Raw genomic sequence first — 57,671 nt, forward strand, 5'->3', positions numbered from 1 at the left:
GCAAACGCTGACCCTACAGCAGCCCCAACGCCGAAGCCTTCAAGGTCGCGGCGGCGCGCGTCGAGCATTCGAGCTTGCGGAACACGCTTTCCACATGGGTGCGCACGGTGCTCGGGCTCAATTCGAGTTCGCGCGCCGCTTCCTTGTTGCTTGCGCCACGGCTGATCGAACGCAGCACGTCGATTTCGCGCGCCGAAAGCCGGATCGTCTGCTGCTTGACGCGCGCGCCGCGTGAAGGCACGTCGCGCGCATCGATCAACGCTTCCACGACTGCGCCGTCGAAACGCCCTTCGCTCACCTCGGTACGCATGCGTGCGGCGACTTCGGCGGCAGGCAGCGCATCGCGCCAAGGCCGCTTCTCGCCCAGCGCGACGAACGCCACCGCGGCGCTCAGCACACGCGCGTCGAGCGACAACGCCGGGCCGCCCACGCCGCGAAAATAGCCGGAACCGTCGATCCGTTCGTATGCATACGAGGCGAGTTCCGCTGCCTGGGCCAGCGAGCCGGTTTGCTTGCCGGCGCGCGCGGTCCAGTAGGGAACGAGCCGCACCTGCTCCCATTCGGCAGCGGAAAGCCGCCCTGGCGAATTCCAGACGCCGTTGGGCACGGCGGCACGGCCGATGCCGTGAACCATCGCTGCAGCGTAAAGGCGCGCTTCGCACGCTTCATCGACACCGAGCCGCGCCCCGCACGCCGCCGCGGCACGTGCGACCGCGCGGGAATAACCGGTCATCCACGGCAGCTTCAGATCGATCACATCGCCGATCAGCCCTGTCGATGTGGTTTGCTGCATCTGCTGCGTCTGCATCGATTCGTCGAGTGCGGCGGGCGCCTGGGTCGACAGCGTCGCCAGCGCCTCCAGCCAGTGCGCCGCCTGCGCGGGTACGAGCGTGGCCAGTTCCGCCGGATAACGCGTGCCGGCCTGGGCGGCAATCAGGCCAAGCGCGCGCGGCAAGCCATAAACGCGGCTGAAAATCTCCAGATCCCCCGCCAGCGTCACCACGTACACCGCGCGCGGCACCGCCGCACCGGCGAGGCCGTCGGGCATGCCCGTGCCGTCCCACGCCTCGAAGATATGGCGCAGCGTCGCTTCGGTATCGGTGGTCAGTTGCAGGATGCGCGCGACTTCCCCCGATACCTCGCAGTGAATCTGCGCAAGCGGACGTATCGCGCCTTTGAGGCCGTTCGGGTCGACCGTCTTCGCCCAGTCCTGCCGCTGCGCCAGCATCGCCTCGCGCCCGGCCACGTCGTCGCCGAGCATGTCGGCGAATCCCCCCGCATTGGCCGTGCAGCCCGACCACCTCAACAAGGCCGCCTGCGCCGCCGTTGCGGCGAGCCCATCGCCCTCGCCGGTGGCGCGGGCAAGCTGGCCGGCCAGCCAGGCCGTGCGCAGCGAATGGTCGGTTGGCTGCCCCATGCTGAGGTCGCCAACGAAGGCGAGCGCCCTGATGGCGTCGTATGCGCGAACCTCCGTGCCTTCACCTGATGCGTTTTCGTTCACTGATCCACCGATACGTCGCGAGCGTCATAGCCCGCGACTATAGCGCAGCGCGCCTGGCCGGGTCGGTCATTTGACCGATACCGATACGGCCCCGCCACTGCGATCCTTCTCTGTACCTCAGCGCCGTCCGGAGCATCCAGGCCGAGGCGCGAATCATTGGCTAACGAGCCGCCCGGCTCGCCAGCCCTTACGTCCGTTACGAGAGACATCGCCTTGAAACGCACCACGATACATCCCGCCTGGGTCCGCGTATTTCATTGGGTCAATGCCGCGGCCGTGATTGCCATGTGCCTGAGCGGCTGGCAGGTGTACAACGCATCGCCGGTCTTCAAGTCCCTCACCATTCCCGCGTCCATCACGCTGGGCGGCTGGCTGGGTGGGGCGCTGCTCTGGCACTTCGCGGTGATGTGGGTGCTGGTTGCCAACTTTCTCGCTTACCTGGTGCTGGGCGTCGCTACGGGACGGCTGCGCACCAGGCTCTTTCCCATCAGCGTGCGCGCCGTCGCTGCGGATCTGATCGCGGCGCTGCGCGGCAAGCTCGCTCACACCGATTTCAGCCACTACAACGCGGTGCAGAGGTTCGCCTATCTCGTCGTCATCGCCGATATCGCACTGCTGGTGCTATCCGGCCTGGCGATCTGGAAGCCCGTGCAGTTCCCCCTCCTCTGTGCGCTGATGGGCGGCTTCGACAATGCCCGTGTCGTTCACTTTGTCGCCATGTGTACGGTGGTCGGCTTTTTTTCGGTGCACGTTGTGATGGTCGCGCTCGTTCCTCGCTCCCTGCTCACCATGATCCGAGGCCGATAATCATGAATAGCCCGAAACCTTACCGCACGCCCGATCCAGCCCCGGATCTCGACGCGCAATCCATCATCAAGGACGCGCGCAAGGCGCTCCAGTCGCCGCAGCGCCGCTTGCTCGGCAAGCGCATTCTCACGCTGGGCGGCCTGATGCTGCTCTCGGGTTGCGACCTCACGAGCGACAAATCGGTCAATACGCTGCTGCGCCGCATGTCGTCGTTCAACGACGACGCACAGGCGCTGCTGTTCGATCCGCGCAAGCTCGCGCCCACCTATCCGGATTCGATGATCACGCGGCCCTTTCCCTTCAACGCGTACTACGACATCGACCAGGTGCCGGAAGTGGACGCGCAGAGCTACCGGCTCGAACTCAGCGGGCTTGTGCAAGGCAAACGTATCTGGACGCTCGAAGAACTGCACCGGCTGCGCCAGCAAAGCCAGGTCACGCGGCATATCTGCATCGAAGGCTGGAGCGCGATCGGCAAGTGGGGCGGCGTGCGATTCGCCGACTTCCTTTCGCTGGCCGGCGCGGATACCACGGCGAAGTATGTGGCCCTGCACTGCGCGGACAACTACTGGACGAGCATCGACATGCCGACGGCGCTCCATCCGCAGACGCAACTCACGCTCACGTATGACGGCAGCATCCTGCCCGCGAAATACGGCTTCCCGATGAAGCTGCGCATTCCCACCAAGCTTGGCTACAAGAACCCGAAACACATCGTCGCCATATCAGTGACCAACACGTTCCCCGGCGGTTATTGGGAGAACCAGGGATACAACTGGTTTGGCGGCTCGTGAGCCACGAAGCCTGTTTTCTCATCGCGTTCGCACAGGCGACGCATCTTCAACTTCAACCCACCCAACGGAGCACTCATGCCCAGCCGACTCAAACTTGCGGTTTCCGCCCTTTCCTTCGCCGCTGCCTTGACGCTCGCCAGCGCTGCATTGGCCCAGTCTTCCGCAGCCAAACCCGAGCGCATTCGCGGCGAAATCGTCTCGCTGTCCGGCAACACCCTGAAGGTCCACCGCCGCAGCGGCGAGACCGTCACCATCGACGTCGATGACAAGGCCGGCGTGAACGCGGTAAAAAACATCCAGCTCGCCGATATCAAACCCGGCTCATATGTTGGCGCGGCGGCGGCGCCGGGCCCCGACGGCAAGCTGCAGGCCAAGGAAGTGCTGGTCTTCCCCGAAGCCGCACGCGGCACAGGTGAAGGCCATTACGCGTGGGACCTCGGTGCGAACAGCACGATGACGAACGCCAACGTGGATACGGTCGTGCAAGGCACGAGCGGCCGCGATCTCAAGCTCTCGTACAAGGGCGGCAGCAACACCATCAACGTGCCGGCCAACGCGCCGGTCGTGACGCTCATTCCGGCCACTAGCGCCGAACTGACGCCGGGCAAGAAGGTCTTCGTCGTGGCCACGCCCGCCAGCGATGGCGCTTACGACGGGCATCTGGTCGTGGTGGAGAAGGACGGCGTCGCGCCGCCGATGTAAGTACGCAGCCGGGATTGGGGGGTATCGGCAGTATCGACGCCTAGCCCCCGTTCAGCAATGCCTGGCACTCCGTTGCAAACCAGTAGTCGACCAGGCGCTGCGCCGCCTGGAGATCATCCGGATAGTACGGGTCGTCGTTCCAGGGCGAAGGGTTGTAGCCCGCCTTCCTGAGCGCGGCCAGTTCGCTCTGATGCTCCGCCATGGTTGGCGGCGCCTGGCTTTTGAGCGCCGCCAGATCGCGGCATTCCGTTGGACTCAGATGCGGCCCGTATTGCGCACCGTATTGCGGCACGCCGCCTATCGTGCACCCGGTCAGCAGGAGCGCCAGCGCAGTGAGCGTCACACGGCTTGCCAGCACGTTCTCCATACAGCACCTCCAGTAATGGGCCGTGACGCGGCGGACCGGTCGGAAGACCCTTTACGCCCTTTGCGCCCTCTACACCCTTTACGCAGTTTTCGACGCGAGATCGGCAAATCCGACGGTCTTTGCCTCGCACGCGCGTACCAGCGCCAGATCGTGAGTCGAAAAAAAGACTGTGCTGTTCACGGCCAAACGCTTGAACAGATCGACCAGAACCGCACGCGCGGTAGCATCGAGTCCATTGCCCGGTTCATCGGCGATGATGACGGCAGGCTGGCCGATGGTGGTCGCCGCGAGGAAGAATTTCTTGCGCGTGCCCAGCGACATCTGCTCGAATTGCTTTTCCATATGCGGCGCCAGTCCAAACTGTTCGGCGATGTCGAGCGTGCGGGCGTCGAGCGTCACGCCCTTGGCGGACGCCACGAGTTCGAGAAGCGCCCTGCCGGTCTGGAACGGCGAGGCCATGCAATCGTCGGGCACATACGCCAGCGCAGCCTTCGCCTTGAGCGGCGCGCTGCGCAGCGAATGACCGTCGAGCCAGACCTCGCCTCTGCTGGCGTCGAGCACGCCCGCGAGAATGCCAAGCAGCGTGGATTTGCCGCTGCCGTTCTCGTCGCACAGCGCGACGCAGCCGGCGCCGGAAGCGAAATGAAGTCCTTCGAAGACGACGTGGTTGTCGAAGCGTTTGCCGAGATTTTCGAATCGGAGCATGGGTCAGTCGATTAAACGAACCATGGCCAGGCCACAGTGAGCCAGACCGCCGCCGCTATTGTACCGAGCAACGGCGATTGTCCAGGCACATAGCGTTGTGGCGCATAGAGCACGGCAAGCAATGGACCATCGCCAGCCCCCACGATGGCATTCACACCATCAGCCTTCAAACCGCCGACGAGGAAAACGTTGACGACGAGGCAACCGGCTCGCCCAGCCCCGCAAGCCGCACCGGCGCGCAATTGTTGGTGAGTTAGCTGCCATACGTCGTCCGGCCGAGCCACGTTGTCTGCTGCAAGGAACTGCCGCTCAGCACCAGTTGATGGTCGATCGGCCCGGCGTGCGGACGCGCTCGACTTTCAGGGCGAACGCCCGCGCGCGACGCTGGAATTCAACACGCGCGCCCCGCCGCAAAACTGGAAGTTTCAGGTGTACCGTTGGAGCGCCGATACGGCGCACGTGCGCGCCAGGCGCGATTCAACGTCGCGCCATCTTGGCGGAATCCTCCTGGGAAATGGCTGCCAGATACGCTGCGCTCACGTTGCCAATGAAATAAGCTAGCCAAGGAAAACGTAAATCTCAATGCGGCCTCGCAGGATCCCTGAGTAAAGCCGGGTGCTGTCGATAATCGAATACTAATACACCGGAAAATGCAGCGCACGCGAAGCGTAATCAAACCTTGGAACGACGTAAAAAAGGAGGCGGACAGCACCAACCAGCAAAGGCAGCCGAACACCGAATAAACTCGCTGCCTTTCATCACCACGTCATTTGACCATCGAACAAAAACCTGAAGGAACTGACGGATAGCGTGTGGGAGCGTCGTGCATCGGGCAGGGAATCCGCGGGGAAGGTTTGCACGGAGCCGATGCCGGGAAAGTGGAATAAGCGCTGCTGTATCCGCACGGTGCTTGCCGTTAGCGCCGAACATGCGAGTCATTAGTGAAACGCGACAATAATTTTGCCTCACTCGGCAAGCGTGCAAAGACGTGCGAGATCATTTCGCCCACAACGATTGCACCGTTTTCTCCCCAGTCGGCCAGCGCCGCACTCTCGATATTCCACGAACCCTGGTGGCTCGACATCGCTACGCAGGGAAGCTGGAAACTCGCCACGGTAAATCGCAACAAGCAGATCATCGGAGAGATGCCTTATACGCCGACGCGTCTGCGTCTGTGGCGCGTAGCACACCTTCCGCCGCTCACACGCACGCTCGGACCCGTGATCAAACCGGTGATGGGGAGCATCGCGTCTCAACGGCATCATCGCCTCGATGTCACCGCAAAGCTGATTGAGCAGCTTCCCGACTGCGACAGCTTTTTCCAGGTATTCGATCCGCGCATCGACGATGCAATCGCCTTTGCCCTAAAGGGCTATTCGGTGTCGGCACGCTATACCTTTCAGATCGATGCGAATTGCTCGACCGACGAAGCATGGGCAAATCTCGATACCAAGACCCGCAATGTGATCCGCAGCGCCGACCGCAATCTGACGATCGCGCCGATCGCCACGCCAGGCGAGTTCACCCGGTTTTACGAAGCCAATCTTGCCTCTCGCTCGCGCACCAATGCTTACTCGTCGGAGATCATGCGCCAACTCGTCAAGGACTTCGTCGAGCGCAAGTCAGGCACCCTGCTTGGCGCATACGGAACGAGCGGCCGGCTCGTCGCGGCGATTGGCCTGGTATGGGACCGTCACGCGGCGTACTATCTGCTGTCGTCGCGCGTGCAGGACGCCCATTGCGGCTCGATCAGCCTGTTGCTCTGGACCGGCATCCAGCGCGCGCTGGCGAGCAAGCTCACGTTCGACTTCGACGGTTTCGCGAGCCCTTCGACATTTCATTTCCTCAGTGCCTTCGGCGCGACGTTGCGCCAGCGCCTCGCCGTCGAACGGCTTGGCACCGGCTACTCGTTAGCGCGCGCGCTCAAACGAAGGATCGCGCCAAGCACGGAGTTCATACCCACGCTCTGAACTCACGAACGCTAGCGCAAGGTGCGTGCACGCTCCGCTTTTCCTCACCGATGAAACCAGCAACGTTTGGCGGATGAACGATCATCCGTTCAGATCACTCTACGTTCCCGCCGCCGGGCAAGGGCGCGCCATTGTTTAACGACATGCAATTGACGCGCGCGCCCTGCGCCTCTAAGCTTGCGCACTGATGGTTCCCCGGCCACGGGATCAAAAGGGTACGCAGTAGTGCCCGTGCTGACGCCCGGGCGTAGAGTCTGCGGTTGCCCCCCGCAAAACTGTGAGCGGCGAGTCCATGTCATTGAGGACTGGGCTTTCGTGCGCCCGATCCACAAGCTCTATTACAACCTCACGATCACCCTTGTTTCGGTGGCGGTTGCGGTGCTGATCGGCGGTATCGAAACATTGGGACTACTCGCCGATCAGTTCAAATTCAAGGGCGGCTTCTGGGATCTGACCGGCACGTTGAACGACAACTTCAACAACCTGGGCTTCGTCATCATCGGCGTGTTTGTCTTTGCCCGGGTCGCCTTGTTCCTGATTTATCGCGCGAAAGGCTACGACAATCCGCCGACGTTTCAGTCCGGCAAATGGCTCGCCTTTGCAGGCAAGCGCGCAGGTTATGTTCCGTTATGCTTCGACATCGCGTATCAGCTTGTCGAGCAGACGGTCGAGCTGCTTGCGCTCGCGCACGCTCAACGCCTTCAAGGCGTCCTGCTCGTTGGCAATATGATGCGGAAGGATTTCGTCGATCAGATCGAAGCCCTTCTGCGTCAGACGGACATCCACACTGCGCCGATCCTTCGCGGAAGCGCGCCGTTCAATCAACCCCGAACGTTCGAGCCGGTCAAGCCGGCTTGTCATCGCGCCTGAGGACAGCATCAGAGCTTCGTAGAGTTCGGTGGGCGTGAGCTGGTAGGGCTCGCCGGCACGGCGCAACGCCGCAATCACATCGAACTCCCCGGTCTGCAAGCCGAATTGCGCCGCCAGCGGCATCAGTCGCGTGCGCTCGATCAAATGCGTGGCCTCCAGCAGACGGCCAATCGTCGCCATGACATCAGCGTCGATGTCCGGTCTTTCCCTGCGCCACTGCTCTGCCGCGCGCCTGGCTCGCCCCATCTCTGTCACTCCCATGCAATTTTCTTGACGTCAAGATATCAGCTTGCGTCCGAGTTGTAACCAGGCTAGTTTACTCGATATCAAGATACTTTATATCGAGCGACTATGAATCAATCTGAAATTGTGAAGAAACCGGTGATCGTGGCAGGCGCAATCGTTGCGCTTGCATTGAATCTGCGGCCGACGATGGCGGCTGTTGGCCCTGTGCTGGACGGCATCATGGCCGGGACGGGACTCAATCACGCGGGCGCCGGCATGCTCACCTCGCTGCCAGTGGGCGTCATGGGCGCGGGGTCGCTACTTAGCGGACCGCTGCAACGACGGGGGAGCCAGCGCGCCTACGTGGGCTTTGGCATCGCCCTGATTGCCGCCGCGTGCGCCGCTCGCGCCTTCGAGCGAGGCGCAACGGCTATGCTGATTACCGCGTTGCTTGCCGGTGCGGGAATCGCGCTGATCCAGGCGTTGATGCCCGCGTTCATCAAACGCGTCTATGGTGCGCGCGCCAGCGCGATGATGGGGCTGTACACCACGGCAATCATGGGCGGAGCCGCTGCGGCGGCCGCGCTCGCGGCACCGCTTGCGCAAGTCTGGGGATGGTCCGGCGCGCTGGCCGTCTGGGCGCTTCCGGCATTGTTTGCTTATCTGCTCTGGCTCGCGGCGACGCATCGATTCAGCCCTTCTCGCGCGCCTGGCATTTCAGCCACGCACACGTCTCCATTGCGTTACGCGCCCTGGCGGCAGTGGCGCGCATGGGAACTCATGCTGTTCTTTGGCGTGGGCACGGGCGCTTATACGCTCGTGCTCGCCTGGTTGCCGCCGTTCTACACGCAGCTCGGCTGGAGCCGCGCCGATGCGGGCTATCTTCTCGCAGGCGTCACGGTTGCCGAAGTCGTCGCCGGTCTCGCGGTATCGGCCTTGATCGCGCGCATGCCGGACCGGCGCAAGCCGCTGCTGGCCGCACTCGCCCTGCTGATCGGCGGCCTTGCCTGCCTGTTGAGCGCGCCGCTCGCCCTGGCGGCCGTCGCATGCGTGTTGCTTGGTTTGGGCATTGGCGCGCTGTTTCCGCTCTCGTTGATCGTCGCACTCGACCATAGCGATAATCCGACACGCGCCGGCGAACTAGTGGCCTTCGTCCAAGGCGGCGGCTATCTGATCGCGAGTCTCACGCCACTGCTTGCCGGTGCGTTGCGCGATCGCTTCGCGGATCTTACGAACGCGTGGGCCATCATGCTCGCGGGGGCGTTTCTGCTTTGCCTGCTCTGCACGCGCTTTTCGCCGCGCTCGTACGCGCGTTTTTCTACCGGGCACGCTTGATGTGAAGCGGCGGCAGCGCCCCTCTGGACCGCTTGCCGCCTCCGGTCACAATCAGCAGTCCAGATTAAACTGCCTGGCCCAGCGCATTGCGGGGAGCGGCTTTCGCGTTGGCAAACTTCGGAGCCAGCGCGCGTCGGCGGGCGAGCGGGCGGGCCGCGCCCTGAAAAGCCACCAGAGCATCTGAATTCGATGTCTGGCGAAGCTATCGCTCGCCGGGTGTCCATTCCGGACTATAGCCGCCCAGCGCCGGGTGATACATCTCGTCGCCGCAACGCTGCGTGAATTAGACATTGAGCCGATCCTCGCGCAATCCGAGGATCTCGACGCAAACGTGACGGGAGGCTGGCTGTGATCTGACAAATAAAATATCGCATGATGAATAAACATACAAACACGCCAGGTAACTGAATCTTCCGATCAACTTGTTTTCACTTCACCCTACGCTATACTCAATTATTAAAATATCGCCCACATTAATGGAGCGAATCAATACGCTTTGACCGTGTCGGGGAGGCCCCTCAATTGGACCGACAGGTGAAACTCATGTTTGCCTTCGTGATCATGGTGGCCGTCGCCGCTTTCGTGCCTTATGTCGCCACTCCGGCCGTTCAGCATGCAGTGACCTCCCGAACAGCAACGCAACCGAGCCAGGACCTAGGCGGTGCTCCCCCGCAGACGACCGCTGCGACTGGCGCACCGGTCGAAGCGGGCTCCATGCTACCGACGCAATAGCTCGCAAACAGGTTTGAGACAGCTCCAAAACAGGTCCAAAACGACCTGATTCAAAGCTCGTTAGCAATCCGCCGATAACCGCGCACGAGGCGGTTATTGGTCTGCGCGACATCTTCCGAGAATTCCGCGGCGCTCGCCGACACCTTCGGAATCGTCGCGAGATCGGTCGCGGGCCCGATCCGCACTGTCGATGGTACGTAAAAGCCTTCGGGCAGATCGCAACCGTCCACCACCGCGTTATGACGCACCACGCATCCCACGCCCACCGAGCAGTTGAACAGCACGCTATTGAAGCCGATAAACACGCGATCGCCAACGCTGCACGGACCATGCACGATGGCGCGATGCGCGATCGACGTATGGCTGCCGATCGTCACTGCCGCGCCCGACTTCGAATGAATGACTACGCCATCCTGAATATACGAGTGCGCACCAATCACAATCGGCTCGATCTCGCCATTCGTATCGGTTTCATCGGCGCGAATCACCGCATACGGGCCGATAAACACGTCTTGCTCGACCACCACGCGTCCGCACAGGATCGCGGTGGGATCGACGAACGCGCTCTCATGCACCACGGGCAGATCGCCGCGCGGATTCTTTCTGATCATTGCCCTGCACCCTCACCAGATAATGTCGATGTCCCGCGCTTCCCGCGCGTCCTTCATTTCAGCCTCTTCGGGAACCGTACCGCCCCAAGCAGGAAAGGGATCGGCGAAATCGCCCCACGCTTGCGGCCCCGCGGACATTTCCACATCGTCCAGCAGGCAGGCGTCCAGGCGGCGGCGTAGCGCGGCTTCGTCCATATCGATGCCGATCAGCACCAGCTCCTGACGCGCGTCGCCCACGTTCACGTCCCAGTTTTCATGGATGAAGGCGAGCGATTCGTCGTCGGTTGGCCAGTGCGACTTCGGTACCGCAGCCCACCAGAGTCCTGCCGCGCCGTGACGACACACGGAGCCCGCCTGCGACCACGAGCCCGCATGGCTCGGGCGGCTCGCCAGCCAGAAAAAGCCCTTCGAGCGCACCACGCCCGGCCATTCGCTATTCACGAGCTCCCAGAAACGCTGCGCATGCATGGGCCGACGCGCGCGCCACACAAAGCTGCCAATGCCGTATGCCTCGGTTTCCGGCGTATGTTCGCCGCGCAGTTCCTGCAGCCAGCCCGGCGCTTTCGCGGCTTGGTCGAAATCGAACAGCTTCGTATCGAGCAGGCGATCGAGCGGCACCCGGCCGAACTGGGCGATTTCGATGCGAGCACGCGGATTCAGCCCGCGCAGAATGGCGCCGAGGCGTTCGCGATCTGCCGTGTCGATCAGGTCGATCTTGTTGATGACCAGCACATCGCAGAATTCGATCTGCTCGATCAACAGGTCGGCCACGGTGCGCTGGTCTTCCTCGCCGAGCGATTCCCCGCGCGCCTCCAGGCTGTCCTGCGAGCCGTAATCGTTGAGGAAATTGAAGGCGTCGATCACCGTCACCATGGTGTCGAGACGTGCGACGTCGGACAGGCTACGGCCGTCTTCATCGGCAAATGTGAAGGTCTCGGCCACCGGCAGCGGCTCGGAAATCCCCGTCGACTCGATCACCAACTGGTCGAAGCGCCCCGCTTTCGCAAGCCGGTCAACCTCCAGCAGCAGGTCCTCGCGCAAGGTGCAGCAAATGCAGCCATTGCTCATTTCGACGAGTTTTTCATCGGTGCGCGCAAGCTGGGCGCCGCCATCTCGCACCAGCGCCGCGTCGATGTTCACCTCGCTCATGTCGTTGACGATGACGGCCACGCGGCGTCCTTCGCGGTTGTTCAGAATGTGGTTCAGCAGCGTCGTCTTGCCGGCGCCAAGAAAGCCGGAAAGGACGGTGACCGGCAAGCGTGAGTCCATGGGGGCTCCTTTTCGTTCTGGATATGCGCGGATTTTGCGATGTTATAACATAACATTTAAAAAGACCACAGCCGAAGTCGGGCGCTGCGGCGGCCCAGCTCCCATCGGCGATAATCGGCGGGTTCCCAGCGCGCCGCGCCTGCCATGGTTTCGCCGATGAAATCGCAACTCCACGCCATCGTCACTGCGCTGGCCGCCGCCGCGCTGTTCGGGGCCGCCACGCCTTTGGCGAAGGCGCTGCTCGGCACGCTGCCGCCTTTCATGGTGGCCGGTCTCTTCTATCTGGGCAGCGGCGGCGGGCTTGCCATCGCGATGCTCGTGCGCCGGTTGCTGCGCCCGCGCGGCAGCGTCAACGGTGCGGCCAGACTCGCGCCCGCGCACGCGCCGCTGCGTCTGGCCGAAGCCCCGTGGCTGGCCGGCGCAATCGCCGCGGGCGGCGTGGCCGGTCCCGCGCTGCTGATGCTTGGCCTTGTCACGACGCCTGCAGCCACCAGCGCGCTGCTGCTCAACTTCGAAGGCGTGTTTACGGCGCTGATCGCATGGGTCTGCTTTCGCGAGAACTTCGACGCGCAGATCGCACTGGGCATGGCCGCCATCGTCGCGGGCGGCATGCTGCTGTCGTGGAGCGGGCCGCACGCGGGGCTCGCGCCCGGCGCGCTATTCGTGGTCGGCGCGTGCCTGTGCTGGGCGGTCGACAACAACCTGACCCGCAAGGTCTCCGCCAACGACGCCATGACCATTGCCTGCCTCAAGGGCCTCGCGGCCGGGCCGGTCAATCTGCTGGCGGCGTTCTGGCTGGGCGCGCACTGGCCTGACGGCCCGCACCTCGCAGCAGCCATGGTGGTGGGGTTCGCGGGCTACGGCGTGAGCCTCGTGCTGTTCGTGATCGCGCTGCGCAATCTGGGCACGGCGCGCACGGGCGCGTATTTCTCGGTGGCGCCGCTGTTTGGCGTGGCGCTGTCGCTCGTGCTGTGGCCTCAGCGGCCCGCGCTTACGTTCTGGGCCGCGCTCGCGCTGATGGCGCTGGGCGTGTGGCTGCATGTGCGCGAGCGACACGAGCACACGCACACGCATGAGCCGCTCGACCATACGCACCGGCATCGGCACGACGCGCATCATCGGCATGAGCATGATTTCGACTGGGATGGCACCGAGCCGCACACGCACGCGCACCATCACCTGCCGCTCACGCACTCGCACCTGCATTTTCCAGACGTACATCACAGGCATTCGCATTGAGCGGCTGTAAGCGGTTTGGCGGCGCACCAGCTGCGGTGCGCAATTCGATGAGATTTGCTGAGGCTGGCTGTTAGTTGCATTTGACCGTTGAATCGCGTCACCCCAGACTCCACACATAGCGACCCAGTTACGCCCGCAACCATTCCCGCGGCGCGATGACATCGCGCAAACCTTCGTAGCACCCACGCGCCACGGCGCAATTTCTCCAAAGCAGACCGCAACAACCGCTCGAACAGCTCGCCTGGCACGGCATCGTAGCCGCCAATCCACCGACGCATAGAACGATTTCATGCTCCGCTACGCGTCCGCACTCGACGGGATGCGCGACGCTATGCCCGATCGACGCGCAGTTGCATATGCTCGCTTTCAAGGCGATGAAGATCATCCCGGCCAATTACATCATCAGAACTACTTACTTACTAACTCGGCGAGCTGCAATCCGGCGCGATCGGTGCGCGTCTCGTGCTGGTCGCACCGGTGGGCTCGGGCGGATCGAACTGGGGCATCGCGGCGGCGCTGCGCGAAGCCGGCGCGCAATGCACGCTGATCAGCGTGGACTTGCGTTACCGGAAAAGCTTCCTGTGTCATCCTGTAGCAAGCAGCGTTGCAATCACGACTTGAAACGCCCGCAGAAAACATGCATTTTTCTTGGTAAATACAAACTTTACCGAATAACACTCGCATTAAATCATGATATTTTTCACGTAAAAATGCCGTCGGATTGCACAACCCGGCGGCATTTTATCCGTATCGGCTCAGCCGAAATCAACTCTGCAGTCAGTGCGATAGCTCGTCGAGCGACAAGCCATTCGTGCGCGGCCCGAACGCGCCGATCGACACCATCACCACCAGCATGCAGAGGGTGATCCCCGTGAATACACCCTGCACGCCGCCATCGCGCAGGAGCGCCGCGATGGTGAAGCCCGATAACATCGCGCCCACGCGGCTGGCCGAATACACCACGCCATTGGCTCGACACCGCACGGCAGTCGGGAACAGTTCGGCCTGATAGGCGTGATAGCACACCGAGATCATCTGCCCGGCCAGACTGATCGCAATGCCCAGGGCAACGAGCGCCGCGGCGGAGCGCGCCTGGGCGAACATCAAGCCAAACACCAGCACCGCGAAAGCCGAGCCGACGATCAGCCACTTGCGCTCGATCCGGTCGGCCACCAGCATCGCAAGCAGCGGCCCGCAGGGCAGCGCGATCGCAATCACGAAAGCATAGAACAGGCTGCGGGTGACATGAATGCCCTGCCCGATCAGCAAGGTCGGCACCCAGTTTGCAAAGCCGTAATAGCCGATGGCCTGGCAGAAGTTGAACGCGACCAGCATGAGGAGCCGCCCGCGATACGGCGGCTGCCACAAGCCGGCGAGCGTCGGGCTGCGATGTGCGGGAATGGCCGGTGCGAGCGCGGGCGGCGGCAGATCGCGTCCGCTCTCGTGCATCGCCGCCTGCTCCAGACGCGCGATCTGCCTTTGCGCGGCTTCGATGTGGCCATGCGTGGCAAGCCAGCGCGGGCTTTCCGGCACCGCGCGGCGCACGAACCACACGATCACCGCGCCCAGCGCCCCAGCCAGCACGACCCAGCGCCAGCCGTCGACGCCGAGTGGCGCAATCGGCACGAGCCACCACGACAACAGGGCCGAAGCGGGCGCGGCGGCGAACATGATGGCCTGGTTGAATGCCATGGCGCGGCCGCGCATATGCTGCGGCACCATTTCCGTCACATAGCTGTCGATCGTGACGATTTCGATGCCCAGGCCGATGCCGGTGATAAGGCGCCACAGGACCAGGCCTTCGGACGAATGCTGAAACGCCATCACGATCGAACCCACCGAATACCACAGCAGGGAAAACGTGAAAACGCTTCGTCGTCCGAATCTATCGGGCAGCCAGCCCAGAAAGAACGTGCCGACGAACAGGCCCGCGAAGGTCGCCGCCACGAACGCGCCGATGCCGTTAAAGCCGAAGAAACTCGACGTCGTGGTTTGCAGCAAGCCGCTCTTTGCCATGCCGGGCGCAATATAGCCCGTGAAAATCAGGTCGTAGACCTCGAAGAAACCGCCCAGCGAAATCAGCAGCACGAGTTTCCACAACTGCCAGGTAGCGGGCAGGCGATCGAGCCGCGCGGACAGCGCCGCCGCCGTGGCCTGGCCTGGATCGGCGCGGTCCAGGGGGCGTACGGACGCATCGTCCGTGGTGAGGGTGCGTTGCATTGTCTGTCTCCATGTTGTTCTGGCCCGCGGGCTTCATTGGCCCGCGATTCGGCGCATCGTTGACGCTAAACCGCTAGACCGGTAGATGTGCGCCCAGCCGCGCGAGCACCTCCTCCGTGTGCTCGCCCACCTTCGCGAGAGGCTGGCGCACGCCGGGGCGCCGTCCATCCATCATCAGCGGCAGCAAAACCACCTCTGTTTCGCCGCCATCGTCGGTCTGCATCGGCACGAGGCCGCCGCTCGCCTTCAGATGCGGATCGTCGAGCAATTGATCCGGCCGCACGATGGGCGCATAAGGCACGCCCGCCGCTTCGAGCCGCGGCATCAGCGCTTCGCCGCGATGAGTCTTGAGCACCTCGCCCAGGCGCGCGAGCAGTTCGGGCCGCAGCGCCACACGCGCGGCATTGCTCGCGTATTGCGGCTCGCGCGCAAGCTCCGGGCAGCCGATTACTTCGCATAGCGTCACGAATTGCCTGTCGCTGACCGCTCCAATGAAAAGCTGCTGGTCTGCCAGCGTGAAAACGTCGTACACGCTCCACGCTGACACGCGTGACGGCATGGGCGGCGGCGCTTCGTGCGTCATCGCGTATTGCTGCATATGCTGCGCGCTCAGGAATACGCAATTCTCGAACAGCGCGCTCTGTACTTCCTGGCCGCGCGCGCTGGTTTCACGCTCGCGCAGCGCCGCCAGCACGCCGATGGCCCCGAACATGCCGCCCATGATGTCGTTGACCGAGGTCCCCGCGCGCAGCGGCCGCCCGGCCGGGCCGGTCATGTAGGAGAGCCCGCCCATCATCTGCACGACTTCGTCGAGCGCCAGCCGGTTTTCATACGGCCCCGGCAGAAAGCCCTTGTGCGAGACATAGATCAGTTGCGGGTAGCGCTGCGAAAGCGTTGCATAGTCAAGACCCAGCTTCTGCATCAGACCCGGCCGGAAATTCTCCAGCATCACATCGCACTGCCCGATCAATTCCACCGCGGCGGCGTACCCCTCCTGCGTGTTGATATCGAGCACCACGCTCTTCTTGTTGCGATTGAAGGAACGAAAAAAGCCGATACCCAGCCCCGGCAGATCGCGCGTCTTGTCGCCGCCGGGCGGCTCGATCTTGATGACTTCCGCCCCCAGATCGGCGAGGATCATCCCGCAGGTGGGGCCCATCACCATATGCGTGAATTCGATCACGCGCACGCCAGTCAGCGGCAGCCGCGCTGCCTGCGCTTGCGCGTTCAGATTTGTTGTGCTCATACCATCCTCAGGATAACGAATCGACCGCCTGAGCGGCCTTGAAAGTCTTCGGTAACCCGGCGCGCCAAAGCGTGCCGTGCAGCGTCTCGTGCGACAGCCATTGCGCAAGCTGGGCACGCAGTTCGAGCAAGGCGTCGATGTCGATGCCCGTATCGATGCCCATATCGGCCAGCATGAAGGCGAGGTCTTCGGTCGCCGCATTGCCGCTCGCGCCCGGCGCATGCGGGCAGCCGCCGATGCCGCCGAGCGAGGCGTCGAAGCGCGTCACGCCCGTCTCCAGCGCCGCGTAAGAATTGGCGAGTGCGAGGCCGCGCGTATCGTGAAAGTGCGCGCACCAGAGCCGTTCGCCCGCGATAACGCGGGCGCGCTCGAATAGCTCGCGGACCGCGCGCGGATTGGCGTAGCCAACCGTATCGGCCAGACTCACGCGGTCCGCGCCCGCGTCGAGCAAGGCCTGCATGTATCGGAGCACGTCTTCAGGCGCGACATGGCCTTGCAGCGTGCAGCCAAACGCCGTGCCGATGCCGCCCTCGATCAGGGTCTTCGCGCCCGAGGCGTCGCGCGCGGCGCGCATGCGCGCGACTTCGGCGACCACTTCTTCGGGCGTTTTGCGCAGGTTGGCGCGACTATGTTCGACGCTCGCCGAAAGCGGCACGAGCATCAGATCCGCGCCGGTCTCCAGCGCCCGTTCCGCGCCCTTGAGATTGGGCACCAGCACGCAAACGCACAGACCCGGCAGACTGCGCGCATAAGCGACCAGCGCGGCGGTATCGGCGAGTTGGGGCAGCAGACGCGCGGGCACCAGGGAACCGACTTCGATCTCGCGCAGCCCGGCCGCGTGCGCGGCGCGCAGCCATTCGAGCTTGCGTTCGGTGGGCAGAACGGTGGCGATGCTTTGCAGGCCGTCGCGCAGACCGACTTCGCGTAGCGTGGCCTGCGCCGGATAAAAAGTCATGGGGGATGTCTCCTGTATTTTTGCGCCATTCGCCGGGCTGGTGGCATAACGGCGATGGGCCAGCCGATGCGCTAACCGATGTGCTAACTTTAGACATTCCCGCCGATACATAAAGCGGTATTTCGGAAGCGCGAAGATTCCAGGCCGGAAACACAGCGAAGCCCCCCCCCATGCACGACATCGACATCAAAACCCTGCGCCTGCTCGTTGCCGTCTGCGAACACGGCAACATGGGCCATGCGGCCCGCGACGCCCATATCGAACCGTCCGCCATCAGCAAGCGCATCGCGCAGCTGGAGGCCGATCTGGGCGTGCCGCTGCTCACCCGCTCGCGGCGCGGCGTGCAGCCCACCCAGGCGGGCGCGGCACTGCTGGAGCATGCGCGCAGCGTGATCTTCACGCTCGAACGCGCGGTCAGCGATATCGCCGCGTTCGGCAGCGGTTTGCGCGGCAGTGTGAGCGTGTGCGCATCGGCATCGGCGATTGCGGAGTCGCTGCTCGACGATCTCGCCTCGTTCATGCGCATGCCCGCGCACGAGAACATCCGCGTCAACGTGGACGAGCGCACCTCGAAGGAACTGGTGCAGCGCGTGCGCGACGGCGTGGCGTCGGTGGGCGTGTGCTGGGACAACGTGGAACTCGGCGGCCTGGAGGCGCGGCCCTGGCGCAGCGACCGGCTCGCGCTCGCGGTGCCGGCCGGGCATGCGCTCGCGCGCCGCAAGACGGTGGCGTTCGCTGAGTCGCTCGGCTACGAGCACGTCGGGCTGCCGCCTTCCACGGCCGTACACACGCTGCTGCAACGCGCGGCGGCGCGCAGCGGACGCACCGTGGATTACCGCGCCACGGTATCGAATTTCGATGCGGCGTTCCGCGTGGTTGCCGCGAATCTGGGCATCAGCGTTGTGCCCGAGGAGGTCGGGCGGAGCTATACGCGCATCATGAACGTGCGGCTGGTCCCCTTGAGCGACGCCTGGGCCAAGCGGCGCTTCATCGTCTGCTTCCGCGCCTTCGACGCCTTGCAGCCCGCCGCCCAGCGCATGGTCGAGCATCTGGTCGCGCGCGCGGCGGCGGGCGAATCCAAAGCGCCGGCTTGAGCTGCACGAGTCCGCACGAGGCGGCGCGAGCGCCGAAGATAGCCTCACCGCAGCCCGCACGCCTCGTTTACACTCCCAGCATTGCGTTCCACCTGGCGCGACCCGCGCCGCCGCTCACGTCATGTTTCAACCACAACGCCGCCGCTTCGTGCTCACGGGCCTGCTTGCCGCGATCGGCGCCGCGCATGCCCGCAGCGGCAATGGCGCACCGCGCGACATCGCGATTGCGCTGGTGCTCAAGGATCTGCCCGATCCATTTACCACGGCGATGATTTCCGCCGCCAAGGTCTTCCAGGCGCACGCGCCCTACCCGTTCCGGCTGACCGTGCTGGGCATCCAGTCGGAAAGCGACGCGGCCGGCCAGATCCGTCTCGTCGATATGGCGATCAAGCAGGGCGTCAATGCCATCGTGCTGGCGCCGTCCGATTCGCGCGCGATGGTGAACGCCGCGCGCCGAAGCGTGCAGCACGGCATCCTCACGCTCACCATCGACAATTCGCTCGACGCCGATGCGCTGAGCGAGGCGCATCTGCACATCCCCTATGTGGGCCCGGACGACCGCCGCGCCGCCAAACGCGTCGGCGACTATCTCGCGCGGCGCCTGCATGCGGGTGATCGCGTCGGCATCATCGAAGGCGTATCGGCGGACCTCAATGCGCAGCAGCGCACCGCCGGCTTTCGCGACGCCATGCAGGCCGCGCGGGTCGAAGTCGCCGCGGTCGAAGCCGGCAACTGGGAATATGGTCAGGGGCGTCTTGCGGCAGCGTCGATCCTGGCAGCGCAGCCCGGCATCCGCGCGCTTTTGTGCGCGAACGACAACATGGCGCGCGGCGCGGTGGACGCCGTGCGCGAATCGCAACTCACGGGCCGCGTGCTGATCACCGGCTTCAACGCCAGCGATGCGATCAAACCGATGATCAGGGATGGCCGCGTGCTCGCCACGCTCGACCAGTTCGGGCAAAAGCAGGCCGTCTACGGTCTCGACGTGGCCCTGCAGGCGTGTCAGGAACGACGTGCCCAGGACGATCTGCCCGACTACATCGAAACACCGGTCACGCTGGTGACGAAGGAAACGCTCTAGCCGCACGGGACGGTACGTAGCAGCACGTTGGACGCGTGAAAACACTTTGACGTCTTATGATGGCGCGTCGATGACGCGCCATGCCAAAGCGCGCCACGACGCTCCTCGCGTCGCAAACATCACGAACATCACGAAATCCAACGCGCATATGAACAACAACACTACGCCCTTCGTTGCTTCCGCATCTTTCGTTACCCGTTTGCGTCTGACCGCTCTTCTTTCGGCGCTCGTGCTTGCAGGCTGCGCCGCCAGCAACCCGCAGACCGCCACACAGGCATCCGCACCCGGCGCGTTCGTACAGCAAGGCACGGCAAGCGGTGCGCGCCCCGTCAAGGTGATGATCGTCACCATGTTCGCGCCCGAGGCCAAAACCTGGCTCGACAAGCTCGGCCCGTGGGACAGCATCCCGGTCGCGGGCCTCTCGCCCGACTACCCCGCCGTGCAATGCAATCACGACAACGTCTGCGTGATGACCACCGGCATGGGCCACACCAACGCAGCGGCCTCGACGATGGCGCTGGCCTTCGCGCCGCAGTTCGATCTACGCCAGACCTATTTCCTCGTGGCCGGCATCGCGGGCGTGAATCCGCAGCAAGGCACGGTTGGCTCGGCGGCGTGGGCTGACTGGCTGGTGGACTTCGGCCTGCAATGGGAGATCGATCCGGATCACCGCCCAAAGGGCTGGCGCACCGGTTATCTCGGCATCAACACGAAGAATCCCGGCGAGAAACCGGCGCTCGACTATCGCACCGAGGTGTTCCAGCTCAATGCGAAGCTGACCTCGGCGGCTTATGCGCTGAGCCACGAAGTGGCGCTCTCCGATAGCCCCGAAGCGCAGGCCGCGCGCGCGAAGTATCGCTATGCGCCGGCCAATCGCGCGCCCGGTGTGATCCGCTGCGATTCGATCGCGGGCGATACGTGGTGGTCGGGCGCGGAACTCGGTGCGCGCGCAACCGAATTCACGCGTCAGCTCACCGGCGGAAAAGGCGTCTATTGCATGACGCAGCAGGAAGACAACGCCACCTACGAGGCGCTCAAGCGCGCCGCCGCCACACAGCGCGTGGATCTCGACCGCGTGGCGGTGCTGCGCGCGGGCTCGGACTTCGACCGTCCGTACAAGGGACAATCGAGCGCTGCGAATCTGTTGAACTACGCAAGCCAGGGCGGCTTCGCGCCCGCGCTCGAAAACCTCTATCGCGCGGGCAATCCGCTGGTGCAGGACATCGTCGCGCATTGGGACGACTGGCGCGCGGGCGTGCCCACGCGCTAACACGCCCCCTTACGCGCTCGAAGAGCGCTGGGCCGCGCGTCCATTCTGGGAAGCACGCCGACTTCGGCCCGACTCTGACCCGACGATGCGCCGCTGCACGTCAGCGCCGATTGTGACGCTTTGCTGGCATCGGCCGCCAGCAAAGCGCCAGTTGACCTGCGTTTTTCCAGCTACCCATTCACACGCAAGTTCAAGACTGCACGAATGCGAGCAGGTCGGCGTTAAGCACGTCGGCATTGACCGTCAGCATGCCGTGCGAGAACCCCGGATACGTCTTCAGCTTGCCGTTCCTGAGAAGCTTGATGGACTTTAACGCGGCGTCGCCGATGGGCACGATCTGATCGTCCTCACCGTGCAACACGAGCGTCGGCACGTTAATCGCCTTCAAATCCTCGCTCTGGTCAGTCTCGGAGAACGCCTTGATGCCTTCATAGTGCGCCTTGGCGCTGCCCATCATGCCTTGACGCCACCAATTCTGGATAACGCCCTGATGCACCGTCGCACCTTCGCGGTTGAATCCGTAGAAGGGGCCCGTAGGCAAGTCGAGGAAAAACTGCGCCCGGTTTGCCGCCAGTGCGGCGCGCAGACCGTCGAATACGTCGACAGGCAAGCCTTCCGGGTTCGCCGCGGTTTTCAGCATCAGGGGCGGCACCGCGCTGACCAGCACAGCCTTTGCGACACGGCCTGCCGGTTCGCCGTGCTTCGCGACGTACCGGGCGACTTCGCCACCGCCTGTCGAATGCCCGATATGAATGGCGTTCTTCAGATTGAGCGCTTCGACCACCGCAAACGCATCCGCTGCGTAGTGGTCCATATCGTGACCGTCCGGGACCTGTGACGAACGCCCGTGTCCGCGACGGTCGTGCGCGACGACGCGATATCCCTTCTGCACAAAGAACAGCAACTGCGCATCCCAGTCATCCGAGGACAAAGGCCAGCCGTGGTGAAACACGATCGGCTGCGCGTCTTTTGGACCCCAATCCTTGTAGAAAATCTCTACGTTGTCTTTGGTTGTGACGAACGGCATGTTAACCCTCACTTAATTTGAACGGTTTTCAGATTCGCCCACATACTGCGGACTTGCTCGCGAAGCATTGAAACAAGCGGCCTCAGATTACAGGCAAAGCTGATCTGGAGTCGGCCGCCTGCTTGTTCGCCGCGAAAGCACCGGCAATCCCCGTTCTCCACAGCAAGCGCACTGGCGATGACGGCAGCGCCTACGCCCCCCCCGGACGATCAAATCGGCTCGCTCCACTACGCCCTTGCGGCAACCAATAACCCACTAAACGACCAGGAATTGGGACCGTGAAAGGTGGGCCACCGGCAATAAATTCTTCTATAAGAGTGGCGGATTGCCCCCGCATCGAACAAGGGTCTTCACCAGCTTGACAAACAATGCAGGGGACAAAACGCAAAACCCGAGCCAAGGGGCCAGATTACGGATTTTGCCCGGAAACTCCTTATGCAACAGGGCTTTGGCACGGTAACGTTTTCAGCGCGCGGCCTGGCGTTCGCGCCTGAGACGTCCGTTTTCTCGCCAAACTTCATGGCGCAACGCAATTCCATAATATGAAATACATGTCGATCTCCGCCCCGGGCCGGCGGAAATTGAGGCAAAATTCAGGTGTTTCGCCGACTGCGCGCAGCCGGTGGTGTTACCACCTCGTTTAACGATCCCGCCAAGAAGCCGATGAGCACCCAACCCACCATCATCTACACCCTGACCGATGAAGCGCCGCTGCTTGCCACCAGCGCGTTTCTGCCGATCATCCGCACCTTCGCTGCGCCGGCCGGCGTGAACGTCGAGACCAGCGATATCTCCGTGGCGGGCCGCATTCTCGGTGAATTCCCCGAATTCCTGACCGAGGAACAACGCGTGCCGGACAACCTGGCTGAGCTGGGCCGTCTCACGCAGCTGCCGGAAACGAACATCATCAAGTTGCCGAACATCAGCGCATCCGTGCCGCAGCTTGTCGCCGCGATCAAGGAACTCCAGGGCAAGGGCTACAAAATCCCTGATTTCCCGGAAGATCCGAAGACCGACGAAGAAAAGTCTATCCAGAAGCGCTATTCGAAGTGCCTGGGTTCGGCCGTGAACCCGGTCCTGCGTGAAGGCAACTCGGACCGCCGCGCACCGCTGGCCGTCAAGAACTACGCGAAGAAGCACCCGCACAGCATGGGCGAGTGGAGCATGGCTTCGCGCACCCACGTCGCGCACATGAAGCACGGCGACTTCTACCACGGCGAAAAGTCGATCACGAACGACAAGGACCGCGAAGTCCGCATGGAACTCGTGACGAAGTCGGGCGAAACCATCGTCCTCAAGCCGAAGGTCCAGTTGCAAGCCGGCGAAATCGTCGACAGCATGTTCATGAGCAAGAAGGCCCTGCTGGCTTTCTACGAAGACCAGATGGAAGACGCGCGCAAGACCGGCGTCATGCTGTCGCTGCACGTCAAGGCGACCATGATGAAGGTGTCGCACCCGATCGTGTTCGGCCACGCCGTGCGCACGTTTTATAAGGACGCCTTCGCGAAGCACGCCAAGCTGTTCGAACAACTGGGCGTGAACGTCAACAACGGCCTCGTCGATCTCTACACGAAGATCGAAACGCTGCCGGAATCGCAACGCGAAGAAGTCATCCGCGACATGCACGCCTGCCACGAGCATCGTCCGGCGCTGGCGATGGTCGATTCGGCCAAGGGCATCTCGAACCTGCACGCACCGAACGACGTGATCGTCGACGCATCGATGCCGGCGATGATTCGCGCCGGCGGCAAGATGTGGGGCGCCGATGGCCGCCCGGCCGACACGAAGTGCCTGATTCCGGAAAGCACGTTCGCGCGCATCTACCAGGAAATCATCAACTTCTGCAAGACCAACGGCGCATTCGACCCGAGGACCATGGGCACGGTGCCGAACGTCGGCCTGATGGCGCAGAAGGCCGAAGAGTACGGTTCGCACGACAAGACCTTCGAAATCCCGCAAGACGGCACGGCCCGCATCGTCGACAACGCCACGGGTGAAGTTCTCGAAGCCCTCACGCAGGAAGTCGAGCAAGGCGACATCTGGCGCATGTGTCTCGTGAAGGACGCGCCGATCCGCGACTGGGTCAAGCTGGCCGTCACGCGCGCCAGGAACTCGAACACGCCGGCCGTGTTCTGGCTCGACCCGTACCGTCCGCACGAAAACGAAGTGATCAAGAAGGTCGAGCAATACCTGAAGGATTACGACACGAGCGGCCTGGACATCCAGATCATGTCGCAGGTACGCGCCATGCGTTACACGCTTGAGCGCGTGATCCGCGGCCTGGACACGATCTCGGTCACCGGCAACATCCTGCGCGACTACCTGACCGACCTGTTCCCGATCATGGAACTGGGCACCTCGGCGAAGATGCTGTCGATCGTTCCGCTGATGGCCGGCGGCGGCATGTACGAAACGGGCGCAGGCGGTTCGGCTCCCAAGCACGTGCAGCAGCTGGTTCAGGAAGACCACCTGCGCTGGGATTCGCTCGGCGAATTCCTCGCGCTGGCTGTCTCGCTGGAAGACCTCGGCATCAAGAAGAACAACCCGCGCGCCAAGCTGCTCGCGAAGACGCTCGACGCCGCCACCGGCAAGCTGCTCGACAACAACAAGGGCCCGTCGCCGAAGACCGGCGAGCTGGACAACCGCGGCAGCCAGTTCTATCTGGCGATGTACTGGGCACAAGAGCTGGCCGCACAGAAGGACGACGCGGAACTTGCAGCGCACTTCGCGCCGCTCGCGAAGGCACTGACCGAAAACGAGCAGAAGATCGTTGGCGAGCTGGCTGCGGTTCAGGGCAAGCCGGTCGATATCGGCGGCTACTACAAGCCGGACTTCAACAAGCTGGCTGAAGTGATGCGCCCGAGCGCCACGTTCAACGCTGTGCTGGAAGCGGCTGCGAAGTAAGCTTTAGATAAAACCCAGGCCGGTTTTCAGGGCCTCGTTGTGAGAACGCCCTTGCAGCTTCTGGCTGCAAGGGCGTTCTGCTTTCTGGGCTCCGGCAAGGCGTTTCAAAGAAGCTCCCGCAGATACTACGCGACGGTGGGCACATGCCTTGCTGCTTGAGGTATGCGTATCGCTTTAAATTGGGTGTCTTCGCAATCAATTCGAAAGCTCGCGCATGGGCTTTGCAATGCGGTCTGCAATCCGGCGCTATCCGCTCCCACTTGCGCACGCCGCGCGCCGATGCTTCGCGTTAAAATCGATCGCATCTTTTGACCATCGTATCGGCCATCCATGCTTCGACCTCCCCTACCCGCGAACGAAGCGGAGCGCATGCAAGCCCTGCGCTCTTACAAGATCCTCGACACGCCCGCCGAGGATCGATTCGAGCGCATCACGCGTCTCGCTCGCCGCCTGTTCAATGTGCCGATCGCCGCCATCACGCTGGTCGATACCGGCCGCCAATGGTTCAAATCGCATCCCGGCCTGGACGCTTCGGAGACCTCGCGCGACGTCTCGTTCTGCGGCCACGCAATCCTGAGCGACGAGCTGTTCTTCGTGAACGACGCCAGCACCGACGTGCGCTTCGCCGACAATCCGCTCGTCACCGGCTCGCCGAATATCCGCTTTTACGCAGGCTGTCCGCTGTCGGTCACAGGCGATATTCGCCTGGGCACGCTGTGCGTGTTCGATAGCCGCCCGCGCCTGCTCGACGACGAAGAGCGCATCGTGTTGCGCGATCTCGCCGATATGGCCGAGCAGGAAATCGCCGCCACGCAGATGGCGACCACCGACGAACTCACAGGCCTTGCAAACCGCCGTGGTTTCAACGCGCTCGCGCAACAGGCCGTGCGGCTGTGCATGGGCACCCAGCGGCCCGCCTCGCTGCTCTATCTCGACCTTAACGGTTTCAAGCAGATCAACGACACCTACGGCCATGCCGAAGGCGATCTCGCATTGGTTGCGTTCGCCGGCATTTTGCGCACGGCGCTGCGCGACGGCGACGTGATTGGGCGGATGGGCGGCGACGAATTCGCCGTCCTGCTCCCCTCCACCGATGAACACGGCGCGATGAGTGCCATGGAGCGCATCCGCAATCAGCTCGACCTGTTCAATCGCACGGCGCAGAAACCGTACCAACTGCGCAGCAGCGTGGGCAGCGCGATGACGCGCGACGATCAGCCTTCGTCGGTGGACGATCTGCTCGCGCGCGCCGACGCCGCCATGTACCTGCAGAAGCGCGCAACGGCGAGCGAGCGCCGCCAGGCATGAAGCGATTACGGCTTCAATACACGTCGCGCACATAGCGGCGCTCGCGCGCCATCTGGCCGACGTATTCCGCGGCGGCCTCGTCGCTCAGACCGCCGTGTTGCGCCACCACGGCCCTCAGCGCGGCGTCCACGTCTTTTGCCATGCGGCTGGCGTCGCCGCAGACGTAGAAATGCGCGCCCTCTTCCAGCCACGACCACAACTGCGCGCCGTTTTCGCGCATGCGATCCTGCACGTAGACCTTGTCGCGCTGGTCGCGCGAAAACGCGAGATCGAGCTGATTGAGCAGCCCGTCGCCGCGCATCTGCTCCAGTTCATCGCGGTAGTAGAAGTCGGTGGCTGCATGCTGCTCGCCGAAGAAAAGCCAGTTGCGGCCCGCGTCGCCCCGCGCGCGTCGTTCGTGCAGGAAGGCGCGAAACGGCGCGACGCCGGTGCCGGGGCCGACCATGATCATCGGCGTATCGCCGCTGCGCGGCGGGCGGAAATGCGTGCTCTTCTGCACGAACACCGGCACGCTGCCAGCCGCCGCGCGGTCGGCCAGAAAGGTTGAGGCCACGCCTTTGCGGTCGCGCCGTCCGTTGTGATAGCGCAGCGCCGAAACGGTCAGATGCACTTCGCCCGCATGCGCCTTCGGGCTCGACGAAATCGAGTAGAGCCGCGGTTGCAGGCGCTTGAGCATGCCCGTCAATTCGCGCGCGGTGAGATCGACCGGGTATTCGTGCAATACATCGGCGAGTTGTTGGCCCCACAACCAGTTTTTCAGATCGCCTTTGCGCTCCTCGCGCAGCAGATCGCGCAAGCCCTGGCGGCGCGCGCGCGCCGCGATCAACGCCAGCGCATCGGGGCCGGGGCGCGCGATCTCGTAGTGGTGGCTCAAGGCATCGGCGAGGCGCATATCGCCCACACCCGGCACGTCGATGGGCGTATCGGCATGCAAACGCGTCAGCGTCAGCAATTCGTCGACGAGTGCCGGACAGTTCGTCGGCCACACGCCCAGCGCGTCGCCCGCCTCGTATTCGATGCCTGCTTCGCCGGTCGCCAGCGAGAAATAGCGCGTGTCCTTGGCCGCCCCGTGCAGATTGAGGCGCACATTGTCGAGCAGCCGCGAGGCGCCAGGGCGCGCCTTCGTCGGCGCGCAGCCCGGCAGCACTTCGGGGATCGAGCCGCCCGCAGGAACCGCGTGCAGCGCCGCGTCTTCCTCCTTGATGCGCAGCGCGACGCGTTCGAGCCAGGCGTCAGCGAGGCTCTGGAATTCGGTATCGCAATCGACGCGGGCCATCAGGCGTTGCGCGCCCAGCGCTTCGAGGCGCGCGTCGAGGTTGCGGCCGTGACCGCAGAACTGGTCGTAGTTGCGGTCGCCGAGCGCGAGCACTGCGTAACGCAGCGAAGGCAGTCGCGGGGCGTTACCGGATTTGAGTGCGCTCCAGAACGGCTCGCCGCTGTCGGGCGCATCGCCGTCGCCGAAGGTGCTCGTCATCAGTAGCGCGTACTGCGCCTTTTCCAGATTCGCGAGCGGATAATCAGCCATGCAGGCCGTGCGGATTTCGCAACCCGATTCCATCAGGAGCGTCGCATAGCGCTCGACCAGCGATTCGACATTGCCGGTCTGCGACGCCCACAGCAGCACCACCTTCGGGCGTGTGTGGGCGATGCGCACCGCGCCTTGCACGTCATCCTGCTGCTGCGCGCCCTCGACGGCGGGCAGCGGACGCAACGCGGCGCGGCTGAACAGGCCCGCCAGCAGGCCGTCCACCCACACTCGCGTGGACGCGCGCATCGGCGCATGGTCCGGCAATACGGGAACCGGCGAGCTGCCTGCCGAGTCGCCCCGCGATGCACGCAAGCCATTCACGAAGCCCGCGAGATACTGCCGCTCCGTTTCGCTAAGCATGGGTTCGGGCGTCGCGCCCAGGTCGAGTAGATTCGCAAATGCATCGATTCGGGTCATGTCGAATTCCTGGGGCATCGCCGCCTGATCGGCTTCGTCGGTTGCCTGCGTGCCTGGCGCGTCCTCCCCGGTCAAAGCGGGATCAGGCGCAACACGCGTGAGCGCGACGGCGCAGAATTTCAGTTCGGGCTGCTGGGACACAGGGTCGATTGCATCGTTGGTCACGGCGTTCACGCACAACTCTTCGCCGGATACATCGTTCCAGTGCATCGGCGCGAAGCAGTTGCCAGGCTGCACGCGATCGGTAACGACGGCGGGCAGCACCACGCGCCCGCGCCGCGAACGCACTTCCACCCGGTCCTTCGCCTCGATGCCCAGCGCACTCGCATCCTCGGGATGAATCTCCACGAAGGGCGCGGGGTTGAGCTTGTTGAGCATCGCAACCTTGCCGGTCTTCGTCATCGTGTGCCACTGATGCTGCAAACGGCCCGTGTTGAAGACGATCGGGAACGTGCCATCGGGCAGTTCGGCGGGCGCGACGTGCGGCCGCGCGAAAAACACACCCTTGCCATTGGCGGTCGGGAAGACGATGCGTGAACTGCCGCCTTCGTCCTTCAGATAGCGAACGGGATTGCGGTCGCTCTGCGCATCGGGCGCGAAGGGCCATTGCAGCGGCGTTTCGCGCAGCTTCGCGTGGCTTGCGCCGCGCAGGTCGTAGCCGGTCTTCAAGTTCGAAAAGCTAACGATCTCGTCGAATACTTCTGCCGCGCTGGTATAGCTGAACGCCGCTTCATAGCCCATTGCGCAGGCGACGCGCGCGATGATCTGCCAGTCGGGCATCGCTTCGCCGGGCGGCGCGATGGCGGCCTGCGTGAGCGTCATATTGCGCTCGGAGTTGATCATCACGCCTTCGCCTTCGGCCCATAACGCGCCGGGCAACAATACATCGGCGTACTGATTGGTTTCCGTGTCCAGAAAGGCATCCTGGGCGATCACGAGTTCTGCCGCGCGCAAGCCCGCCACCACGGTTTGCCGGTTGGCAACCGAAGCCACCGGGTTGGTGCAGATGATCCAGCACGCCTTGACCTCGCCCGCCGCCATGCGCGAAAACAGGTCGATGGTGCCGCCGCCCAGCTTCGCGGTGAGCGTGCCGCGCGGCAGGTTCCAGCGATCCTCCACGAAGGCGCGATCGTCCCCGGACAGCACTGTGCGTTGGCCCGGCAAACCCGGGCCCATATAGCCCATCTCGCGGCCGCCCATCGCATTGGGCTGGCCCGTGAGCGAGAACGGCCCGCTGCCCGGACGGCAGATCTTGCCCGTTGCCAGATGCAGGTTGCAGATTGCGTTGGTGCTCCAGGTGCCGTGCGTGCTCTGGTTCAGGCCCATGGTCCAACAGCTCATCCACTCGGGCGCTTCGCCGATCATCTGCGCGGCGCGGCGGATATCGGCTTCAGGCAGGCCGGTGATAACCGCGACTTTTTCGGGCGTGTAGTCGGCCAGGAACGCGGGCATCGCGTCCCATCCTTCGGTATGCCTGGCGATGAAATCCGCGTCCGTGTGGCCGTTTTCATGCAGCAGATAAAGCAGGCCGTTGAGCAGCGCGAGATCGGTGCCCGCCTTGATGGGCAGATACAGCGATGCCTTATCCGCCGTAGCCGTGCGGCGCGGGTCCACCACGATCAGCTTCGCGCCCGCCTTCACGCGATCCATCATGCGCAGAAACAGGATCGGATGGCAGTCCGCCATATTCGCGCCGATCACAAAAAAGCAATCGGCATGATCGAAGTCCTGATACGAGCCTGGCGGCCCGTCCGCGCCCAGCGAGAGTTTGTAGCCGCTGCCCGCGCTCGCCATGCACAGGCGTGAATTCGATTCGATATTGTTGGTGCCGACAAAGCCCTTCGCGAGCTTGTTGACGAGATATTGCGCCTCGATCGACATCTGGCCGGAGACGTAGAACGACAACGCATCGGGACCATGCGCGTCGAGCGTCGCGCGCAGCCGCGCCGCCGTATCGGCGATCGCCTGGACCATTGGCAGCGGCACGGGGTCTTCGTCGCGCGCGTGGCGCACGAAGGCGCGTTCGAGCCGCCCCGATTTGCGCAGCGCCACGTGCGCCGACGAGCCCTTGGTGCAGAGGCGCCCGAAGTTGCTCGGGTGCTCGGTGTCGCCGGAGATCTTTTTGACCTCGCCGTCCTCGACGTGCAGCACCATCCCGCAACCCACGCCGCAATAAGGACATACGGTCTTGACGCTTTTGCCCGTCATATCGGTCTCTAGCTATTTACATCGCCATTGAAACGGGGGCTCTACGCTGCCACCCACACTTGCCCGTTCTCCACGCGCGCAGCGTAGGCATTCACCGAGCTGCGCGGCTCTTCCAGGCACTCGCCCGTCGCCAGGTCGAAGTGATGTTTGTAGATCGGCGAGGCCACCACGATGCGTTCGCCCAGACTGCCGACCAGCCCACGCGACAGCACCGCAGCCTGCGAATTCGGGTCGTAGTTGCCGATGGCGAACACGCGCGCCGCGCCATCGTCGACATGAAAAACGGCCACCTGTTCGCCGTTCACCAGCGCGCAAACGCCCGTATTCGGCACGATATCGTCGAGCTGGCAAACCGGCACCCAGTTTTGCTCACATACGCCATGGCTCATATCGTTCATTCTGGATTCCTCTTCAAGTTGCGCTCAACGGGTTCAGACTGCCTCGACCACCACGGGAATATCCGCCAGCGCATTTCTTTGCGCGCGCAGCGGAATCTGCTCGCGCTCGGCGGGCGTTGCCGGGCGAATCTGGCCGCGCTCTTCGACGAAGGTCACATGCTGATCGCCCTCTTCGCTATTCACAAAGTGACGGAAGCGGCGGCGCGTTTGCGGATCGGTCACGGCTTTCTTCCATTCGCACTCATAGGTGTCCACCACGAGCTGCATTTCCGCTTCGAGTTCCGCGCCAATGCCAAGCTTGTCGTGCACGATCACGTCAATCAGATAATCGAGACCGCCTTCGAGGTTGTCGCGCCACACGCTGGTGCGTTGCAGGCGGTCTGCGGTGCGCACGTAAAACATCAGGAAGCGGTCGATATAGCGTTCGAGCGTCGCGCGGTCGAGATCGGCGGCCAGCAGTTCGGCGTGGCGCGGCTTCATGCCGCCGTTGCCGCAGACGTAGAGATTCCAGCCCTTTTCCGTGGCGATCACGCCCACGTCCTTGCCCTGCGCTTCCGCACATTCGCGCGTGCAGCCCGACACGCCAAACTTGATCTTGTGCGGCGCACGCAAGCCCTTGTAGCGGTTCTCCAGGTCAATCGCGAGCCCCACGGAATCGCCCACGCCAAAGCGGCACCACGTCGAACCCACGCACGACTTCACCGTGCGCAGCGCCTTGCCGTAGGCATGTCCCGATTCGAAACCCGCCTCGATCAGCTCTTCCCAGATGGACGGCAACTGCTCGACGCGTGCGCCAAACAGGTCCACGCGCTGGCCGCCCGTGATCTTGGTATAGAGGCCGTACTTCTTCGCCACCATGCCCACGGCAATCAATCCTTCGGGCGTGACTTCACCGCCCGCCATGCGCGGGACCACGGAATACGTGCCGTCGCGCTGGATATTGGCGAGGTAGTAGTCGTTCGAATCCTGCAGGCTTGCGTGCTCCTTCTTCAACACGAACTCGTTCCAGCACGAGGCCAGAATGCCGGCCACCGCCGGTTTGCAGATATCGCAACCCAGACCGTGACCGTGTTTCGCCAGCAGCGCGCCAAAGGTCTTGATCTGCTCGACGCGCACGAGGTGATACAACTCCTGGCGCGAATACGGGAAGTGCTCGCAGATATGGTTGTTGACGGCCACGCCCTGGCGCTTCATCTCCGACTTCATGACCTGGGTGACAAGCGGCACGCAGCCGCCGCACGACGCGCCCGCACAGGTGGCGGCTTTCATCGCGCCGATGCTGGTCGCGCCTTCGCGCACGGCGGCGCAGATCTGCGCCTTCGAAACGTTGTTGCACGAGCAGATCTGCGCACCGTCGGGCAGCGCCTCCACGCCGAGCGCAGGCCTGGTCTTGCCGTCCGCCTGTGGCAGGATAAGAAATTCCGGCGCTTCGGGCAATTCGATGCCGTTGAGCATCATTTGCAGCAGCGTGCCGTATTCGCCTGCGTCGCCCACCATCACCGCGCCCAGCAGTTTCTTGCCGCATTCGGATACGACAATCTTCTTGTAGACCTCGCGTCGCTCGTCGGCGAAACGATACGAGCGGCTGCCCGGCGTCTTGCCTTGCGCGTCGCCGATACTCGCCACATCCACGCCCATCAGCTTGAGTTTGGTGCTCATATCCGCACCCGCGAAATCCTGCGATACGTCGCCCGCCAGCGCCCTGGCGACAATGCGCGCCATCTCGTAGCCCGGCGCGACGAGGCCAAAAATCTGCCCTTTCCACAGGGCGCATTCGCCGATGGCGTAGACATCGGGATCGCTCGTGCGGCATGTATCGTCGATCACAATGCCGCCGCGCGGACCGACTTCCAGTCCGCAGGCGCGCGCCAGTTCGTCGCGTGCACGGATGCCCGCCGAGAACACGATCATGTCGGTTTCCAGATGCGTGCCGTCGGCAAACACCATGCGGTTCGCGGCGCTTTCGCCATCGACAATCGCCGTGGTGTTCTTCTGCGTATGCACGCTCACGCCCAGCGCCTCGATCTTGCCGCGCAGCATGCGCCCGCCGTCTTCGTCCACCTGCACCGCCATCAGGCGCGGCGCGAATTCGACCACATGGGTTTGCAGCCCGAGATCGCGCAGCGCCTTGGCGCATTCGAGGCCCAGCAGACCGCCGCCCACCACCACGCCGGTCCTCGCACTCGCCCCGCGCGCCCGCATCGCTTCGAGATCTTCGATGGTGCGATATACGAAGCAATCCGAACGATCGTTGCCTTCGATGGGCGGCACGAACGGCGACGAGCCGGTGGCGATCACGAGCTTGTCATAAGCAATCGTCTCGCCGTTGGACACGCTGACCGTGCGCGCAACGCGATCGATCGAGACGACCTTCGCATCGAGCAAGAGGCGCACGCGATCGCGCACCTCGTCGCGCTCGAAAAAGCCCTCGCTCACGAGCGACAGATCATCGGCGCTCTTGCCCGCGAAGAATTCGGAAAGATGCACGCGATCGTAGGCGGGACGCGGCTCTTCGCAGAGCACCGTGACGCGCACGTTCCGCGCGGTCTGGGCCGCGTCGGCGAGCACGCTTTCGAGAAACTTGTGGCCCACCATGCCGTGGCCGATGACCACCACGTTCAGAGCGTTCATTGCGAGCGTAGATTGCGTCATGCCTGTGCACCCTGCCTGAGAAAAAGCCAATAAAAAAGGCGTCCCGCAAATCCAGCTTGTGACAAGCCAGATTCAGGGGACGCCGTTGTCCTGTGTTCAATCGAATGGTGCTGCCTGCCGCGTCGCATGGACTTCGCGGTAGCCGGATCGCCTTTGATCCGGATTGCAGATCGTTACGCAAGCACTGTGCCAATGCGCGCTCAATTGGCGCGAAGCCTTTCTCCGTGGGCTTTTACGCCACGCATACGCAGCCTCGACGCGGACCCTGCGCTGCTGCACGACGATGCAGGGGGGCACAGCTTTGGTGCTGCGCAGCACGGTTGCTGTACGGTTTCGGTGCGCGTCCAAGGCGAGAAAGCGCCGAAAACACGCTCAAATCGCACTGGTCTGGAACTTGCGTTTCAGAAGCATCCGGCAACGACGCCGGTCCGCAACACCGCATCACACGCATCACATACAGCAAGCAAGCACGAACGGACAACGGCGTCCCCTGTCATCAAAGACGGGCGGACGCCGTTTGCATTTGAAGCGCAAGATAGACACAGCGCAGTCAGAGGACGCAACATGAATCACACGACGCACCCGGCGATGAACGCAAAGACCGGCACGGTCACCCTAGTGAGCGCAGGCCCAGGCGACCTCGACCTCCTCACGCTCAAGGCCGCGAAAGCGCTCGCGCGCGCGCAGATCGTGCTGCTCGACGATCTGGTCAATCCCGATATCGCCACCTTGGCGCCGCAGGCGCGCATCATCCGGGTCGGCAAACGCGGCGGCTGTCGTTCGACGCCTCAGGCGTTCATCGAGCGGCTGATGGTGCGCTATGCGCGCAAGGGCCATGACGTGGTGCGCGTGAAGGGCGGCGACGCGCTATTGTTCGGACGCGCGGGCGAAGAACTCGCGGCGCTGCATCGGGCGGGCGTGCCGTTTGAAATCATCAATGGCGTGTCATCGGCATTTGCGGCGGCGGCGGGGCTGGGCGTCTCGCTCACGCATCGCGACCATTGCCAGGGCGTGATCTTTGTGACCGCGCATTTGCGCGACCATAGCGAGCCAGACTGGCAGGCGCTCGCGGCCACGCGCATGACGCTGGCGATCTATATGGGGATGAGCCGCATCGAAGGCCTTTGCGCGACGCTTGCGCAGACGCTGTCAGCGACAACACCGGCCGCGGTGGTGCAATGGGCGGGCAGCGCCCAGGAGCGCCGCGTGATGGGCACACTCGGCACGATTGCGGAGCTGGCGCAGGCTGCGGGACTGGGCAGTCCCGCGATCATTCTGGTGGGCGACGCGATTGGCGAAGCCATATCGCAAGCGGGATCATTGAGCGCGTTCGATGCGCACGCAACTACCTTGCCCGCACTACGGCGAGCCTGAAAAACCCTGGCACGCCTTAACGCAGCACCTTTTTCGCCACGAGATACGGCAGCCGCACGCCGAAGCCCGCCACCAGGCGCAGATGCATCCACGACAGCAGCAGGTTATCGCGCGCGTAGTTGAAGTGCGAGACGCCGCCTTCGTGCGCGCCGAAGTAGCGCACGGGCGCCTCGATCTGGATCGGCCTCACGCCCGCCCAGCAAAGACGCACGGCGGCTTCGGGATCGAAGTCGAAGCGGCGCATCCACGACTGGCGCTCCATGATGGACACGAGCGGTGCGATCGGATAAACGCGAAAGCCGTACAGCGAATCGCCGATACCTGCCCACAGGGTCTCGAAATCAGCGAAGAAGTTGGAGAGACGGCGGCCCTGCACGCGCAATTGCGGCGCGCTGGCGTCGAACTTCGGCACGCCCAGCACCATCGCCTCGGGGTCGGCCTGGGAGGCGGCCATGAATCGCGGAATCAGCCCCGCCGGATGCTGGCCGTCCGAATCCATCGTCAGCACATGCGTGAATCCGCGCGCGGCGGCCGCCTGCATGCCGGCGAGCACCGCGCTGCCCTTGCCGCGATTCGTCGGCAGCACGATCACGTGCAGGCCGGGATCGTCGGCGGCCATCGCCTGGAGACGCTCGGCGCTGCCGTCGGTGCTGCCGTCCACCACGACCCAGACCGGGTCCCATTGCGCGCGCGCGCCGCGCACGGTTTCCTCGACCTTCACGCCCGGGTTGTAGCTCGGGATCAGGACGAGATGCGTGGTGGAGGCGGTGGGCGTGGACATGGCGGAAGACATGCTGACAAAGATTGATGACAGGGCGTGGCGGGCGTGGCCTGAATCCGGCGACTTCAGCGACAAGCCCGCTTCAGGCCAGCCCGCCGTTGATCGACAGCACCTGGCCCGTCACATAGGCAGCAGCGTCCGACACGAGATAGGCGACCATCCCGGCCACTTCCTCGGGCTGGCCGGCGCGCTGCGCGGGCACCAGTTGCTTGATGCGCTCGGCGGGAAAGGCATCCTGCGCCATGGGCGAGGCGATGATGCCGGGCGCGATCGCATTCACGGTAATGCCCCGCGAAGCGACTTCGAGCGACAGCGCCCTGGTCGCGCCGATCAAGCCGGCCTTGGCCGCCGAGTAATTGACCTGGCCGCGATTGCCCATCACGCCCGCCAGCGAGGCGATGTTGACGATGCGCCCGCGACGCGTGCGAATCATCGGCAGCATGAGCGGCTGCGTGACGTTGAAAAAGCCGTTGAGCGACACGTCGATCACGCTGCGCCATTGCTCACGCGTCATGCCCGCGAGCGGCGCATCGTCGTGAATGCCGGCGTTGTTGACGAGAATCTGCACCGGCGCGTCTTCGATCAGGCGTTCGAGCGCCGCTTGCGCAGCGTCGGCGTCGGTCACGTCGAAGGCGATGGCGTGGGCGCGTCCGCCCGCATCGACGATGCGTTGCGCGGCGGCCTGCGCCTCGTCGAGACGCCGGTTCGCGTGCACCCACACTTCATGGCCCGCTGCGGCCAGCGCGGCGCAGATGGCCTGACCGAGCGCCCCGCTGCCGCCCGTCACGAGTGCCCGCATGGGCTTGTCGTTGTGCATTTCGGCTCCCCCGTTGGGCGTCGCCAGGCGCGATAACGACGCGCGCAAGGCGTGCGCAAAAAAACGCTTCAGCGCGTGCGATGCGCCTCGACGTAGGCGGCCAGTGCGCCCAGCGTCGCGAAGATTCTTTCGTTATCCGGATTGTCTGAACGCAGCTCGAAACCGTACTTCTTCGAGATCAGCAGCGCAATTTCCAGAATGTCGATGGAGTCGAGCCCGAAGCCCTCGCCATAGAGCGGGGTCTCGGCGTTCACGTCGTCGAGCGACACGTCTTCCAGATTCAGATCGCCGACGATCAGGGTGGCGAGCTCGTGTTCGAGTGGATTCATGTGCGTGCAGGGCGTGGAAATCAAGGCTGCGGGGGCCACGGGTTTGCGACAGAATTGCCGGGTTGCCATCGGCCGAACGTCAAATCGGTCAATCCCGTCAATGCGGTCAATCCCGTCGATTCAATCGATCCGGCCAACTGCCTGTGCCCGCGCCGTTATGGCGACGCCAGCCCCCGTGCCCTGATTTTAGGGTTCGTTTGGTAAAAGTTACGCGGATTCTAGACGATGGGTATCGGTGCGTATACGGGGAGGCCTTCCGAAAGGTTACAGAGGGTCGGGCACGCGCCTCGCATGCTAGTGGACGCAAAGCCGCGCAAGCCTTGGACGAAACAGGCTGTATCGCGCCGCAGCGTCCCGATCCGCGCTGGCAGTGTCATACAAACGGTTACAAAGCGTCCGGAAGGCTTACCGAGGATGCGCCTCAGGCATCTTAAAATACGCCTTCCCTGGAATCGGGCCCTGTCATTCATATGACATAAGACGCTTCGTGAGCCGGACCACTATCTCGAAAGTGATCTGAAAACCAACGGATACGACATCGACCATGCATCGCCCCGCTTTTCACCGCCGCCCCATACCGCCCTGCCCGGCAGCGCGTGGACGCGTGCGCCCGGGAGCCAGGCGATGAAATCGACGCAAGGATTCATCGGTTTTTTGAGGGCGTTTCTGGCGGTCGCGACAGTGGCCGCCTATCAGGTGCTCGCGCACCACGCTATCGCCACGCCCGACGATCACGGCCTTGGCCTGGCGATGGCGCTGGCGCCGCCGCTGCTTCTCGCGCTGGGCGCGGCCGCGCGTTCGCCGCGCCGCGCGCGGTGGCTGACGCTCTGGATGCTCGGCGCAGGGGCTTTGTGGGGAGCGCGCACGCCGCTTGCTCAGCACTTCGAATGGGGCCTGTACCTTGAACATGTGAGCTTCAATCTGGGCATGGCGCTGGTGTTTGGGCGCACGCTCGCGGCAGGCCGGACGCCGCTGTGCACGCAGTTCGCGACGATGATGCGCAAGCCAGGCGGGAGCGGTCTCAAGCCGGCGGTCGCGCGCTATACGCGACAGATCACGCTCGCCTGGAGCGTATTTTTCGTGGCGATCGCGGCGATATCGACGCTGATGTTCGCCTTCGCGCCCATCGTCGACTGGTCGACCTTCGCGAACTATCTGGCGCTGCCGCTGGTGGGCGCGATGTTCGTCGGCGAGCACGCGGTACGGCGTTTCATGGTGCCTGGCGAGGCCCAGGCGGGGATGATGGAAGCGATCCGCGCTTATCGGGCGAGATCGTGCGCCACCCCGCCGCACAGGAGCCAACTGCAATAAATTCCGGGCCAATTACCGGGCCAAAACCAGCGGATATGACCAGACGCCGCCCCGGCCCCCGTTTTCGTATCAACCGATTTATGCCGACTCAACCGCTGGTTTTTCACACCTCGCCCCGTCAGGTCATTGCCTGGCGCGACGGCTCGCCGGTCACGGTGCGCGCGTTCCTCGCCGAGGTTGCGCGGATCGCGGCTGCGCTGCCGCCAGGCACTCACGTCTTCAATGTCTGCCGCGACCGCTATCGCTTCGCGGTAAGCCTGTGCGCGGCGCTTGTGACGGGCCGCATCAGCCTGTTGCCGTCAACGCATACGCCGGAGATGGTGCGCCAGCTCGCCCGCTTCGCGCCCGATGCGTTCTGCCTGCATGACACGGCCGAATGCACAATCGACCTGCCGCGCTTTCGCTATCCCGCGGCGGATTCCGATACCCCGGCGCCCGAACCGGAAGACGCGCCCTTCGATGTCCCGCAGATCGACACCGCCCGCGTCATGGCCTACGTGTTCACGTCCGGATCGACGGGCGCGCCGGTGCCGCATCGCAAGACGTGGGGCTTTCTCGTCGCCGGTATCCAGGCCTCCGCTGCGCGTCTGGGCCTCGCCAACGCCGATGGCTGCGCACACACGCTGATCGGCACCGTGCCGCCGCAGCATATGTACGGCTTCGAATCGACGGTGCTGCTCGCGCTGATCGGCGGCCTGGCGTTCAGCAACCGGCAGCCCTTCTACCCCGAGGACATCCGCAGCGAACTGGCCGGCGTGCCGCAGCCGCGCGTGCTGGTCACCTCGCCGATCCATCTGCGCGCGCTGCTCGCCAGCGACGCGGCGCTGCCTGAAGCCGCGCTGGTCCTGAGCGCCACCGCGCCGCTTTCGGAGAAGCTCGCAAGCGTTGCGGAAAACCGCCTGCACGCGCCGCTGGTCGAAATCTACGGCAGCACCGAAACCGGCCAGATCGCCACGCGCCGCACCGCGAAGGGCGCGACCTGGACACTGTTCGACGATATCCGCCTGGAAGCACGCCCGGGCAGCGACGACGGCCCGACCATGTGGGCCTCGGGCGGCCACGTCGAAGTGCCGGTGCCGATGGGCGACGCGCTCGAACTGCTCGACGCGCATCGTTTCCTGCTGCATGGACGCAAGGCGGATCTCATCAATATCGCGGGCAAGCGCACGTCGCTCGCTTATCTGAACCATCAGCTCAACGCGATCGAAGGCGTGATCGACGGCGTGTTCTTCATGCCGGCCGAATCCACCCAGGCCCACGCAACGCGCGAAGGCATCGAGCCCGTGACGCGCCTCGTCGCGCTGGTGGTCGCGCCCACACTCGACGCCACGCGCCTGCAACGCGCGCTGCGCGAGCGCATCGACGCCGCCTTCATGCCGCGCCCGCTGGTGTTCGTCGATTCGCTGCCGCGCAACGAAACCGGCAAGCTGCCGCACGATGTGCTCGCCGCGCTGGTCGCCCGGCACACGCGGGGCGCGTTGGTGAACGCTTCCAGAGAGGCAGCAGCGCCCACCCGGGCCGCCCTCGGCTTCACGGTCCCCGCCGATCACCCCGCGCTGGCCGGTCACTTTCCGGGTCACCCGATCGTGCCGGGCGTGATGCTGCTCGATCACGCCATCGACGCGATCGGCGCGGCGCTCGACCGTCCCGCCGATGGCTGGCGCTTGAGCGCGGCGAAATTCCTGAGCCCGGCGGCGCCCGGCGAGGCGCTGGATCTCGCCTTCGACGCGCAGGCCGGCGGCTCGATCCGCTTCACCGTGCGCGCGGGCGAACGCGATATCGCAAGCGGCACCTTGTCGTTGACGGCAAGCACGACGCACGACGCAACAAACCCGCAGGGAAGGCCGCACCCATGACCCAGCAGAATCCGAACAACACCGCCGAGGCCGCCAACCGCACCGACTGGGCCCAGCGCGAGGAACGCGGCAACGCCCTGCTCCTGCGCGCGATGACGTGGATGTCGCTGCGTCTGGGCCGGCGCCTCGCGCGTGCGCTGGTGCACCTCATCGCCCTGTATTTCGTGCTGTTCTCGCCGCGCGCGCGGGCCGCTTCGCGCGACTACCTGCGCCGCGTGCTCGGCCGTGCGGCCAACTGGGCCGATCTCTACCGGCACGTCTTCACCTTCGCGGCGACCATCCACGACCGCATCTATCTGATGAACGAGCGTTTCGACCTGTTCGACATCAGACCGCAAGGCCATCACCTGGTGGACGAAGCACTCAAGGGCGGACGCGGCGCGTTCCTGATGGGCGCGCATCTGGGCAGCTTCGAAGTGGTGCGCGCGCTCGGTCGCACCCACCCGACGCTGCGCGTGGTCGTGACGATGTTCGAAGAGAACGCGCGCCGCATCAACGCGACGCTGGCCGCGGTCAATCCTGCCGCGCAGCCCGAGGTGATCGGCCTGGGACAGGTGGATTCGATGCTGCGCGTGAGCCAGCGCCTGGACGAAAACTGCATGGTGGGGATGCTCGCCGACCGCACCCTGCTCGCCGACGACACCGCCGCGCTGCGCCGCATGGCCTTCCTGGGCGAACCAGCGGCGTTCCCCCTCGGCCCGCTCTACATGGCCGCGATGCTCAAGCGTCCTGTGATCTTCATGACCGGCCTCTATCGCGGCGGCAACCGCTACGACATCCACTTCGAAACGCTCGCCGATTTCACGAATACGCCACGCGAGGCGCGCCAGGCGGCCATCGACGCGGCGCTGGTGCGCTATGTCGCGCTGCTCGACCGCCATTGCCGCGCCGCGCCCTATAACTGGTTCAACTACTTCGATTTCTGGCAGACGGCGAAGCCGAAGCAGAACGCGAAGCCGAACACCGCGGCGCTGGCTGCCTCCCGGCTCACGCAAAACGCGCTGGTGGCAAACGGCGCGAACGCGGGCACGCGCGCTCAATCGCAGATGCGCCCGCCCGCACGTCGCGACAGCAACACCGCCAGCCTCGCCCCCCGGGAGACTTCCGACGCATGAGCGCCTTCCGTCTTCATCGCCTTCGTGGTGTGAACCGCGTGCTCGCGCCCGCGCTGGCCGCCTTGTTGCTGGGCGCTACGGGCTTCGCGCAGGCGGCCCAAGCCGCACAAGCCGACCAGAGCGCCCCGAGCGCCTCCCCCGACTGGACGCTCGACCGGCTGATGTCCACGCTCGCGCAGCACAAATCGGGGCGCGCCGCCTTCACCGAAACCAAATACCTGTCGATCGCCACGCAGCCCGTGGAGTCCTCGGGTGAGCTGTCCTTCGTCGCGCCCGACCATCTGGAAAAGAACACGTTCAAGCCCAGGCCCGAGCACCTGGTCGTGGACGGCGACATGCTCACCGTCGATCGCAACAACCGCAAATACACGCTCGCGCTCGCGCGTTACCCAGAACTGGGCGCGTTTATCGAAAGCATCCGCGCCACGCTCACAGGCAACCGCCTTGCGCTTGAGCAGACCTACCAGGTCGCGCTCAGCGGCAGCGGCGAAGCGTGGACGCTCACGCTTACGCCGCGCGATTCGCAGATGCGCAAAACCGTCAGTGCGATCACGCTCGAAGGCGCGCGCGATCTGCTGCGCAGCGTAGCGATCCAGCAGGCGGGCGGCGATCATTCGCTGATGCAGTTGCGGCCGCTCCCGGCTTCGGCTTCGGCGCCTTCGTCCGGATCGGCTTCGAACTGAGCGGCGCACGTCAGCCCTCGCGCCACGCTTGAACCGCATGAACGTCCCGCCTACGCCCACCCACCGCCTCATGCACGCGCTGCAACGCCGCGCCGTGCTGATATGGCTGCTGTTTCTGCTGGCCTGCGCAGGCGCGATCGCACGCGCGCACTTCAGCACCGATCTCTCCGCCTTCCTGCCGCGCGCGCCCAGTGCGGGGCAGCGCGTGCTGGTCGATCAGTTGCGCGACGGCGTGGTCTCGCGGCTGATTCTCGTCGGCATCGAGGGTAAAAGCGAGGGTAAAAGCGAAGACGGCGACGCTGCCACCCGTGCGCAGATTTCGCGTCAGATCGCGGTCACCCTGCGCGCCGATCCGCAATTCGCGGCGCTCCACAACGGCGAAGCCGTCAACGACGCGCGCGACCAGCAATTCGTGTTCGCTCACCGCTACGCGCTGAGCCCCGACGTCACGCCGCAACGCTTCACGGCAGACGGCCTGCACGCGGCGCTTGGCGACAGCCTCGATCTGCTCAGCTCGTCGGCCGGCCTCATGGCCAAGGATCTGCTGCCGCACGATCCGACCGGCGAAGTCGCCGCGCTCGTCGGCCAGATGGACGGCGCGGCGCAGCCCGCCACCCGCGACGGCGTGTGGGCTTCGCGCGACGGCTCGCGCGCCGTGCTGGTCGCGCAAACCGCCGCCGCGGGCTCGGACACCGACGCCCAGGCCCGCGCCGTCGACGCTATCCAGCGCGCGTTCGCGGCGGCCACACGCACGCTGCCGAACGCTTCGAGCTATCACATCGAAATGAGCGGTCCCGGCGTGTTCTCCGTCCAGACGCGTGACGCGATCCGCCATGACGTCGAACGCATCTCGGCGCTCAGCATGGTGCTGATCGTCGCGCTGCTGCTGGCGCTCTATCGCTCGCCGCGCACGCTTGTGCTGGGTCTGCTGCCAGTGTTGTCGGGCGTGGCGGCGGGGATCGCGGCGGTGAGCCTTGCGTTCGGCACGGTGCAGGGGATCACGCTGGGCTTCGGCACGACCTTGATCGGCGAGGCCGTCGATTACTCGATCTATCTGTTCGTGCAATCGGCGCAAACCTCCACGCAAAGCCTCACCGGCGCGCACCGCGAAGACACGCTGCGTGCGTGGGTCGCCGCCTACTGGCCGACGATCCGCCTGGGCGTGCTGACTTCCGTGTGCGGCTTCGCGTCGATGCTGTTCTCGGGCTTTCCGGGCCTCGTGCAACTGGGCGCGTTTTCGATCGCGGGCCTCGTGACGGCGGCGCTGGTCACGCGCTTCGTGTTGCCGCGCCTGCAAGGCGGGCCGGTGGCGATGCGCGACGTCACGCGCCTCGCCGCCTGGCTCGCGCGCGCCGCGCAGGCCGCGCCGCGTCTGCGCTGGCCGCTCGCGGCGCTGGCGCTTGCCGCCGTCGCGGTTCTGGCGCTGCACCGCGACGGCCTCTGGAGCCACGAACTCTCCGCGCTCAGCCCGGTTCCGGCGGCCGGCCAGGCGCTCGACGCGCGATTGCGCGCCGACGTGGGCGCGCCCGACGTGCGCTATCTGGTCGATATCCCCGCCGCCAGCGAGCAGGCCGCGCTGGAAGGCGCGGAAAAGATTGGCGCGCAGTTGCAGCCGCTGGTCGAACGCGGCGTGCTCGCGGGCTTCGAAAGTCCGGCGCGCTACCTGCCGAGCGCGGCGACGCAGCGCGCGCGCCTCGCCAGCCTGCCCGACGACGCCACGCTCTCCGCGCGCCTGCACGAAGCGCTCGCCAATCAGCCGATTGCGCTCAAGCCCGACGCCTTCGCCCCCTTCCTCGCCGATGTCGCGGCGGCGCGCCAGGCTGCACCGATCACACGCGCCGATCTGCACGGCACCTCGATGGCGCTGGCCGTCGACGCGCTGCTCACGCCGCGCGCAGGCGGCGGCTGGAACGCCATGCTCGCGCTGCGGGCGCCGGACGGTGCCACGCGGGCCGACACGTCGAGCCTGAACGCCGCGCCGATCCGCGCCGCCGTCGCGCAAGCGCAGGTGCCCGGCGCGCTGTTCGTCGACATGAAAACCGAAGCCGACCGCCTCTACGCCAACTATGTGCGCGAGGATCTGCGCCTTTCGCTGGCGGGCTTTGCGGCGATCGCCGTGCTGCTGGGCATCGCGCTGCGCTCCGCAAAGCGCGCCGCGCGCGCGCTCGCGCCGCTGGTGGCCGCCGTGCTCGTGGTGGCCGCGGGCTTCGCGCTCGCGGGCGTGGCGCTCACGATCCTGCATCTGGTGGGCATGTTGCTGATCGTGGCGGTCGGCTCGAATTACGCGCTGTTTTTCTGCAAGCACACGCCAGGCGACGGCCCTATCCAAACCATCGCGCCGGGCACGCTGGTGTCGCTGCTGGTCGCCAATCTGGCGACGGTGGCGGGCTTCGGGCTGCTTGCGCTATCGCAGGTGCCGCTGCTCGAAACGTTCGGCCTGACGGTGGGGCCGGGCGCGATGCTCGCGCTGGCGTTTGCCGCGATTCTTGCGCCTCAGACTGCGCGCGCCGCGCCCGCAAGCGCGGCGGCAGCAGGCGCACGCCTGAACGCCCGCGAGGAGAAGCGCGCATGAACGCCGCAACGCCGCTCCCGCTCACCGCCGCGCCGCGCCGCTGGAAGCCCGCGCCGCTGATTACCGGCACCGCCGCGCTGCATGTGGGCGCGGCGGCCGCCATGCTCGCGCAACCGGCCACCTGGCCCTGGGCGACCGGCGGGGTGATCGCCTCGCATCTGGTACTGACCGCCGCCGGACTCTGGCCGAAGAGCGCCTTGCTCGGCCCGAACTGGAGGCGGCTGCCGCTCACGCAAACCTCACAAACCCTGCAAAACAGCATCGCCCTGACCATCGACGACGGCCCGGATCCCGAAGTCACGCCGCGCGTGCTCGACCTGCTCGACGCCCACGGCGCGCGCGCCACCTTCTTCTGCATCGGCGAGCGGGCGCAGCGCCACGCGCATATCGTCGAACAGATGGCTGCGCGCGGCCACGCCGTCGAAAACCATAGTCAGCGGCATCGACACACCTTTTCGCTGTCCGCGCCGGGCGCGCTGCGACGCGAAATCGAAGCCGGGCAGCGCACGCTTGGCGAGATCACCGGCACGCGTCCGCTCTTTTTCCGCGCGCCGGCAGGCCTGCGCAATCCCTTTCTGGAGCCGGTGCTCTGCGATCTGGGGCTGCATCTGGCGAGCTGGACGCGGCGCGGCTTCGACACGCGCGAGCGCGATGCGGGCAAGGTCGCGCAACGTCTGCTGCACGGCCTCGCGCCGCGCGACATCCTGCTTGTTCACGACGGCCACGCGGCGCGCGGTGCGCACGGCGAGCCAGTGCTGCTGACGGTATTGCCCGCATTGCTGCGCGCCGCCGCGCAGGCGCAATTGCGCTGGGTGACGCTGCGCGAGGCGCTGGAAGAAAGTCTGCCGCAGCAGTCGCATGAGCAGCACGAGCAGCACGAGCAGCATGGACCCCACGAGAGCCCGCCGCTCCCCGCCCAGAAGGCGATTGACGCCGCACCGTTTGATAAAATTTGACCCATAACAAACGTATGGCCGCGCAGCCCGGCGGCCCTCAACCCAGACGATATTCGTGAACCCGCTCCTGCTCTCGCACTACACCGCCACCAGTTGCCTCGGGCGCGGTCTCGACGCAATGCTGGCCGCCCTGCGCGGCCAGCGCGGCGGCCTTGTGCCGTGCGATTTCGAGCGCGCCGAACTCGACACGTGGATCGGCCGGGTCGACGGCGTAAACGACGTGGCAATGCGCGCCGGTCTCCAGGATTACGACTGCCGCAACAACCGTCTCGCGCAGCTCGGGCTTGAGCAGGACGGTTTCGCCGCGCACGTTGCGGCGGCGGTGGCGCGATATGGCGCACATCGCGTGGGCGTTTTTATCGGCACCAGCACGAGCGGCATCCTGGAAACCGAGCAGGCCTATCGCACGCGCGATCCACAAAGCGGCGCGCTCGCGCCGGGCTTCCATTACGCCGAGACCCACAACCCGTACTCCGTCGCCGCTTTCGTGCGCGCGTATTGCGCGCTGCGTGGACCGGCCACGGCGATCTCGTCGGCGTGCTCATCGGGAGCCAAGGTGTTCGGCTCGGCGCGGCGCATGATCGAAGCCGGGTTGATCGACTCGGCGGTGGTGGGCGGCGTCGATTCGCTGTGCCTCACCACGCTGTACGGCTTCAATTCGCTCGAATTGCTGTCGCGCCAGCCGTGCCGGCCCTTCGACGCGGCGCGCGACGGCATTTCGATCGGCGAGGCGGCGGCGTTCGCCTTGCTCGAACGTCTGCCAGCCGATCAGGCGCCCGCCGCCGATGCCGTGCTGCTGCTCGGCGTCGGCGAATCGAGCGACGCGCACCATATGTCGTCGCCGCATCCGCAGGGGCTGGGTGCGCGCAGCGCCATCGAACAGGCGTTGGCCACCGCGGGCCTCACGCCAGCAGACATCGGCTATATCAACCTGCATGGCACCGCGACGCCCAGCAACGACGCCGCCGAAGGCCGCGCCCTTGCCGCGCTGTTCAACGCCACGCCCTGCAGTTCGACCAAAGGCGCAACCGGCCATACGCTCGGCGCGGCGGGCGCGCTGGAAGCCGTAGCCGCCGCGCTGGCGCTGCGCGAGCGCTTCATTCCCGCCGGCGTGAACACCACGCGGCCCGACCTGGAACTCGGCGTGAATTACGTGCTGCAAAGCCGGGATGCCGATATCGACGCGGTGCTCAGCAATTCCTTCGGCTTTGGCGGGACGAATTGCAGCCTTGTGCTGGGTCGTGGTTCTGGTCCTGCGGCCGGTCGTGTGCCCAGTCGCGCGCGCTAACCCCCGCTTCATGTGGACGACATTGCGATGAAACTGAACGCCTGCATCGAAAGCATCGGCCTGATCGGCCCGGGACTGCCCGACTGGCCGCACGCCGCCGCAGCGCTCGCGGGCCGCGCAACCTACGAGCGCGCACGCACGGCGCTGCCGCCTCCCGCTTCGCTGCCCTCCGCCGAGCGCCGCCGCACCGGCCCGGTCGTGCGCACCGCGCTGGCCGTGGGCCACGAAGCGGTGGCCGCGAGCGGGCGCGACGCCACCACGCTGGCGACCGTCTTCGCGGCCTCGGGCGGCGACGGCCAGAACTGTCACGCGATCTGCGAAACGCTCGCGGGCGAAGACCGCCAGCTCTCGCCCACGCGCTTTCATAACTCGGTGCACAACGCGCCGGCGGGCTACTGGAGCATCGCGGCGCACGCGCGAGCCACCTCGAACGTGCTCTGCGCGCACGACGGCAGCTTCGCGGCCGGCCTGCTGGAAAGCCTGTGCCAGGTCGCCGTGGACGGCGTGCCGGGCCTGCTGATCGCCTACGACGCCGACTATCCCGAGCCGCTGCGCGCGGTGCGTCCTGTCGCCGATGCGTTCGGCGTGGCGCTGGTGCTCGCGCCGCTGGCAGACACCGCTGCGCAACGGCCAGGCCTCGCCCATATCGAGGCGCAACTCACGGACGCGCCCGCCACGAAGCTCGCTTCGCCCGAATTCGAAGCGCTGCGCGCGAGCAATCCGGCGGCGCGCGCGCTGCCGCTGCTCGAAGCGATCGCGCAGCGCCGCGCGGCCAGCGTGGTGATCGACTATCTGCCGGAAACGCGCGTGCGGATCGATCTGAGCTTCCCGCACGCTCCCACGCCGACGGAGCCCGCGCCGTGAGCGCCGCCCCGCTGAACGCCGTGCTGCTCGATCGCGCCTGGATCGCGGCGCATATTCCGCATAGCGGCGCGATGTGCCTGCTCGACGGCGTCGAAGCGTGGGACGACAGCCACATCCGCTGCACCGCGACCAGCCACTGCGACCCGCACAATCCGCTGCGCGCGCGCGGGCGGCTGGGTTCGGCCTGCGGCATCGAATACGCCGCGCAGGCGATGGCCGTGCATGGCGCGCTGGTCGGCATCGACGGCCGCGAAAACCAGCGCCCGCGCGTGGGCTTTCTTGCCAGCGTGCGCGGCGTGCAAGCGCACGTCGCGCGGCTCGACACCTTCACCGCACCCCTCACCATCGAAGCCGAACGCCTGAACGGCGACGGCACCAGCGTGCTCTACGCCTTCACCGTGCGCTGCGGCGCGCAGACGCTGCTCTCGGGCCGCGCCGCCGTGATGCTCGACGCGTCGGGGCGGCTGCCCGGCGAGGGCAACGCGAAGGCCACGCCACCTTAAAGGGAGAACCCATATGAAAAATCGTTTGCACCATCCGCTTGCCCTGGCTGCGCTGCTGCTGGGTTTCGCCTTCGTCAGCCCGGCGGCGCATGCCGATCTGCATGAGGTCAAGGAGAACATCAAGCACGACTCGAAAGAGGCCGCCCATAAGACCGGCGAGGCCGCGCGCGACTTCGGCCACGCCACCGCGCATGCCGCCAGAACCGTAGGCCACGGCATCGCGCACGCGTCGCGCGAGGGCTGGGACGCCACCAAACGCACGACCAAACGCGTGTTCCACAAGGACGGCGCCAGCGAACAATCGCACGGCGACGACGCGTAATCTTTGAAACGGCGAGCCGAACCCGCCGCTTCTATCGCCCGGACTTTTCGAGGATCGGCTCGCTGAACCCGCCAAACCCGCGAATTAGCGGCTTTGCGGGCCTGAATCCCTCTGCCGAACGGCCAATTTGCCCGTCTCGCGCTCACAACAAGGCAAAATACGGGTTTTCGAGCCCGTGCCGGGCTCACATTTTTCCTGCCGGTTTGGCCCCCGCCCTTAGCAGACGCCGCCCGAGGACGTATCATCCGGGCCTCGCTTGCCCGGGAGGACCGCGCGCGAGCCCACTGGAGTTGTTTTAATGACCGAACCCAAGATTTCATTCGCAGGCCGCCTTTCGCTCGCCTTCGGATCGTTTTTCGCCATCCTCGGCAATGCCGAGCTGGCCGCCGGCGTGCGCCGCCTGCGCAACGGCGAGACGTTTGATGCGCCTGTTTCCGCACCCGTCGCTGCGCCTGCCGCGCCTGCTGCGCCTGCCACGCCCGTTGTTACACCGGTCGCGCCCGCCCCGGCCGCCGCGCCGGTCGCGCCTGCCGCCAGCGCCATCGAGGAAGCCAGCCCGCAAGCGGCGCTGCAACTGCTCGGCCTGCTTCAGCGCAACGCGCGCTTCGTCGACTTCGTCGAAGAAGACATCGCAGGCTACGCCGATGCTGAGATTGGCGCGGCCGCGCGTCTGGTCCACGAAGGCTGCCGCGCGACGCTGCGCGAGCACTTCACGATCCGCCCGGTGCGCCCGGAAGCCGAAGGCAGCCGCGTGAGCATCCCCGAAGGCTTCGACGCCACCGCCATCCGCCTGACCGGCAATGTGGTCGGCGCGGCGCCCTTCAACGGCACGATCAGCCATCGCGGCTGGCGCGTCGAAGACGTCAAGCTGCCCAAGCTCGTCAAGTCGCATGACGCCAAGGTCCTCGCACCGGCTGAGGTGGAACTGTGAGCGAAGCCCGTTATTCCATTGGCGTCGACCTCGGTACGACGCACTGCGCGCTATCCTGGGTCGATCTCGCCGGCAGTGACGGCGAAAAAGCCGTGCAAGGCGTGCTGCCCGTCACGCAACTGACGGCGCCCGGCGCGATCGAATCGCCCGAGCTGCTGCCCTCCTTCCTCTACCTGCCCAACGCGGGCGAGCTCACGCCCGGCGACCTGACGCTGCCGTGGACCGCCACGCGCGACTACGCCGTGGGCGAAATGGCGCGCAGCCGCGGCGCGGGCACCCCGATTCGCCTCGTCTCCAGCGCGAAGTCGTGGCTGTGCCACCCGGGCGTCGACCGCCGCGCGGCGATCCTGCCGAACGACGCGCCGCCCGAGGTGGCGCGCGTGTCGCCGCTCGAAGCCTCGATCCGCTACCTCACGCATCTGCGCGAAGCATGGGACGCGGCGCATCCGGACGCGCCGCTGCGCGACCAGGACGTCACCGTGACGATCCCGGCCTCGTTCGACCCGGCCGCGCGCGAGCTGACCGCCGAAGCCGCGCAGGCCGCCGGTTACACGCGTATGACGCTGCTTGAAGAACCGCAGGCCGCGCTCTATAGCTGGATCCAGAAAAGCGGCGGCGGCTGGCGCAAGGACGTGAAGGTCGGCGACATCATCCTCGTGGTGGATGTGGGCGGCGGCACGACCGACCTTTCGCTGATCGCCGTGGTCGAGCGCGAAGGCAATCTCGAACTGCATCGCGTGGCCGTGGGCGAGCACATCCTGCTCGGCGGCGACAACATGGATCTGGCGCTCGCCCACGTGGTCGCGCGCAAGCTCGCGGCGCAAGGCACGCAAGCCGATCCGTGGCAGTTGCGCGCGCTCACCTACGCGTGCCGCTCGGCCAAGGAAACGCTGCTGACCGATCCGAACGTGGACACCGTGCCGCTGGTGGTGCCCAGCCGCGGTTCGAAGCTGATCGGCGGCTCGATCCGCACCGAGCTCACGCGCGCGGAACTCACGCAGATCATCCTCGAAGGCTTCTTCCCGCAGGTGGACGCCGCCGCGCGTCCGGCCGTGCGCACCCGCGTCGGCCTCACGCAGCTCGGTCTGCCCTACGCCCAGGATGCGGGCATCACGCGCCACCTCGCCGCGTTCCTCGGCCGCCAGGTCGCGGCGCTCGCGCAAGTCGAAGGCTTTGGCGCACCCGCCGAAGGCGCGAGCTTCCTGCATCCCACGGCCGTGCTGTTCAACGGCGGCGTGTTCAAGTCGGAACTGCTCGCGGCTCGCGTGCTGGACATCGTCAACGGCTGGCTGGCCGCCGAGGGCGCGCCCGCTGCACGTCTGCTGGGCGGCGCGGACCTCGACCTCGCGGTTGCACGCGGCGCGGCCTATTACGGCTACGTGAAGCAAGGCAAGGGCGTGCGTATTCGTGGCGGCACGGCGCGCGCGTACTACGTGGCGGTCGAATCGGCCATGCCCGCGGTGCCGGGCCTGGAGCCGCCGGTGTCGGCGCTGTGCGTCGCGCCGTTCGGCATGGAAGAAGGCACGGACGCGCCGCTGCCCGCACAGGAATTCGGCCTCGTGGTTGGCGAGCCGGTGCACTTCCGCTTCTTTGGTTCGTCGGTGCGCCGTCAGGATCAGGTCGGCACGATGCTCGACTACTGGTCGGCGGAGGAATTGCAGGAGCTCGAAGAGATCCAGGCCACGCTGCCAACCGCTGGCCGAACGCCCGGCGAAATCGTGCCGGTCAAGCTGCATGCGCGCGTGACCGAAGCGGGCACGCTGGAACTCGAAGCCGTGCCGTCCGGCAGCGAAGAGCGCTGGAAGGTCGAGTTCGACGTGCGCGGCGGCGTGAGCGCCTGACGCGCTTTACACCCATCGGGCGCATTCACCCGGGCGCCGCCCAGGCCTCGCCTCGCCACAACGGCGAGGCTTGGGCGGTGCCCGTCTCATTGCCAAGCGAGTCAGCATTTGAGCGCGATGAAGCCATACGTCGTCGGCATCGACCTGGGGACGAGCAATACGGTCGTGGCCTACGCCGAAGCGGGCGGCGACGAAATCCGCGTATTCGATATCGAGCAGCTCACCGCGCCCGGCGAAGTGGGGGCGCAGCCGCTGCTGCCGTCGGCGCGCTATCACCCTGGCGCTGGCGAATTACCTGCAAGCGCGCTGCAACTGCCGTGGCCCGCATCGCCAGAAGCTGACGCCGATCAAGCCGTCGTAGTCGGCCGTCTGGCGCGCACGCTTGGCGCGCAGGTGCCGGGGCGTCTGGTCGCCAGCGCCAAAAGCTGGCTCTCGCACGCCAGCGTGGACCGGCTCGCGCCGATCCTGCCCTGGGGCGCGCCCGACGACGTCGGCAAGGTTTCGCCGGTGGACGCCAGCGCGAGCTATCTCGCGCACGTTCGCGCGGCGTGGAACCACCGCTTTCCCAATGCGCCTCTCGAACAGCAGGACGTGGTGCTCACGGTGCCGGCCTCGTTCGACGACGGTGCGCGCGCACTCACGCTCGAAGCCGCGCGCCGCGCGCAACTGCCCGAACTGCGCCTGCTCGAAGAACCGCAGGCCGCGTTCTACGACTGGCTGTTTCATCATCGCGATTCGCTGCAGGCCGAACTCGCGCGCACGCGCCTCGTGCTCGTGTGCGACGTGGGCGGCGGCACGACCGACCTCACGCTCATTCAGGTGCAGGTCGATGAAAACGGCGAGCCGCGCCTGACGCGCGTCGGCGTGGGCAACCACCTGATGCTCGGCGGCGACAATATGGACCTCGCGCTCGCGCATCTGGCGGAAAGCCGTCTGGCGGGCACGCAAGCTCAGGCAGGCAGACTCTCCGCTGCCAGTCTTTCGCAACTGGTCGAGCGTTGCCGGGTCGCGAAGGAACAACTGCTCGACGCGCAGGCGCCCGAATCAGTGGGCGTGACGCTGCTGGGCGCGGGCTCGAAGCTCATTGGCGGCGCGCGCAGCACGCAACTCACGCGCGAGGAAGCGTCGCGCATCGTCGTGGACGGTTTCTTCCCGGCGGGCGACGCCAGCGATCTGCCGCGCCGCGCGCGCGCGGGTATCGTCGAATTCGGTCTGCCTTATGCCGCCGATCCGGCCATCACGCGCCATATCGCGGCCTTCCTGCAACGCTTCGCGGCGCAGTCGCGCGAAGCGCTTGGCTTGCCCGCAAGCGACGCCGCGCCAGCGTCAAACGCGCTGCCCGTGCCCGATACGCTGCTGCTCAACGGCGGCGTGTTCAAAGCGCCCGCGTTGTCCACGCGCCTGCGCGACACGCTGGGCGCGTGGCGCGACGCGCCGCTCACGGTGCTGCAAAACGATCACCCCGATGTGGCCGTCGCGCGCGGTGCGGTCGCTTTTGCGCTTGCGCGCAAGGGCCGCGCGCCGCGTATCGGCGGCGGCTCGCCGCGCAGCTATTTCCTCGTGCTTGATGAAGGCGAAAACGCCGGCGGCGAGACTGCGCAACGCGGCATCTGCCTGCTGCCGCGCGGCACCGAGGAAAGTCACGAAGTGCGGCTGGACGATCGCACCTTCGCGCTGCGTCTGGGCCATCCCGTGCAATTCCATCTGGTCTCGACCGCGGCGGAAACGCGCTGGAACGCCGGGGAAATCGCCGATCTGTCGAACACGCAGGGGGGCGCGCATGCAGTCGCGCAGGCAACTGATTTCGTGCGCCTGCCGCCGCTCGCCACCGTGGTCGCGGCGGAAAAAGGCGGCCGCGAGCGCCCCGTCAAACTCAGCGCGCAACTGACCGAAGTCGGCACGCTGGAAGTGCGCTGCATCGCCACCGACGATCCCGCGCAGCAATGGCTGCTCGAATTCCAGTTGCGCCGCGATGAACACGCGCGCCCAGACGCCGGTGCGCGCGTGCGCCATCCCGCGCTCGACGAAGCTATCGCGCTGATCGAGCGCGTGTTCGGCGCCAAGTCCGCCAAGGTCGATCCCAAGGAAGTGAAGCGTCTGCGCGCGCAGCTCGAACACACGCTCGGGCCGCGTCAGAACTGGGATAGTCCGCTGCTGCGCGAACTGTTCGGCGCGCTCTGGGATCGTGCGGGACGTCGACGCCGCTCCGCCGATCACGAGCGTCTGTGGCTCAACCTCGCGGGTTATTGCGTGCGGCCGGGCTTCGGCTATCCGCTCGACGAATGGCGCGTCGAGCAGTTGTGGACGCTGTTCGACGACGGTATCCAGCATGTCAACGACAGCCAGGTCTGGTCGGAATGGTGGACGCTCTGGCGGCGCGCGGCGGGCGGCCTGAACGCCGAAGCGCAGGAGCAGGTGCTCGAAGCGATGCGCTGGCTCGAAGAAGCGGCCAGCGCGAAACATCACAAGCTGCCGTTCGATCCTGCGAAGCTCGGCAACGCGGATATGACGCGGCTCTACGCGTCGCTGGAGCAGATCGATGCGGCGCAGAAGGTCGAGATCGGCGCGCGCCTGCTGGAGCGCCTGCAGAAGTCTGCGGAGAATCCCCAGAGCTGGTGGGCGCTCGGGCGTATCGGCGCGCGTCTGCCTTTTTACGGCAGCGCGCATGGCGTCGTGCCGCCCGAGGTGGCGGGGCAATGGCTCGACGCGATACTCGCGCTCGACTGGAAGAAGGTCGAACCCGCGATGTTCGCCGCCGCGCAGATTGCACGGATGACGGGCGACCGTTCGCGCGATATCGCACCCGAGCTGCGGGAAACGGTGCTCAAGCGGCTGGAAAGCGCGAACGCGCCACACACGTGGATCGAAATGGTGCGCGAGGTAGTCGAGCTGGATAACGCCGACACAGGACGCGTGTTTGGTGAAGCCTTGCCAGCCGGGCTGAAGTTGATGGGATCGTAGCGGTCGATCAGCACAACGCGCTGCGGTTCCCGCAAACCGGAGCGCGTCATACATCGGTTCAGTGATCGAGCCTCAGTTTCCAGCCTGAACTTCCACTGCTCGCGCCGATTGCACCCCCGGCACGACCGGCACCGCCGCCGGTTGCGCCATTAGCCCCTCCTGCGGCAGCGCCCATTCCAGCCAGCGCGCGCGATGCGCGACCACCAGCCCGAACGCCACCGCCGCCAGGCCGCCGAACGTCGCAAAACCCATCTGATAACTGCCCGTGCTTTCCTTGGCAATCCCCATGATCACCGGCAGATAGAAGCCGCCGATGCCGCCCGCCGCGCCCACGATGCCCGACATCAGGCCCGTGCGTCCCTGCCAGCGGCGCGGCACGAGCTGAAACGTCGCTCCATTGCCCAGACCGAAGCACACATAGGTCAGCGCCAGCAGCGCGATCCCGGCTGCGAACGGCGGCATCCAGGCGGCGAATGCGAAGTCGCACAGCGAGATCGCCGCGAGCAGCAGCACCAGCGCACGCACGCCAGAAATACGATCGGCAATCAAACCGCCCACCGGACGCACCATCGCCCCCGTGAGCGCGAGCAGCGACATGATCACGCCCGCTTCGAGCTTCGGCACTTGATAGAGCGACACCAGCAGCGTCGTCACATACGAGGACATGCCGACAAAGCCTCCAAACGTGATGCTGTAGACGAGCATCACCACCCACGTATCGCCTTCGGCCAGCACGCCGCGATAGTGACGCGGCAGCACCGCGATCGCCAGCAGCGCGCCCATTACCGGCAGCAGCAGCACGCCGGTCTTGCCCGCACCGAACACGCCTGCATGCACGGCCAGCACCAGCGCGAGCAATCCTGCCAGCGTGATGAAAAACGCGCGCAATGCCTTCGGCGCGCTGCCCGACTTCTGGCCAAGGTCGCGTGCCCAGAAGCACACGGCCAGCGCCGCGATGCCGAGCAGCGGCAGCGCCGCGCCGGTCGCATGCGCCCAGCCAATGTTATTGGCCAGACCCGGAAACAGGAAGCCGTCGAGCACCGCGCCGATATTGCCGGCCGCGGCCAGCCCCAGCACCAGGCCCTGCACCTTCGGCGGATAGTTGCTGCCCGCCATCGGCAAGGCCACGGCGAAGCTTGCGCCGCCTACGCCCAGCAACACGCCCAGCACCAGCAGCAGCGTGTACGACGGCGCGCCCGGCATCAGCAGCAGCACCACGGCGGGAATCGACGAAAGCGCGATGCCCATCAGCGCGACCTTGCGGCCGTCGCAGGCCTGATAGAGATTGCCGAGCGTCACGCGCAGAATGGCCGCGCCCAGCACTGGCACAGCCACCAGCAGGCCGAGTTCGGCCGGCGACATGTGGATGTCCTTCTGGATGAAGGGCGCAAGCGGGCCGAACATCACCCAGACCGTGAAGCCGGTGTCGAAATACAGGAAACACGCCAGCAGCGCGCGCCAGTTGCCGCTCTTCAGCGAACTCAAAAGGTCTTTCACGAGGCACTCCCCAGGTAATGGAATCGGATGTGCGATCGACGCTTCGGCACATCTCATCCGTTTAACTTCGCACTCCGATTTATTCGGCGAACCTTGCTTCGGACCGGCCTGCTTCGCGTCTGCGCGCTGCAAACAAAAAAGCGTCCCGAAACGCGTCCGCATGGGAACTCCATGGGAATCACGCTTCGGGACGCCGTTGCCCCGCGCTGCTGGCTGCTGCTAATTGCAATCTGCCAGATCCGATCGTCGCGCTTGTCTGGCGCGGCGATGTCAATTCGTCGAGACCATCATTGGCCTCGCTACTTCACTAAGCAATAGGTATGCCATTCATCGTGCACGGGGGTGGCTGTGGTCGCAAACCCTTGAAAACAGGGCTTGCGTGCGCGATTGCGCAACCGGGCGCACAAAAACAAGGGGCGCATGCGCCCCACCATTCGTGTGCGGCTCGTGTCAGCGTCTGGTGCACCGCAGCGATTAACGCACCAGACGCGAGCACCGGACACGGGCGCGATCAGAAGCGGTGCTACAGCCCCACGCCCACCACGGCAATCGCATCGAGACCGGACGCATCGCCGGGCTCGATGCCGAACTGATCCTGCCGCGCGACGATTGATCGACCGTCGCGCAAAGCGGCCTTAAAACCCGCCTTAAAACACGTAACGCGCACGCAGATAATAAAAGCCGCCGTCGATGCCTATGGGCGATGTCGTCGTGTCGTACACCGCGCCCGCGTACTGCGCCGCGACCGGCATTTTGGTGGGATAGGCATTGAACAGATTGCGCGCGCCCACCGCCACGTTGAAATGCTTCGTGACGCTGTAGCGCGCCTCGATATCGGTGGTGTATTCGGCCTTGCTGGTGAACGGAATAAAGACCGTCACCGATCCCGCATTCGGTCCCGTGCGATACGACTCCTGCGCGGACGTGCTGCCATAGCGCGTTTCATGCAGCGAAAGCCCCCATTTGCCGTAATTCCACACGCCGCCCAGAATGATCTTGTTCTTGGGCGTGCCGGTCGTCAGATACGCGATCTGTTGCGCGTTCAGCAGCGGCTTGCCATTCGCTCCTGCCGCCAGTCGCGTGAGCGAGGTGGTGTTGAAGTTGATGCCCAGATCCCAGTCGATGCTGCCGTAGCGGCCCAGATACGTGCGATACGTGGCGGCCAGATCGAGGCCGCGCGTGCGCGTGTTCGCGCCGTTGGTGAAATAGCTCGCGGATATCGCCGAAGCGGGAATCCCCAATGGCGTCGAGAATCCCGCCAGCCCGATCGCGCTGATAGCCGCTGCGCCGGTTTGCGATCCGCCTTCGACAATACGGTCGCGAATATCGATCTGATACGCGTCGATCGTTACGTTGAGATCGCGCGCGGGCGTCAGCACGAGGCCGATGTTATAGCTGGTCGATTTTTCCGGCTTGAGCGCCTGTGCGCCCAGCGCCCGCGCCGCAGCCGAATTGGCGGCCAGCAAGGCGAACGCCGAGGTGGGCGTCGGGCTGATCGTCGTATAGTATTCCTGAGCAAGTGAAGGGGCGCGAAAGCCGGTGCTGACGCTGCCTCGCAAGGCGATCCACGGCGTGAAATCGTAGCGCGTGGCGATCTTGCCGTTGGTCGTGTCGCCCACGTCGCTGTAGTGCTCGAAGCGGCCCGCCAGATCGATGCGCCATTTGCGCGTGATATTCGTCGACAGATCGATATAGGTGGCCAGCACGTTGCGCGTGTTGTTGCTCTCGCTCGCGGGCGGCAGGCCCACCAGCGCGGGCGTGCCGCCATACAGGTACGAATCCGGCTCGCCCGCGCCCACCGTATAGCCTTCGATGCGATGCTCCACACCCACCGAAACATTCAACGGCGCCGGCAGAAAGCCCAGATTGAACGGCCGTGTGAGATCGAGGTTATTGGTCCATTGCGTGTCCGCCTGGCGGCCGATATAGAATTTGGTGGGTGTCTGGCCCGTGGCCTTGTAAAGCCCGACATTCGCCGACGACGCCTGACTGAAATTGGCGTTGTCGCCGCCATAGGTCGAGCTCAGATCCCATTTCCAGCCCAGCAGATTGTCGCCTTTCGCGCCGAGCGTCACGGAGAAGTCGTTTTCGCTCAGCAGATCCTGCGGCACGAAGCCGTTCGGATACACCGCGGGCAGCACGCTCGCGCCGCGCACGGTCTGATAGCTGGCCGCGTCGCGATGCGCGTAGGTGCCGAAGCCGTAGAGCTGCACGCTATCGTTAAGAAAATAGCCC

46 protein-coding genes and 2 pseudogenes (2 of these 48 cut by a window edge) are annotated in these 57,671 nt (G+C 65.3%); 29 read left to right on the plus strand and 19 right to left on the minus strand.

The annotated features are described in order from the left end of the window. Positions 1-11 carry the end of a DEAD/DEAH box helicase gene (locus F4827_RS27365; protein WP_183729916.1) on the plus strand. Its footprint begins 1,528 nt before the window's first position, so only the last 11 of its 1,539 coding nucleotides appear in the window; its start codon lies beyond the left edge, outside the window; its stop codon occupies positions 9-11. Between the two features lie 2 nt (positions 12-13). Here the strand turns inward: F4827_RS27365 and F4827_RS27370 are convergent, their stop codons facing one another. After that, a complete protein-coding gene (locus F4827_RS27370) occupies positions 14-1,417 on the minus strand; it encodes an HD domain-containing phosphohydrolase (RefSeq protein ID WP_183729919.1) in 1,404 nt (467 codons plus the stop codon). Positions 1,418-1,714: 297 nt separating this feature from the next. Here F4827_RS27370 and F4827_RS27375 point away from each other — a divergent pair, with 297 nt between their 5' ends. From F4827_RS27375 to F4827_RS27385, 3 genes are all read left to right on the plus strand, one after another. Next, entirely contained in the window at positions 1,715-2,308 is a 594-nt protein-coding gene (locus F4827_RS27375) for a cytochrome b/b6 domain-containing protein (protein WP_183729922.1), read from the plus strand. Between the two features lie 2 nt (positions 2,309-2,310). Then, on the plus strand, positions 2,311-3,102 hold the full coding sequence (locus tag F4827_RS27380) for a molybdopterin-dependent oxidoreductase (protein WP_183729925.1): 792 nt from the start codon (positions 2,311-2,313) through the stop codon (positions 3,100-3,102). A gap of 75 nt (positions 3,103-3,177) precedes the next feature. Continuing rightward, positions 3,178-3,804 (plus strand): hypothetical protein, encoded by a 627-nt coding sequence (locus F4827_RS27385; RefSeq protein ID WP_183729928.1) that lies wholly within the window; start codon positions 3,178-3,180, stop codon positions 3,802-3,804. Positions 3,805-3,844: 40 nt separating this feature from the next. Here F4827_RS27385 and F4827_RS27390 read toward each other — a convergent pair whose 3' ends face one another. Both F4827_RS27390 and F4827_RS27395 read right to left on the minus strand, forming a co-directional pair. After that, positions 3,845-4,171, minus strand: coding sequence for a DUF4148 domain-containing protein (locus tag F4827_RS27390; RefSeq protein WP_183729931.1), 327 nt, complete (start codon positions 4,169-4,171; stop codon positions 3,845-3,847). A gap of 78 nt (positions 4,172-4,249) precedes the next feature. After that, on the minus strand, positions 4,250-4,876 hold the full coding sequence (locus tag F4827_RS27395) for an ABC transporter ATP-binding protein (RefSeq protein WP_183729934.1): 627 nt from the start codon (positions 4,874-4,876) through the stop codon (positions 4,250-4,252). 77 nt (positions 4,877-4,953) lie between these two features. Here F4827_RS27395 and F4827_RS27400 point away from each other — a divergent pair, with 77 nt between their 5' ends. The 3 genes and pseudogenes from F4827_RS27400 to F4827_RS27410 form a co-directional block, all read left to right on the plus strand. Beyond that, the gene (locus tag F4827_RS27400) at positions 4,954-5,133 is read left to right on the plus strand and encodes a hypothetical protein (protein WP_183729937.1); all 180 of its coding nucleotides are present in this window, start codon (positions 4,954-4,956) and stop codon (positions 5,131-5,133) included. A gap of 684 nt (positions 5,134-5,817) precedes the next feature. Continuing rightward, positions 5,818-6,846, plus strand: coding sequence for a GNAT family N-acetyltransferase (locus F4827_RS27405; RefSeq protein ID WP_311674617.1), 1,029 nt, complete (start codon positions 5,818-5,820; stop codon positions 6,844-6,846). Positions 6,847-7,077: 231 nt separating this feature from the next. Then, positions 7,078-7,353: pseudogene (locus tag F4827_RS27410) on the plus strand (hypothetical protein); the annotation flags it as partial. 120 nt (positions 7,354-7,473) lie between these two features. On the opposite strand, the gene F4827_RS27415 reads toward F4827_RS27410, so the two are convergent. Further along, complete coding sequence (locus tag F4827_RS27415; RefSeq protein WP_183730137.1) at positions 7,474-7,962, minus strand: MarR family winged helix-turn-helix transcriptional regulator; 489 nt, start codon at positions 7,960-7,962, stop codon at positions 7,474-7,476. A 105-nt stretch (positions 7,963-8,067) separates the two neighbouring features. Here F4827_RS27415 and F4827_RS27420 point away from each other — a divergent pair, with 105 nt between their 5' ends. Then, complete coding sequence (locus F4827_RS27420; RefSeq protein ID WP_183729940.1) at positions 8,068-9,276, plus strand: MFS transporter; 1,209 nt, start codon at positions 8,068-8,070, stop codon at positions 9,274-9,276. A 202-nt stretch (positions 9,277-9,478) separates the two neighbouring features. On the opposite strand, the pseudogene F4827_RS35575 reads toward F4827_RS27420, so the two are convergent. The 3 genes and pseudogenes from F4827_RS35575 to zigA form a co-directional block, all read right to left on the minus strand. Continuing rightward, a pseudogene (locus tag F4827_RS35575) lies at positions 9,479-9,604 on the minus strand (tautomerase); the annotation flags it as partial. Positions 9,605-10,058: 454 nt separating this feature from the next. Continuing rightward, a complete protein-coding gene (locus tag F4827_RS27425; protein ID WP_183729943.1) occupies positions 10,059-10,619 on the minus strand; it encodes a carbonate dehydratase in 561 nt (186 codons plus the stop codon). 12 nt (positions 10,620-10,631) lie between these two features. Further along, positions 10,632-11,888 carry a zinc metallochaperone GTPase ZigA gene (gene zigA, locus F4827_RS27430; protein ID WP_183729946.1) on the minus strand — a complete coding sequence of 419 codons (1,257 nt, stop codon included), beginning with the start codon at positions 11,886-11,888 and terminating at the stop codon, positions 10,632-10,634. 156 nt (positions 11,889-12,044) lie between these two features. On the opposite strand from zigA, the gene F4827_RS27435 reads away from it, so the two are divergent. Then, on the plus strand, positions 12,045-13,127 hold the full coding sequence (locus tag F4827_RS27435; protein WP_183729949.1) for a DMT family transporter: 1,083 nt from the start codon (positions 12,045-12,047) through the stop codon (positions 13,125-13,127). Positions 13,128-13,589: 462 nt separating this feature from the next. Continuing rightward, complete coding sequence (locus tag F4827_RS27440; RefSeq protein WP_183729954.1) at positions 13,590-13,748, plus strand: hypothetical protein; 159 nt, start codon at positions 13,590-13,592, stop codon at positions 13,746-13,748. Between the two features lie 156 nt (positions 13,749-13,904). Here the strand turns inward: F4827_RS27440 and F4827_RS27445 are convergent, their stop codons facing one another. The 3 genes from F4827_RS27445 to F4827_RS27455 all read right to left on the minus strand — a co-directional run bounded on the left by F4827_RS27445 (position 13,905) and on the right by F4827_RS27455 (position 17,548). Continuing rightward, the gene (locus tag F4827_RS27445; RefSeq protein ID WP_183729957.1) at positions 13,905-15,347 is read right to left on the minus strand and encodes an MFS transporter; all 1,443 of its coding nucleotides are present in this window, start codon (positions 15,345-15,347) and stop codon (positions 13,905-13,907) included. Positions 15,348-15,420: 73 nt separating this feature from the next. After that, positions 15,421-16,593: a CaiB/BaiF CoA-transferase family protein gene (locus tag F4827_RS27450; RefSeq protein ID WP_183729960.1), complete on the minus strand. Its 1,173-nt coding sequence runs from the start codon at positions 16,591-16,593 to the stop codon at positions 15,421-15,423. Positions 16,594-16,600: 7 nt separating this feature from the next. Then, on the minus strand, positions 16,601-17,548 hold the full coding sequence (locus F4827_RS27455) for a hydroxymethylglutaryl-CoA lyase (RefSeq protein ID WP_183729963.1): 948 nt from the start codon (positions 17,546-17,548) through the stop codon (positions 16,601-16,603). Positions 17,549-17,718: 170 nt separating this feature from the next. Here F4827_RS27455 and F4827_RS27460 point away from each other — a divergent pair, with 170 nt between their 5' ends. The 3 genes from F4827_RS27460 to F4827_RS27470 all read left to right on the plus strand — a co-directional run bounded on the left by F4827_RS27460 (position 17,719) and on the right by F4827_RS27470 (position 20,993). Further along, positions 17,719-18,642 (plus strand): LysR family transcriptional regulator, encoded by a 924-nt coding sequence (locus F4827_RS27460; protein WP_183729966.1) that lies wholly within the window; start codon positions 17,719-17,721, stop codon positions 18,640-18,642. Positions 18,643-18,763: 121 nt separating this feature from the next. Next, positions 18,764-19,723: a substrate-binding domain-containing protein gene (locus tag F4827_RS27465; RefSeq protein WP_183729969.1), complete on the plus strand. Its 960-nt coding sequence runs from the start codon at positions 18,764-18,766 to the stop codon at positions 19,721-19,723. 148 nt (positions 19,724-19,871) lie between these two features. Next, on the plus strand, positions 19,872-20,993 hold the full coding sequence (locus F4827_RS27470) for a purine nucleoside permease (protein WP_183729971.1): 1,122 nt from the start codon (positions 19,872-19,874) through the stop codon (positions 20,991-20,993). Positions 20,994-21,183: 190 nt separating this feature from the next. Here the strand turns inward: F4827_RS27470 and F4827_RS27475 are convergent, their stop codons facing one another. Beyond that, positions 21,184-22,020, minus strand: a complete 837-nt coding sequence (locus F4827_RS27475) for an alpha/beta fold hydrolase (protein WP_183729974.1) — start codon at positions 22,018-22,020, stop codon at positions 21,184-21,186. Between the two features lie 663 nt (positions 22,021-22,683). Between F4827_RS27475 and F4827_RS27480 the strand changes: the two genes are divergently transcribed. Next, positions 22,684-24,924, plus strand: a complete 2,241-nt coding sequence (locus F4827_RS27480; RefSeq protein WP_183729977.1) for an NADP-dependent isocitrate dehydrogenase — start codon at positions 22,684-22,686, stop codon at positions 24,922-24,924. Between the two features lie 330 nt (positions 24,925-25,254). Continuing rightward, positions 25,255-26,232: a diguanylate cyclase gene (locus tag F4827_RS27485; RefSeq protein ID WP_183729980.1), complete on the plus strand. Its 978-nt coding sequence runs from the start codon at positions 25,255-25,257 to the stop codon at positions 26,230-26,232. Between the two features lie 13 nt (positions 26,233-26,245). Here the strand turns inward: F4827_RS27485 and F4827_RS27490 are convergent, their stop codons facing one another. Genes F4827_RS27490 through nirB form a run of 3 tightly spaced genes read right to left on the minus strand, consistent with a single transcriptional unit; the run spans position 26,246 to position 33,405 of the window. Then, a complete protein-coding gene (locus F4827_RS27490; protein ID WP_183729984.1) occupies positions 26,246-30,385 on the minus strand; it encodes a bifunctional nitrate reductase/sulfite reductase flavoprotein subunit alpha in 4,140 nt (1,379 codons plus the stop codon). Positions 30,386-30,426: 41 nt separating this feature from the next. Next, positions 30,427-30,774, minus strand: coding sequence for a nitrite reductase small subunit NirD (nirD, locus tag F4827_RS27495; protein ID WP_183730140.1), 348 nt, complete (start codon positions 30,772-30,774; stop codon positions 30,427-30,429). 42 nt (positions 30,775-30,816) lie between these two features. After that, positions 30,817-33,405 carry a nitrite reductase large subunit NirB gene (nirB, locus tag F4827_RS27500; RefSeq protein ID WP_183730143.1) on the minus strand — a complete coding sequence of 863 codons (2,589 nt, stop codon included), beginning with the start codon at positions 33,403-33,405 and terminating at the stop codon, positions 30,817-30,819. Positions 33,406-34,023: 618 nt separating this feature from the next. Between nirB and cobA the strand changes: the two genes are divergently transcribed. After that, positions 34,024-34,809 (plus strand): uroporphyrinogen-III C-methyltransferase, encoded by a 786-nt coding sequence (gene cobA, locus F4827_RS27505; protein WP_183730145.1) that lies wholly within the window; start codon positions 34,024-34,026, stop codon positions 34,807-34,809. A 16-nt stretch (positions 34,810-34,825) separates the two neighbouring features. On the opposite strand, the gene F4827_RS27510 is transcribed toward cobA, so the two are convergent. The 3 genes from F4827_RS27510 to F4827_RS27520 form a co-directional block, all read right to left on the minus strand. Continuing rightward, entirely contained in the window at positions 34,826-35,590 is a 765-nt protein-coding gene (locus F4827_RS27510; protein WP_183729987.1) for a glycosyltransferase family 2 protein, read from the minus strand. An 82-nt stretch (positions 35,591-35,672) separates the two neighbouring features. After that, entirely contained in the window at positions 35,673-36,389 is a 717-nt protein-coding gene (gene fabG / locus F4827_RS27515) for a 3-oxoacyl-ACP reductase FabG (RefSeq protein WP_183730149.1), read from the minus strand. An 86-nt stretch (positions 36,390-36,475) separates the two neighbouring features. Continuing rightward, positions 36,476-36,736, minus strand: coding sequence for a phosphopantetheine-binding protein (locus F4827_RS27520; RefSeq protein WP_183729990.1), 261 nt, complete (start codon positions 36,734-36,736; stop codon positions 36,476-36,478). Between the two features lie 624 nt (positions 36,737-37,360). On the opposite strand from F4827_RS27520, the gene F4827_RS27525 reads away from it, so the two are divergent. The 13 genes from F4827_RS27525 (at position 37,361) to F4827_RS27585 (ending at position 53,939) form a co-directional block, all read left to right on the plus strand. After that, positions 37,361-38,047 carry a hypothetical protein gene (locus F4827_RS27525; RefSeq protein WP_183729993.1) on the plus strand — a complete coding sequence of 229 codons (687 nt, stop codon included), beginning with the start codon at positions 37,361-37,363 and terminating at the stop codon, positions 38,045-38,047. Positions 38,048-38,127: 80 nt separating this feature from the next. Then, positions 38,128-39,903 (plus strand): AMP-binding protein, encoded by a 1,776-nt coding sequence (locus tag F4827_RS27530; protein ID WP_183729996.1) that lies wholly within the window; start codon positions 38,128-38,130, stop codon positions 39,901-39,903. Then, complete coding sequence (locus F4827_RS27535) at positions 39,900-41,018, plus strand: acyl-CoA synthetase (RefSeq protein ID WP_183729999.1); 1,119 nt, start codon at positions 39,900-39,902, stop codon at positions 41,016-41,018. Before F4827_RS27530 ends, F4827_RS27535 begins: the two co-directional genes overlap by 4 nt. Then, positions 41,015-41,701: an outer membrane lipoprotein carrier protein LolA gene (locus tag F4827_RS27540; protein WP_183730002.1), complete on the plus strand. Its 687-nt coding sequence runs from the start codon at positions 41,015-41,017 to the stop codon at positions 41,699-41,701. Before F4827_RS27535 ends, F4827_RS27540 begins: the two co-directional genes overlap by 4 nt. A 37-nt stretch (positions 41,702-41,738) precedes the next feature. After that, entirely contained in the window at positions 41,739-44,273 is a 2,535-nt protein-coding gene (locus tag F4827_RS27545) for an MMPL family transporter (protein ID WP_183730005.1), read from the plus strand. Continuing rightward, complete coding sequence (locus F4827_RS27550) at positions 44,270-45,229, plus strand: polysaccharide deacetylase family protein (protein ID WP_183730008.1); 960 nt, start codon at positions 44,270-44,272, stop codon at positions 45,227-45,229. The genes F4827_RS27545 and F4827_RS27550 overlap by 4 nt, the downstream gene beginning before the upstream one ends. Positions 45,230-45,284: 55 nt before the next feature. Further along, positions 45,285-46,517 carry a beta-ketoacyl-[acyl-carrier-protein] synthase family protein gene (locus F4827_RS27555; protein ID WP_183730011.1) on the plus strand — a complete coding sequence of 411 codons (1,233 nt, stop codon included), beginning with the start codon at positions 45,285-45,287 and terminating at the stop codon, positions 46,515-46,517. A 27-nt stretch (positions 46,518-46,544) separates the two neighbouring features. Then, positions 46,545-47,381 carry a beta-ketoacyl synthase chain length factor gene (locus tag F4827_RS27560; RefSeq protein WP_183730014.1) on the plus strand — a complete coding sequence of 279 codons (837 nt, stop codon included), beginning with the start codon at positions 46,545-46,547 and terminating at the stop codon, positions 47,379-47,381. Then, positions 47,378-47,884, plus strand: a complete 507-nt coding sequence (locus F4827_RS27565; RefSeq protein ID WP_183730018.1) for a hotdog family protein — start codon at positions 47,378-47,380, stop codon at positions 47,882-47,884. The genes F4827_RS27560 and F4827_RS27565 overlap by 4 nt, the downstream gene beginning before the upstream one ends. Before the next feature lie 13 nt (positions 47,885-47,897). After that, on the plus strand, positions 47,898-48,206 hold the full coding sequence (locus tag F4827_RS27570) for a hypothetical protein (RefSeq protein ID WP_183730021.1): 309 nt from the start codon (positions 47,898-47,900) through the stop codon (positions 48,204-48,206). 298 nt (positions 48,207-48,504) lie between these two features. Beyond that, positions 48,505-49,137, plus strand: coding sequence for a DUF2760 domain-containing protein (locus F4827_RS27575; RefSeq protein WP_183730024.1), 633 nt, complete (start codon positions 48,505-48,507; stop codon positions 49,135-49,137). Next, positions 49,134-50,978, plus strand: coding sequence for an Hsp70 family protein (locus tag F4827_RS27580; RefSeq protein WP_183730027.1), 1,845 nt, complete (start codon positions 49,134-49,136; stop codon positions 50,976-50,978). Before F4827_RS27575 ends, F4827_RS27580 begins: the two co-directional genes overlap by 4 nt. A gap of 117 nt (positions 50,979-51,095) precedes the next feature. Continuing rightward, positions 51,096-53,939: an Hsp70 family protein gene (locus tag F4827_RS27585; protein WP_183730030.1), complete on the plus strand. Its 2,844-nt coding sequence runs from the start codon at positions 51,096-51,098 to the stop codon at positions 53,937-53,939. A gap of 72 nt (positions 53,940-54,011) precedes the next feature. Here the strand turns inward: F4827_RS27585 and F4827_RS27590 are convergent, their stop codons facing one another. Together F4827_RS27590 and F4827_RS27595 are read right to left on the minus strand one after the other, a co-directional pair. Continuing rightward, positions 54,012-55,436 (minus strand): MFS transporter, encoded by a 1,425-nt coding sequence (locus tag F4827_RS27590; RefSeq protein ID WP_183730033.1) that lies wholly within the window; start codon positions 55,434-55,436, stop codon positions 54,012-54,014. 647 nt (positions 55,437-56,083) lie between these two features. After that, positions 56,084-57,671 carry the 3' portion of a TonB-dependent siderophore receptor gene (locus F4827_RS27595; RefSeq protein WP_260175459.1) on the minus strand. Its footprint extends 803 nt past the window's final position, so 1,588 of the gene's 2,391 nt are visible here — the last part of the coding sequence; the start codon falls outside the window, past its right edge — the gene reads right to left on this strand; its stop codon occupies positions 56,084-56,086.

The sequence above is a fragment of the Paraburkholderia bannensis genome, assembly GCF_014200455.1.
GTDB lineage: Bacteria > Pseudomonadota > Gammaproteobacteria > Burkholderiales > Burkholderiaceae > Paraburkholderia > Paraburkholderia bannensis_A.

What these genes read in the sequence shown, in the direction of transcription:
- F4827_RS27550 (WP_183730008.1), top strand. Translation starts at nt 44,270, where the DNA reads ATGAACGCCGCAACGCCGCTCCCGCTCACCGCCGCGCCGCGCCGCTGG.
- F4827_RS27535 (WP_183729999.1), top strand. Translation starts at nt 39,900, where the DNA reads ATGACCCAGCAGAATCCGAACAACACCGCCGAGGCCGCCAACCGCACC.
- F4827_RS27415 (WP_183730137.1), bottom strand. Translation starts at nt 7,962, where the DNA reads ATGGGGCGAGCCAGGCGCGCGGCAGAGCAGTGGCGCAGGGAAAGACCG.
- F4827_RS27425 (WP_183729943.1), bottom strand. Translation starts at nt 10,619, where the DNA reads ATGATCAGAAAGAATCCGCGCGGCGATCTGCCCGTGGTGCATGAGAGC.
- F4827_RS27480 (WP_183729977.1), top strand. Translation starts at nt 22,684, where the DNA reads ATGAGCACCCAACCCACCATCATCTACACCCTGACCGATGAAGCGCCG.
- F4827_RS27420 (WP_183729940.1), top strand. Translation starts at nt 8,068, where the DNA reads ATGAATCAATCTGAAATTGTGAAGAAACCGGTGATCGTGGCAGGCGCA.
- F4827_RS27450 (WP_183729960.1), bottom strand. Translation starts at nt 16,593, where the DNA reads ATGAGCACAACAAATCTGAACGCGCAAGCGCAGGCAGCGCGGCTGCCG.
- F4827_RS27485 (WP_183729980.1), top strand. Translation starts at nt 25,255, where the DNA reads ATGCTTCGACCTCCCCTACCCGCGAACGAAGCGGAGCGCATGCAAGCC.
- F4827_RS27460 (WP_183729966.1), top strand. Translation starts at nt 17,719, where the DNA reads ATGCACGACATCGACATCAAAACCCTGCGCCTGCTCGTTGCCGTCTGC.
- F4827_RS27545 (WP_183730005.1), top strand. Translation starts at nt 41,739, where the DNA reads ATGAACGTCCCGCCTACGCCCACCCACCGCCTCATGCACGCGCTGCAA.
- fabG (WP_183730149.1), bottom strand. Translation starts at nt 36,389, where the DNA reads ATGCGGGCACTCGTGACGGGCGGCAGCGGGGCGCTCGGTCAGGCCATC.
- F4827_RS27540 (WP_183730002.1), top strand. Translation starts at nt 41,015, where the DNA reads ATGAGCGCCTTCCGTCTTCATCGCCTTCGTGGTGTGAACCGCGTGCTC.
- F4827_RS27380 (WP_183729925.1), top strand. Translation starts at nt 2,311, where the DNA reads ATGAATAGCCCGAAACCTTACCGCACGCCCGATCCAGCCCCGGATCTC.
- F4827_RS27390 (WP_183729931.1), bottom strand. Translation starts at nt 4,171, where the DNA reads ATGGAGAACGTGCTGGCAAGCCGTGTGACGCTCACTGCGCTGGCGCTC.
- F4827_RS27570 (WP_183730021.1), top strand. Translation starts at nt 47,898, where the DNA reads ATGAAAAATCGTTTGCACCATCCGCTTGCCCTGGCTGCGCTGCTGCTG.
- F4827_RS27510 (WP_183729987.1), bottom strand. Translation starts at nt 35,590, where the DNA reads ATGTCCACGCCCACCGCCTCCACCACGCATCTCGTCCTGATCCCGAGC.
- F4827_RS27525 (WP_183729993.1), top strand. Translation starts at nt 37,361, where the DNA reads ATGAAATCGACGCAAGGATTCATCGGTTTTTTGAGGGCGTTTCTGGCG.
- F4827_RS27575 (WP_183730024.1), top strand. Translation starts at nt 48,505, where the DNA reads ATGACCGAACCCAAGATTTCATTCGCAGGCCGCCTTTCGCTCGCCTTC.
- cobA (WP_183730145.1), top strand. Translation starts at nt 34,024, where the DNA reads ATGAACGCAAAGACCGGCACGGTCACCCTAGTGAGCGCAGGCCCAGGC.
- F4827_RS27520 (WP_183729990.1), bottom strand. Translation starts at nt 36,736, where the DNA reads ATGAATCCACTCGAACACGAGCTCGCCACCCTGATCGTCGGCGATCTG.
- F4827_RS27585 (WP_183730030.1), top strand. Translation starts at nt 51,096, where the DNA reads ATGAAGCCATACGTCGTCGGCATCGACCTGGGGACGAGCAATACGGTC.
- F4827_RS27560 (WP_183730014.1), top strand. Translation starts at nt 46,545, where the DNA reads ATGAAACTGAACGCCTGCATCGAAAGCATCGGCCTGATCGGCCCGGGA.
- F4827_RS27490 (WP_183729984.1), bottom strand. Translation starts at nt 30,385, where the DNA reads ATGACGGGCAAAAGCGTCAAGACCGTATGTCCTTATTGCGGCGTGGGT.
- nirD (WP_183730140.1), bottom strand. Translation starts at nt 30,774, where the DNA reads ATGAGCCATGGCGTATGTGAGCAAAACTGGGTGCCGGTTTGCCAGCTC.
- F4827_RS27385 (WP_183729928.1), top strand. Translation starts at nt 3,178, where the DNA reads ATGCCCAGCCGACTCAAACTTGCGGTTTCCGCCCTTTCCTTCGCCGCT.
- F4827_RS27435 (WP_183729949.1), top strand. Translation starts at nt 12,045, where the DNA reads ATGAAATCGCAACTCCACGCCATCGTCACTGCGCTGGCCGCCGCCGCG.
- F4827_RS27395 (WP_183729934.1), bottom strand. Translation starts at nt 4,876, where the DNA reads ATGCTCCGATTCGAAAATCTCGGCAAACGCTTCGACAACCACGTCGTC.
- F4827_RS27445 (WP_183729957.1), bottom strand. Translation starts at nt 15,347, where the DNA reads ATGCAACGCACCCTCACCACGGACGATGCGTCCGTACGCCCCCTGGAC.
- F4827_RS27470 (WP_183729971.1), top strand. Translation starts at nt 19,872, where the DNA reads ATGAACAACAACACTACGCCCTTCGTTGCTTCCGCATCTTTCGTTACC.
- F4827_RS27475 (WP_183729974.1), bottom strand. Translation starts at nt 22,020, where the DNA reads ATGCCGTTCGTCACAACCAAAGACAACGTAGAGATTTTCTACAAGGAT.
- zigA (WP_183729946.1), bottom strand. Translation starts at nt 11,888, where the DNA reads ATGGACTCACGCTTGCCGGTCACCGTCCTTTCCGGCTTTCTTGGCGCC.
- F4827_RS27530 (WP_183729996.1), top strand. Translation starts at nt 38,128, where the DNA reads ATGCCGACTCAACCGCTGGTTTTTCACACCTCGCCCCGTCAGGTCATT.
- F4827_RS27465 (WP_183729969.1), top strand. Translation starts at nt 18,764, where the DNA reads ATGTTTCAACCACAACGCCGCCGCTTCGTGCTCACGGGCCTGCTTGCC.
- F4827_RS27370 (WP_183729919.1), bottom strand. Translation starts at nt 1,417, where the DNA reads ATGGGGCAGCCAACCGACCATTCGCTGCGCACGGCCTGGCTGGCCGGC.
- F4827_RS27455 (WP_183729963.1), bottom strand. Translation starts at nt 17,548, where the DNA reads ATGACTTTTTATCCGGCGCAGGCCACGCTACGCGAAGTCGGTCTGCGC.